This window comes from Shimia sp. W99 (assembly GCF_053851455.3).
In genome coordinates, this window is the sequence record NZ_JBSQBU020000004.1 from 1 (window position 1) to 56,366 (window position 56,366).

General features: G+C 60.6%; 54 protein-coding genes and 1 pseudogene (1 of these 55 running past the window's edge). 22 read left to right on the forward strand and 33 right to left on the reverse strand.

Annotation, left to right across the window (positions count from 1 at the left end; translation table 11 throughout):
- Positions 1-831: 831 nt before the first annotated feature.
- The 6 genes from ACS3QZ_RS20115 (at position 832) to ACS3QZ_RS20140 (ending at position 9,137) form a co-directional block, all read left to right on the forward strand.
- A complete protein-coding gene (locus tag ACS3QZ_RS20115) occupies positions 832-1,761 on the forward strand; it encodes a DUF2493 domain-containing protein (protein ID WP_456039508.1) in 930 nt (309 codons plus the stop codon).
- Between the two features lie 131 nt (positions 1,762-1,892).
- On the forward strand, positions 1,893-2,909 hold the full coding sequence (locus ACS3QZ_RS20120) for a nucleotidyltransferase family protein (protein WP_456039509.1): 1,017 nt from the start codon (positions 1,893-1,895) through the stop codon (positions 2,907-2,909).
- Positions 2,910-3,443: 534 nt separating this feature from the next.
- Positions 3,444-3,650 carry a hypothetical protein gene (locus ACS3QZ_RS20125; RefSeq protein WP_007120662.1) on the forward strand — a complete coding sequence of 69 codons (207 nt, stop codon included), beginning with the start codon at positions 3,444-3,446 and terminating at the stop codon, positions 3,648-3,650.
- Positions 3,651-4,214: 564 nt separating this feature from the next.
- Complete coding sequence (locus ACS3QZ_RS20130; RefSeq protein ID WP_456039569.1) at positions 4,215-4,808, forward strand: transposase; 594 nt, start codon at positions 4,215-4,217, stop codon at positions 4,806-4,808.
- Entirely contained in the window at positions 4,795-7,128 is a 2,334-nt protein-coding gene (locus ACS3QZ_RS20135) for a relaxase/mobilization nuclease domain-containing protein (protein WP_456039510.1), read from the forward strand. The genes ACS3QZ_RS20130 and ACS3QZ_RS20135 overlap by 14 nt, the downstream gene beginning before the upstream one ends.
- 8 nt (positions 7,129-7,136) lie before the next feature.
- Complete coding sequence (locus tag ACS3QZ_RS20140; RefSeq protein ID WP_456039570.1) at positions 7,137-9,137, forward strand: type IV secretory system conjugative DNA transfer family protein; 2,001 nt, start codon at positions 7,137-7,139, stop codon at positions 9,135-9,137.
- Positions 9,138-9,430: 293 nt separating this feature from the next.
- On the opposite strand, the gene ACS3QZ_RS20145 is transcribed toward ACS3QZ_RS20140, so the two are convergent.
- Positions 9,431-10,378: a hypothetical protein gene (locus tag ACS3QZ_RS20145; protein WP_456039511.1), complete on the reverse strand. Its 948-nt coding sequence runs from the start codon at positions 10,376-10,378 to the stop codon at positions 9,431-9,433.
- 3 nt (positions 10,379-10,381) lie between these two features.
- A complete protein-coding gene (locus tag ACS3QZ_RS20150) occupies positions 10,382-11,080 on the reverse strand; it encodes a hypothetical protein (RefSeq protein WP_456039512.1) in 699 nt (232 codons plus the stop codon).
- Positions 11,081-11,312: 232 nt separating this feature from the next.
- Here ACS3QZ_RS20150 and ACS3QZ_RS20155 point away from each other — a divergent pair, with 232 nt between their 5' ends.
- Positions 11,313-12,146: a hypothetical protein gene (locus ACS3QZ_RS20155; protein ID WP_456039513.1), complete on the forward strand. Its 834-nt coding sequence runs from the start codon at positions 11,313-11,315 to the stop codon at positions 12,144-12,146.
- Between the two features lie 14 nt (positions 12,147-12,160).
- Here ACS3QZ_RS20155 and ACS3QZ_RS20160 read toward each other — a convergent pair whose 3' ends face one another.
- The 3 genes from ACS3QZ_RS20160 to ACS3QZ_RS20170 form a co-directional block, all read right to left on the reverse strand.
- Positions 12,161-12,790, reverse strand: coding sequence for a hypothetical protein (locus ACS3QZ_RS20160; RefSeq protein ID WP_456039514.1), 630 nt, complete (start codon positions 12,788-12,790; stop codon positions 12,161-12,163).
- 1 nt (position 12,791) lies between these two features.
- Positions 12,792-13,406: a hypothetical protein gene (locus ACS3QZ_RS20165; RefSeq protein WP_456039515.1), complete on the reverse strand. Its 615-nt coding sequence runs from the start codon at positions 13,404-13,406 to the stop codon at positions 12,792-12,794.
- Positions 13,407-13,575: 169 nt separating this feature from the next.
- Positions 13,576-14,208 carry a tyrosine-type recombinase/integrase gene (locus ACS3QZ_RS20170; protein ID WP_300586879.1) on the reverse strand — a complete coding sequence of 211 codons (633 nt, stop codon included), beginning with the start codon at positions 14,206-14,208 and terminating at the stop codon, positions 13,576-13,578.
- A 689-nt stretch (positions 14,209-14,897) separates the two neighbouring features.
- Between ACS3QZ_RS20170 and ACS3QZ_RS20175 the strand changes: the two genes are divergently transcribed.
- The 9 genes from ACS3QZ_RS20175 to ACS3QZ_RS20215 all read left to right on the forward strand — a co-directional run bounded on the left by ACS3QZ_RS20175 (position 14,898) and on the right by ACS3QZ_RS20215 (position 24,712).
- On the forward strand, positions 14,898-15,899 hold the full coding sequence (locus ACS3QZ_RS20175) for a TRAP transporter substrate-binding protein (protein ID WP_456039516.1): 1,002 nt from the start codon (positions 14,898-14,900) through the stop codon (positions 15,897-15,899).
- Positions 15,900-16,010: 111 nt separating this feature from the next.
- Positions 16,011-16,505: a TRAP transporter small permease gene (locus tag ACS3QZ_RS20180; RefSeq protein WP_203199938.1), complete on the forward strand. Its 495-nt coding sequence runs from the start codon at positions 16,011-16,013 to the stop codon at positions 16,503-16,505.
- Positions 16,505-17,764, forward strand: coding sequence for a TRAP transporter large permease (locus ACS3QZ_RS20185; protein ID WP_456039517.1), 1,260 nt, complete (start codon positions 16,505-16,507; stop codon positions 17,762-17,764). The genes ACS3QZ_RS20180 and ACS3QZ_RS20185 overlap by 1 nt, the downstream gene beginning before the upstream one ends.
- 21 nt (positions 17,765-17,785) lie before the next feature.
- Positions 17,786-19,015: a serine hydrolase domain-containing protein gene (locus ACS3QZ_RS20190; RefSeq protein WP_203199940.1), complete on the forward strand. Its 1,230-nt coding sequence runs from the start codon at positions 17,786-17,788 to the stop codon at positions 19,013-19,015.
- Positions 19,016-19,043: 28 nt separating this feature from the next.
- On the forward strand, positions 19,044-20,678 hold the full coding sequence (locus ACS3QZ_RS20195; protein WP_456039518.1) for an AMP-binding protein: 1,635 nt from the start codon (positions 19,044-19,046) through the stop codon (positions 20,676-20,678).
- The gene (locus ACS3QZ_RS20200) at positions 20,675-21,571 is read left to right on the forward strand and encodes a DMT family transporter (protein WP_203199942.1); all 897 of its coding nucleotides are present in this window, start codon (positions 20,675-20,677) and stop codon (positions 21,569-21,571) included. Before ACS3QZ_RS20195 ends, ACS3QZ_RS20200 begins: the two co-directional genes overlap by 4 nt.
- Positions 21,568-22,206: a TetR/AcrR family transcriptional regulator gene (locus tag ACS3QZ_RS20205; RefSeq protein WP_456039519.1), complete on the forward strand. Its 639-nt coding sequence runs from the start codon at positions 21,568-21,570 to the stop codon at positions 22,204-22,206. Before ACS3QZ_RS20200 ends, ACS3QZ_RS20205 begins: the two co-directional genes overlap by 4 nt.
- On the forward strand, positions 22,203-23,852 hold the full coding sequence (locus ACS3QZ_RS20210) for an amidohydrolase (RefSeq protein ID WP_203199944.1): 1,650 nt from the start codon (positions 22,203-22,205) through the stop codon (positions 23,850-23,852). Before ACS3QZ_RS20205 ends, ACS3QZ_RS20210 begins: the two co-directional genes overlap by 4 nt.
- Complete coding sequence (locus ACS3QZ_RS20215) at positions 23,849-24,712, forward strand: CobW family GTP-binding protein (protein WP_203199945.1); 864 nt, start codon at positions 23,849-23,851, stop codon at positions 24,710-24,712. Before ACS3QZ_RS20210 ends, ACS3QZ_RS20215 begins: the two co-directional genes overlap by 4 nt.
- 488 nt (positions 24,713-25,200) lie before the next feature.
- On the opposite strand, the gene ACS3QZ_RS20220 is transcribed toward ACS3QZ_RS20215, so the two are convergent.
- The 6 genes and pseudogenes from ACS3QZ_RS20220 to ACS3QZ_RS20245 all read right to left on the reverse strand — a co-directional run.
- The gene (locus tag ACS3QZ_RS20220; protein WP_102859897.1) at positions 25,201-26,277 is read right to left on the reverse strand and encodes a TrbL/VirB6 family protein; all 1,077 of its coding nucleotides are present in this window, start codon (positions 26,275-26,277) and stop codon (positions 25,201-25,203) included.
- A gap of 12 nt (positions 26,278-26,289) precedes the next feature.
- On the reverse strand, positions 26,290-26,523 hold the full coding sequence (locus tag ACS3QZ_RS20225) for a hypothetical protein (RefSeq protein ID WP_456039520.1): 234 nt from the start codon (positions 26,521-26,523) through the stop codon (positions 26,290-26,292).
- Positions 26,524-26,611: 88 nt separating this feature from the next.
- Positions 26,612-27,403 carry a TniQ family protein gene (locus ACS3QZ_RS20230; protein WP_456039521.1) on the reverse strand — a complete coding sequence of 264 codons (792 nt, stop codon included), beginning with the start codon at positions 27,401-27,403 and terminating at the stop codon, positions 26,612-26,614.
- The gene (locus ACS3QZ_RS20235) at positions 27,400-28,281 is read right to left on the reverse strand and encodes a TniB family NTP-binding protein (protein ID WP_058243486.1); all 882 of its coding nucleotides are present in this window, start codon (positions 28,279-28,281) and stop codon (positions 27,400-27,402) included. Before ACS3QZ_RS20235 ends, ACS3QZ_RS20230 begins: the two co-directional genes overlap by 4 nt.
- 1 nt (position 28,282) lies before the next feature.
- Positions 28,283-29,917, reverse strand: a complete 1,635-nt coding sequence (locus ACS3QZ_RS20240) for a TnsB C-terminal domain-containing protein (protein ID WP_456039522.1) — start codon at positions 29,915-29,917, stop codon at positions 28,283-28,285.
- A 147-nt stretch (positions 29,918-30,064) separates the two neighbouring features.
- Positions 30,065-30,316 (reverse strand): annotated as a pseudogene (locus ACS3QZ_RS20245) (transposase); the annotation flags it as partial.
- A gap of 114 nt (positions 30,317-30,430) precedes the next feature.
- Between ACS3QZ_RS20245 and ACS3QZ_RS20250 the strand changes: the two are divergent.
- Complete coding sequence (locus tag ACS3QZ_RS20250) at positions 30,431-30,949, forward strand: MarR family winged helix-turn-helix transcriptional regulator (RefSeq protein WP_456039523.1); 519 nt, start codon at positions 30,431-30,433, stop codon at positions 30,947-30,949.
- A gap of 34 nt (positions 30,950-30,983) precedes the next feature.
- On the opposite strand, the gene ACS3QZ_RS20255 is transcribed toward ACS3QZ_RS20250, so the two are convergent.
- The 13 genes from ACS3QZ_RS20255 to ACS3QZ_RS20315 form a co-directional block, all read right to left on the reverse strand.
- Entirely contained in the window at positions 30,984-31,958 is a 975-nt protein-coding gene (locus ACS3QZ_RS20255; RefSeq protein ID WP_456039524.1) for a fumarylacetoacetate hydrolase family protein, read from the reverse strand.
- Between the two features lie 15 nt (positions 31,959-31,973).
- Positions 31,974-32,822, reverse strand: coding sequence for an ABC transporter substrate-binding protein (locus ACS3QZ_RS20260; RefSeq protein ID WP_456039525.1), 849 nt, complete (start codon positions 32,820-32,822; stop codon positions 31,974-31,976).
- Positions 32,819-33,598, reverse strand: coding sequence for an ABC transporter permease (locus tag ACS3QZ_RS20265; RefSeq protein WP_456039526.1), 780 nt, complete (start codon positions 33,596-33,598; stop codon positions 32,819-32,821). The genes ACS3QZ_RS20260 and ACS3QZ_RS20265 overlap by 4 nt, the downstream gene beginning before the upstream one ends.
- Positions 33,595-34,380, reverse strand: a complete 786-nt coding sequence (locus tag ACS3QZ_RS20270; RefSeq protein ID WP_456039527.1) for an ABC transporter permease — start codon at positions 34,378-34,380, stop codon at positions 33,595-33,597. The genes ACS3QZ_RS20265 and ACS3QZ_RS20270 overlap by 4 nt, the downstream gene beginning before the upstream one ends.
- A gap of 7 nt (positions 34,381-34,387) precedes the next feature.
- Entirely contained in the window at positions 34,388-35,362 is a 975-nt protein-coding gene (locus ACS3QZ_RS20275) for an ABC transporter substrate-binding protein (RefSeq protein ID WP_456039528.1), read from the reverse strand.
- A gap of 60 nt (positions 35,363-35,422) precedes the next feature.
- Positions 35,423-36,265, reverse strand: a complete 843-nt coding sequence (locus tag ACS3QZ_RS20280; RefSeq protein WP_456039529.1) for an ABC transporter ATP-binding protein — start codon at positions 36,263-36,265, stop codon at positions 35,423-35,425.
- Positions 36,262-37,395 carry an FAD-dependent oxidoreductase gene (locus ACS3QZ_RS20285; RefSeq protein WP_456039530.1) on the reverse strand — a complete coding sequence of 378 codons (1,134 nt, stop codon included), beginning with the start codon at positions 37,393-37,395 and terminating at the stop codon, positions 36,262-36,264. The genes ACS3QZ_RS20280 and ACS3QZ_RS20285 overlap by 4 nt, the downstream gene beginning before the upstream one ends.
- 64 nt (positions 37,396-37,459) lie before the next feature.
- Positions 37,460-38,458: a fumarylacetoacetate hydrolase family protein gene (locus tag ACS3QZ_RS20290; RefSeq protein WP_456039531.1), complete on the reverse strand. Its 999-nt coding sequence runs from the start codon at positions 38,456-38,458 to the stop codon at positions 37,460-37,462.
- Positions 38,459-38,836: 378 nt separating this feature from the next.
- Entirely contained in the window at positions 38,837-39,460 is a 624-nt protein-coding gene (locus ACS3QZ_RS20295) for a TetR/AcrR family transcriptional regulator (protein WP_456039532.1), read from the reverse strand.
- 92 nt (positions 39,461-39,552) lie between these two features.
- A complete protein-coding gene (kce, locus tag ACS3QZ_RS20300; protein WP_456039533.1) occupies positions 39,553-40,476 on the reverse strand; it encodes a 3,5-dioxohexanoate:acetyl-CoA acetone transferase in 924 nt (307 codons plus the stop codon).
- A 56-nt stretch (positions 40,477-40,532) separates the two neighbouring features.
- Positions 40,533-41,834, reverse strand: a complete 1,302-nt coding sequence (locus ACS3QZ_RS20305) for a hypothetical protein (RefSeq protein WP_456039534.1) — start codon at positions 41,832-41,834, stop codon at positions 40,533-40,535.
- An 80-nt stretch (positions 41,835-41,914) separates the two neighbouring features.
- Positions 41,915-42,343, reverse strand: coding sequence for a Rieske (2Fe-2S) protein (locus ACS3QZ_RS20310; RefSeq protein WP_456039535.1), 429 nt, complete (start codon positions 42,341-42,343; stop codon positions 41,915-41,917).
- Positions 42,344-42,358: 15 nt separating this feature from the next.
- Positions 42,359-43,288, reverse strand: coding sequence for a VOC family protein (locus ACS3QZ_RS20315; protein WP_456039536.1), 930 nt, complete (start codon positions 43,286-43,288; stop codon positions 42,359-42,361).
- A 335-nt stretch (positions 43,289-43,623) separates the two neighbouring features.
- On the opposite strand from ACS3QZ_RS20315, the gene ACS3QZ_RS20320 reads away from it, so the two are divergent.
- Positions 43,624-44,160, forward strand: a complete 537-nt coding sequence (locus tag ACS3QZ_RS20320) for a cupin domain-containing protein (RefSeq protein ID WP_456039537.1) — start codon at positions 43,624-43,626, stop codon at positions 44,158-44,160.
- A 96-nt stretch (positions 44,161-44,256) separates the two neighbouring features.
- Here the strand turns inward: ACS3QZ_RS20320 and ACS3QZ_RS20325 are convergent, their stop codons facing one another.
- From ACS3QZ_RS20325 to ACS3QZ_RS20355, 7 genes are all read right to left on the reverse strand, one after another.
- Positions 44,257-45,708 carry an NAD-dependent succinate-semialdehyde dehydrogenase gene (locus tag ACS3QZ_RS20325; RefSeq protein ID WP_456039538.1) on the reverse strand — a complete coding sequence of 484 codons (1,452 nt, stop codon included), beginning with the start codon at positions 45,706-45,708 and terminating at the stop codon, positions 44,257-44,259.
- The gene (locus tag ACS3QZ_RS20330; RefSeq protein WP_456039539.1) at positions 45,705-46,721 is read right to left on the reverse strand and encodes a dihydrodipicolinate synthase family protein; all 1,017 of its coding nucleotides are present in this window, start codon (positions 46,719-46,721) and stop codon (positions 45,705-45,707) included. The genes ACS3QZ_RS20325 and ACS3QZ_RS20330 overlap by 4 nt, the downstream gene beginning before the upstream one ends.
- A gap of 29 nt (positions 46,722-46,750) precedes the next feature.
- The gene (locus tag ACS3QZ_RS20335) at positions 46,751-47,545 is read right to left on the reverse strand and encodes an ABC transporter permease (protein ID WP_456039540.1); all 795 of its coding nucleotides are present in this window, start codon (positions 47,543-47,545) and stop codon (positions 46,751-46,753) included.
- On the reverse strand, positions 47,538-48,374 hold the full coding sequence (locus tag ACS3QZ_RS20340) for an ABC transporter ATP-binding protein (RefSeq protein ID WP_456039541.1): 837 nt from the start codon (positions 48,372-48,374) through the stop codon (positions 47,538-47,540). The genes ACS3QZ_RS20335 and ACS3QZ_RS20340 overlap by 8 nt, the downstream gene beginning before the upstream one ends.
- Positions 48,375-48,379: 5 nt before the next feature.
- Positions 48,380-49,387, reverse strand: coding sequence for an ABC transporter substrate-binding protein (locus ACS3QZ_RS20345; protein ID WP_456039542.1), 1,008 nt, complete (start codon positions 49,385-49,387; stop codon positions 48,380-48,382).
- Positions 49,388-49,417: 30 nt separating this feature from the next.
- The gene (locus ACS3QZ_RS20350) at positions 49,418-50,413 is read right to left on the reverse strand and encodes an ornithine cyclodeaminase family protein (protein WP_456039543.1); all 996 of its coding nucleotides are present in this window, start codon (positions 50,411-50,413) and stop codon (positions 49,418-49,420) included.
- A gap of 143 nt (positions 50,414-50,556) precedes the next feature.
- A complete protein-coding gene (locus ACS3QZ_RS20355; protein WP_456039544.1) occupies positions 50,557-51,243 on the reverse strand; it encodes a FadR/GntR family transcriptional regulator in 687 nt (228 codons plus the stop codon).
- A gap of 101 nt (positions 51,244-51,344) precedes the next feature.
- Between ACS3QZ_RS20355 and ACS3QZ_RS20360 the strand changes: the two genes are divergently transcribed.
- Genes ACS3QZ_RS20360 through ACS3QZ_RS20370 form a run of 3 tightly spaced genes read left to right on the forward strand, consistent with a single transcriptional unit; the run spans position 51,345 to position 53,447 of the window.
- The gene (locus ACS3QZ_RS20360; protein ID WP_456039545.1) at positions 51,345-51,668 is read left to right on the forward strand and encodes a 2Fe-2S iron-sulfur cluster-binding protein; all 324 of its coding nucleotides are present in this window, start codon (positions 51,345-51,347) and stop codon (positions 51,666-51,668) included.
- A gap of 22 nt (positions 51,669-51,690) precedes the next feature.
- The gene (locus ACS3QZ_RS20365) at positions 51,691-52,986 is read left to right on the forward strand and encodes an NADH:flavin oxidoreductase (protein WP_456039546.1); all 1,296 of its coding nucleotides are present in this window, start codon (positions 51,691-51,693) and stop codon (positions 52,984-52,986) included.
- A complete protein-coding gene (locus ACS3QZ_RS20370; RefSeq protein WP_456039547.1) occupies positions 52,983-53,447 on the forward strand; it encodes a PaaI family thioesterase in 465 nt (154 codons plus the stop codon). Before ACS3QZ_RS20365 ends, ACS3QZ_RS20370 begins: the two co-directional genes overlap by 4 nt.
- A gap of 229 nt (positions 53,448-53,676) precedes the next feature.
- On the opposite strand, the gene ACS3QZ_RS20375 is transcribed toward ACS3QZ_RS20370, so the two are convergent.
- Positions 53,677-54,387: an IS6 family transposase gene (locus tag ACS3QZ_RS20375; RefSeq protein ID WP_456039548.1), complete on the reverse strand. Its 711-nt coding sequence runs from the start codon at positions 54,385-54,387 to the stop codon at positions 53,677-53,679.
- A 434-nt stretch (positions 54,388-54,821) separates the two neighbouring features.
- Positions 54,822-55,889, reverse strand: coding sequence for a hypothetical protein (locus tag ACS3QZ_RS20380; RefSeq protein WP_456039549.1), 1,068 nt, complete (start codon positions 55,887-55,889; stop codon positions 54,822-54,824).
- Between the two features lie 226 nt (positions 55,890-56,115).
- On the opposite strand from ACS3QZ_RS20380, the gene ACS3QZ_RS20385 reads away from it, so the two are divergent.
- On the forward strand, positions 56,116-56,366 hold the beginning of the coding sequence (locus ACS3QZ_RS20385) for a recombinase family protein (protein WP_456039550.1). 637 nt of this gene lie beyond the right edge of the window; 251 of the gene's 888 nt are visible here — the first part of the coding sequence; it begins with the start codon at positions 56,116-56,118; the stop codon falls past the right edge of the window.

Sequence of the window (56,366 nt, forward strand, 5' to 3'; positions counted from 1 at the left end):
CCATTGTCGCAACTGTTCAGCCAGACGGGTATGTCCCTTCTGCTCTTCAGCCGCAGAGAGTTGCATCGCCAGATCGTAAAAACGATCAGCGTCCCCTTCTGCGTGGCTCTTGACGAGACCGATGAGTTGTTGAGCGGAAGCCAAGGTCGAGTTGCTCTTTCTGAATGATCATTTTCAATGATACTAAGGTCTTTTCTACATTCGAACCCCTCAGCAGACCAGACAATTTGCGCTGTTTGGAAGCAGAGTGTGTCGGTTTTGTGCTCTCGAGCATCGACTTGGATGCTTGCCTTCCGGCCTCCCCTGCTCGGCTTCGCGTGTCGCAGGGGAGAACGGCCCTTCGGTCCGTCGCGCATTCGGCCATGCGGCCTCACCGCGGCGCAGCACCCGGCATCCCGGTTTGCCCGCCTCGCGAGCACGTCCCTCCCCGGCCGCTCCGCCGGATTGCGCTCTGGTCTGTTTTGGCCCGAGGCCAAAACGATCCCGCCGCTTCATCCGTCTCCCGCGTCCGGTCGGGCCGTTTGCCTGCTCGGGTCGGGCAAACCTACCGTCAAAACACACACACATGAGCGCGGAAGCATATCCTCCGGATGGCCCCCAAATCAGCCCGCGTCAAGGATCGCAAAACTTTTCGGCGAGGGCGGGGCGTGTGGGGCGGGGCGGTCCCGTGCGTGAGCGCGCGCATGTGTCGGGTGCTGCGCGTGGAAAACTTTTGCGCCCGGCAAGCCGGCGGCTGCGCCGTCCCTGACCCGGACAGATTCGGAAACCAGGCATTCGGCCATGCCCCCACACTCACGTGGTGGCCTTGGAACCGAACACTGGAGACCAGACATGGCCTACGACACCGCGAACACCTACGAAACCATCGAGCTTTTCGGGCTGACCGAGAAGGACGCACAGCTCCCGATCCCCGAGGATCACATCCTGACCGACCGCATCATCCGCGAGAGCTTCGAGGCTTTGATCGGTCAATTGCGCAATACCGGTCTTGAGGCAGAAATCGAACCGCTGGCCCATGGGCTCGCCACGATCCTGCAGCGGCGCAAGGTGGCGCTCGGCAAGGAGGTCGATCGCACAGCCGACAAGATCGGCGCGCTGGCAAAATCTCACGACGGATCGGAGATCGCCGAGACCGCGCTCGAAGAAGCGCAGGCGCGCTTTCTGCAGCTGCGTGAGATTGTCAGCGCCATCGAGGTGATGAGCGAGGCAGCGGCGGAATGCTACGAGATCGAGACCGGTCACGCCTTCATCCCGGCAGCCGGGTCTCGGGCGAGTGTCCGAGCGCAGGAGACCGGGGCGGTCTTCGAGGCCCGGCAGCTTCTGGAGCAGCACGACCGCGAAACCGCCGAGAAGTCGAAAGTCGAGGGGGTCCCTCTGATCGTCTCAGGCGCCACCGACTGGACCGATGTCGATGTGATCTTCAACACGCTCGACAAGGTTCGCGAACGGATCAAGCAGAACCGCAACCAGGAGATCTTCCTCTGCCACAAAGGTGGCAAGCACGGGGCGGAGATGATTGCGGCCCGGTGGGCCCGGGCACGCGGGATAGCACAGGCACGCTTCGATCCGCGCTGGTCCGCGCACGGGCGGGCGGCACCGTTCAAGTGCAACGACGAAATGCTGGACGACAAGTTCGCGGCGACTGGGGTTGTTCTCTTCGGCGGCAACGGGGTCGCGCTGAACCTCGGGCAGAAGGCGGAAGCGAAAGGCCTGACGGTCATGCGGGTTGCTGACCCGGCGAAGAAGACTGCGCAAGATTGAAGAGAGGGGGTCGCCTTCGGGCGGCCCTTTCGTTGTTTCTCATGCGCGTGGCGGGGCCCAAATTGCTTTGCCTAGCATTTTCCTGTTTTGATAGGTATATGTGTGCCAAGCAAAACTTGGAAATGATTGGCATGACTCCACTCAGCAGCATCGCGATGAGCGCCTATACCGATCTGGTACGTCTTTTGAAGGACGACGCTTTGTCCGGTGTCGAAGGCAAGCCGACTCTCAAGGAGCGCGGCGACAAGGCCTATTGGTACGCAGCCCGGCGTGTCGGCACCGAGATGCGCTTCATCTATATCGGCGAGGACAGTGACGAGACGCGTGCAGGTATCAACCGGATTGAGGAGCTGCGCTCGACCGCCAAGGATCGGCAGGCGGAACGGTCTCGGCTTGTCCGCCTCTTGCGCGCCGAAGGCATGACCCCCACCGACCGGGCAACCGGGTCCATCCTGTCGGCCATGGCCGCAGCCGGAACCTTCCGTTTGGGTGGCACCATCGTCGGAACCAATGCATTTCGCCTCTATGAAGGCGAGCTTGGTATCCGTCTGCCAATTGGCGGTATGGCCAATACTGGCGACATCGACATCGCGCAGTTCGAGAAGCTCAGCGTTGCGTTGCAGGATCAGGTCGACCCGGGTCTTGCCGAGACGTTCTCGGCGCTCAAATTCGATCCTCTGCCATCTCTTGACCAAGGTCGGACATGGCGATGGGCCCAGGGTGGCAGCGGCCAGTTGGTCGAGTTTCTCACACCGGCGTTCGGAGATGAGACCATTCGAGAGCTGCCCGCCTTGGGCGTGAACGCCCAAGGACTGAACTATCTCAACTTCCTGATCGCTGAGCCGATCCACGCGGCGGCGATCTATCGATCCGGCATACTCGTACAGGTGCCACGCCCGGAGAGATACGCGATCCACAAGCTGATCATTGCCGATCGGCGGCGGGACGGAGCAGGGAGCCTGAAGTCCGCGAAGGACCGCGAGCAGGCGGCTTTCCTTATCGAAGCGATGGCCGAGGACCGGCCCGATGATCTGGCTCGGGCCTATGCCACCGCATTGGAGGTTGGGCCGCGCTGGCGGGAACACATCGGCAACTCGCTGAAGCGAATGCCTGATACCAGGGGGATGCTCGACAGCTTGGGCGCGTGATGGCCATAACGGGGTCGCCTTCGGGCGGCCCTTTCGTCATGTCTCATGGGCGTGCGATTGGTCACGCGTGATCGGCAGCTCGCGGCGTCCAGCACCGTCATCCCTCTACCCAGCCCGTCAGAGTTCGGCCCATCCGCATCGGTTCGGGCAGCGGGATGGTGCGCACCTAGCACATCGTCAGCAGCGCAAGATGCGAGGGGTCGAGACGTCGCACTTGAGGCTGAAGACCTGCACAACCCTCGGGTGGTGTTGCGGAACATAGCTCCCACGCGGGCGGGCTCCGTCCGCACCCCGGCCAGGCTTGGCGGGACGCGGATGGTGGCGTCGGCGTGATAGCAAGGATCATCCGGATCACTCCTTTTTGCTCATAGATGTGGATCGCACGGGGTCGGCCCAATCGTGCCCTGCGCTAGCGCTCCGGCAAGCACAAATACGGCTTCCACGGCGGAGCCGCGGACCCTCCGCATTTGCGCTTGCGACCGGGCCTCTTGCCCCCGTGCTGGCAGATCCACACCGCAACAAGGAGTAACCCAAATGACCAACCACTACGTCGCCACCGTCCCCGTCAAGTTCACCGACACCGATGGCCAGGAGCGCACCCGTTTTCAACGCGTGGGCGCGATGTTCCGCAACACCCGCAACGGGGACGGCTCGGAGTTCTTCAGCCTCAAGCTCGACTTCCCGGTCGCGGTCTCGGAGCTGGTGATGTTCCCGCCGAGCGCGAAAGATCCCCAGGACTAAATCCTCTGACGAGGATGGGCCGCCCCAGGACGATCCGGGGGCGGCCCTGTCCCTGTTCCAGGGATGCCGGTTCCGGCGCAAGTGATTGCCAACAGCGACCTCTCCTTGGTGCCGGTCGCTGCGCTTTCAACGGACGCAGTCCCCCCGGAATGATCAGGCCGCGACAGACCGGCCAGTCAGCGTCAAGGGGGCCATCCACAAAAACAGCCAGGCCGAGGCCTGTCGGTTTTTGCGGCAGAGATTTGGTTACCCAAATCTGGCCTTCCTTGACTTTGCCTGTCCGCCCTGTCGGAGGGGTTTGCGCCCGCCCGCGGTTCCGTCCGAACACGTGCGTGTTCGGCCAGACCCTCGGGCGGGGCTGGCGGACGGGACCCCTAGGACAGGGGTGGGTGCCCGGTGGTGAGGGCGGTAGAGCCGCGTCCCTGCGGGCTGCGGGGGAAGCGGACACCAAGGCTGCCTGAGCCTGAACGCAACGTAAGTATATAATTGACAGCTTGGTATATTATTGTAAGGTAAGGGCAGCCTTGGTGGAAGGTGGCAGGAAATAGGGGGTCTTTCTTCCGCATGTCCCGAACAAAACGCCTGACAGAGATCGAGAAGATGCAGATCGTCCGCGAGGTCGCGGAGGGTGTGTCGACGTCTGAGCTGGCTGAGCGTTTCGAGGTCACATCGCGGGCCGTGCGCTACGTCCTGAAAGCCGATGCCGAGCGCCAGGCAGATGCCGCGATCCCGGTCTCGGCGGTTAGTGTGAAGGTCACGGCCGCGGAGCTTGCGGCGTTCGATGAAGTGCTGGCCGCCGCCGGGATCGAGAGCCGGGCCGAAGGGCTGCGTCGGCTCATTCAGGCGGCGGGCGGGGTGTTCGTTCCGGACGCGCAGATGGCAGCAGAGATGGCGCGCTACAGGGCCTCTCTGCACGAGGTTGGCAACGGGGTCGCGCAGATCGCCAAGCAGATGACGAAGGCCAACCGGATGGGGCAGGGGGCTGACGGTTGCACGAGTGCCGAGTTCACCGAATTGCGTCTTGCGCAGATGCGCGGGCTGGCGCGGTTCATCCTGGATTCCGCTGACGAGATCGATCTGCTCCTGCGCCGCCGTCGCGACGCGATGCAGCTCGAGGCCACGGCCGCGCTGAGGGAGTTTGCTCATGCGGCTGAATGATGCGGTTGACTCAGTTACCGGGGAGGTTTTTCGGGACGGCTGGAGCCGGATCCGGGGCTCGATGCAGGGGCTGCATGTCGCCAAGCAGAGCCAGCTTGTGCGCGCGGCAGCAGGGCACCGGCCAGCGGTCTTCAAGGCGATCCGCGGCGGCGGCACGCATACCAAATCGCAGCTCGCAAACCAGCTCGATTACCTCACCACCAAGTCGACCCATATCGTGGATTCGAGCGGGTTTCTGGATGGCAAGGCGAAGCTCGAGGCGGGTGACATCAAGGATCTGACCGAGCGCTTTGCCAAGCGGTGGGATGCGGGCTTCAAGCCGAAGCTGGGCCAAACCACCCACATGCTCATGTCCTTCCCCATCGGTACGCGCGGCGAGGATGTGCGCGACATCGCGACGGATGTGGCCGAGCGGTTCTTCCAGAGTGACGCGGGGCATTTCGACTACATCATCGCGGTGCATGAGGACCGGGATCACCCGCATGCGCATCTGGTGCTGAACCGCCGCTCGCAAGAAGGCGAGTTCTTTTTCCTCGGGCGGAACCACCGCTTCAACTATGACGACTTCCGCCTCGCCATGGTCGAGGAGGCGGAGAAGTATGGTGTGCGCCTGGAGGCCACGCGCCGCGTCGATCGCGGGGTTGTGCATTACCCCGCCCGGACCCGCGAGGTCTATGCCGCCAAGGAAGAGGGTCGCGCACCCCGCGAGCGGGAACGCGTGGGGCAGGACCTGACGCGGACGCTGGCGGAGATCGCCAATACCAGAGCTGTCTACCACTCGCTTGCCGCAGAGGCCTCCCGGGAAGCCCGGGAAGACATCGCCGCAGCCCTCTTCCGCGCGGGCGAGGTGCTGGCGCGGGGCAGGCAGGTGGACCGAACAGGAGATGTGTATATGGCCGAGGATCAAAGTTTCGAGGATCTGAGAAGCCTCTATGCCGAGAAGCTGGCGCGGGTGCAGGGCATGATCGCCGAGAAGTCTGACGCCGAACGTCCCGTGCTGGAAAAGCGCCTCATCGAGATCCAAGCGCAGGTCCAGCACATGCAGCCTCTCGGATTGCGTTCACGCACGTTGTCTGAGGCGCCGTCGGAAGGTGGAGTTTACTCCGAAGCGAACATCCAAGAGAGCAAGCTCGAACGCCTCTCTGAACCGCGCCTGCGGTCGCGGATTGATGCGGCCCTGCGCGGAACCGGGATCAGCACATCGGAAGTGGTCGCCCGGATCGAAACCGGCGCCTCGAATGCCGCGCTTGAGCATCAATGGATCGCCGATGATCTCTCCAAGGTGGCCGAAGCGCGCGATCTAAACCTCGAACGCCGCGCCGATCTGGAACAGGCGCGCGACATTCTCAACGATGTGCATGTTAACCTCGGCACGCTTCTGGAACGGGAGAACGTGCTGCGCCGGGACGGTGTCGTGGAAGCGGAACCGGTCAGCGAGCGGTTCCACTATCACGAGGGCGCGGTGCGGGCGATGGAAGGGACAATCCGTCAGGAGATGCGCGCAGACGGCCTGACCGCGCAGCAGATCGAGGACCGGGACTGGGAGGTTGTCTCGCGGGCGGAGCGCCGGATCGAAACAGAGCAGCGCGCATATCTCGCAGCACATCCGGACCTGCTCGCACGCCCAAGCGATGTGGTTGACCGGTCCGAGCCCTACAGGGAGGCCATCACCGATGCGGCCCGCGCCAGCGAGATCACCCGCGAGGTCGACCGGATCATGGAGGGGCGCGATGCCCGTACCCCTGTTGCAGACGCAGTCGCGGACGACTTGCGCGCGCGCTATCCGGACATGCCGTCCCACCTCGCCCGTGGTCTCGGCGCGACCTATGCGGCCGTTGTCGAGATACGGGACACCGAGGCCATCAATCAGGTCCGCCGCGAAGCCGAGTTGCGCGACGGGATTGGGGTTGGCACGCGCGAGGAGACCCTCGCAACAGGGGATGAAACTGCACCGCAGTCTGACCGTGCCGACCGCCTTGCAGACGAGATTGCGCGTGTCCTGGACCACGAGCGGGCGGGGGAGTTGTCCGCGCCCTTCGAGACCGAGGCGGAGCGCGATGCTTTCCGAACCGAGATCGCGCGGGCGCTGGACGTTCGCCAACTTGAGCGGCTCACATCCGGCGATGCCGATGCACTGGACAAGGTTCTCGAGGACCGTCTCGACCGGCTCTATGTCGCCAAGGCCTATCTGCAATCCGATGCCGCCACGGCCAACACGGAGGCCTTGCGCCAGGTGGTCGATGAACTGGCCGATGCCGAGTATGAAAAACACCGCGCGACAGACGTGGATGGCGAGACCGAGCGGGGACAGGTCCATTGAGCGCCGCCATGGGAAAAGCGCGGATCGCCACGGGCGTCCTTCTGGTGACGCTTGTGAGTGGGGCCATGGGCTATACCATCGCCTCGGCGGTGCTGACCTACCAGGATCTCGGCTTCGGGGCCGAGATCGACTTTGCCTATATCGCGCAGAACTACATGGCGATCCTGGACCGCCGCCCGGAGGATGCCCAACTTATTCACCTGATCATCGGCAGCTTTGCCGCCGCCGGCCTGATGCTGAGCCTCGCCCTCTCGGGATCGGCCCTCACACGGTTTGGCCAGACGCATTGGCAGAGTGCGCGCGAGATGAAGGCCAATGGGTTTTTCGGGGCGCCCGGGACCGGGTTCATCCTCGGCAAGCTGGGGACGCCTGGCTCTCGCGCCAATTACATTTGCTCGAAGGTTTTCCCGCATGCGCTGATCGTGGCGCCCACGGGCCGCGGCAAGACCACGGGCTTCGTCATTCCGAACCTGCTGACCTGGCAGGGCTCCGCCGTGACGCTCGATGTGAAGGGCGAGTGTTTCGAGGCCACGGCCCGGCACCGCGCAGCCCAAGGCGACAAGGTCTATCGCTTTGCCCCCACCGATTGGGAGGGCAAGCGCACGCATCGCTACAACCCGCTCCTGCGCATCTATCAACTGAAAGATCCCGCGCGCCAGCAGATGGAATTGCAGCTTCTTGCGACGCTCTTCCTGCAAAGCGACAACGACCGGGTGCAGGGCCTCCTCAAAGGCGGGATCGATCTCTTCGTCGCGGCAGGGCTCTTGGCGTTCCAGCGCAAGCGCCCGACCTTGGGCGAAATCTACCGCATCGCTGCCTCGGGCGGGAACAAGCAGAAGGAGTATTCCGCGCGGGGGCATGAGGTCGACAACAGGGCAGCCAAGCTGATCTTCACGCGGCTGGCGTCCACCAACAACGATACTCTGACCTCCTATGTCTCGCTTCTGATGACCTCGGGACTGGATCAATGGCAGAACCCGGCGATCGATGAGGCGACGGCGGTGTCGGACTTTGATTTCCGGACGATCCGGAAAAAGCCCTTCTCGGTCTATCTCGTGGTCCAGCCGTTGATGGTGAAACCATTGGCACCATTGATCCGGCTCTTCTTCTCCGATCTCCTCTCGGCCATGCAGGAAAAGGACCCCGGGCCGGACGAGCCCTGGCCGGTGATGATCATGCTCGACGAGTTCAACCGCTTGGGCAAGATGCCGATCGTGGTCGAGAGCATCGAGACGCTGCGGACCTATCGCGGTCATCTGGCCGTGGTCACGCAAACCATCCCCGCCCTCGATGAAATCTATGGCGAGAACACCCGCCGCGCCCTGCAGGGCAATGCTGGTGTGAAGCTTTACCTGACGCCGTCAGACGAAAAAACCGTCGAGGAGCTGAGCAAGGCGGTCGGCAAGACCACGAAGACCGTCGTCACGCGCTCCCAGTCCATCGGCAAGAACCCCTTCGAAGGGCGCAGCCAGTCGACCCGGACCGAAGAAAGCTCTTTGCTGCCCGAAGATGAGGCGCGCCGCCTACCGCTCGACGAGATTGTCATGGTGATCGATGCGCAAATGCCGGTCCGGGCAAAGCGGATCCAGTATTTTGACGATCGGCTGTTCAAGGCGATCCACGCGGCGCAGACGGGAGAGTTGCCGTTTCCGGAGCCGGGGGGAGGGGGATCGCAAGGCACGCTGCCGCTGAGCATGCGCGCCATGCCGATGACACCGCCGTCGAGCGGGCCCCGTGGTTCTGAAGCTGATGTAGAGCGGGCAGGCGAGGGCGTTGACGGTCAACCCTCAGGGCAATCTGATGTAGTTCCAAAGAAGACCGCGCCTGTCGTTCAAGCCGTCATCGCCGAGGAACAGCGCCAGATGGAGATGGATTTTGGGGGACAGCTTGCGGATGCCAAGACAGTGGGGGTGGATGATGAGGCGCAGATGCGCTCTGCCGTTGATGGCTTGGACGATATGGAAGCGATGCTGCGAGAGGGGGATGTCGAAAAGCTGGTTGCTCGATAGCGTGGTGTGCATCGCCATCTTTCAGGGAGGGCGGAGAGCGGCCATTCGCTGTGCTCTGCACCGAGGTCCGCTGTGCGGCCATGACCTACCATTAGAAGTAATTGGCGCAGGTCTTTGATTTTCGAAACCGCTTTCGGTATTCGTTGGCGTCTTAAGTCGAGGAGGGGGCGCTGTCCCGTTTGAGTATTCTTAAATTGGACGCACCGGCACGGATGGCGAAAGTTTATTCAGTTCGCGTTTGGTTGAAAATCCCGTAACATCACGACGGAATGATTTTCCCAACTTGTATGGAATTATCGGCTAATTTTTCTTCTGAAACGCCGCAGGATTGCAGAAAGGTAAATTGAGGAAAAACCGCTAGATGCTGTTCGAATAAGTTTCGAAATTGCTAGGAAAAAAGGAACAAGGATGGAAAGGGCGAGAATAAGCGGGCTTTCAATAGAGCGATCAATCCAATTTGGCGCAATCTCGATCCGATCTTCTCCACCAAAATAGCTAATGAATATCGTTGAAGGTCCTGTTTCGGAAACTAAAGAAACTTGGAAGTTCTTCGAGTCATGATGGCTTGGCAACACGTAGCCATACACACGCGTTTGGGTTTGGTCTTTCCTGTTTCCTTGGAATACCTCAACCCTTTCTCCGGGCCTAAAGCTCCCATTTTTGATGGTTTCAGTTGCGTTCGTCAGGAATGGCTTCTCTCGTATATCGTACGCTCCTGAACTTAGAAGCTTTGTTTCTCCCGTTGCCGCGACCTGCCCAAGTTGAGCGAAACCGGAAAACGACAACGCACCCAATGCCAACCATGTGTCGCGCGGCAAATGGATTATTGTACCTGCCTTATAATCAGCGACATGCCTCAGCAGGATTTCAAGAGAGCCTTCCATGGTCGTCGAGACAACAATATGGCTACCATCTGACCACTTCAGGTTCACGACTTCATGCTTCTGTTCATACCGTCTCGGATCACAAATTTCAGTCCCGCGCTTTTTGAACCTGTCAATCTTCTCCAAAGGTTCGCAAATAGTCACTGAGCCAAAGTCCCAAAAATCAGCGTCTCCAGAAAATTGGATTTCCATGCTGGCAGTCTCGGCTGAAATCATAATTGTGCGATCTGCACCGACGCCAAGCGCCAAAGCCACGAGAAATGCGATAAACAAAGACGCAATCCCAATCAGAGCAATAGAAACACCTGCTCTCATGGGAGATGCATTCAAATCCGTACGCCCATCATCAGCACTCATCTCTTACTCTTTCGATAGATGAAGCTTGAATTCTACTGCCCGCCCCATTTCGCCCCTTTTGAACGATACGCTCCCAGCGACAAGTGGAGCAATTGACACAACGCTTTTTGGCAAGACACAAACTGTATCGAAAGCGGTTCTATTATCAAATTCGACGACCTCACACGATACGTCTGCAATGTCGGGGTTATTCGGGAAGTACACGAACGTTTCTTCCGCACGAGACGTGTTCAAAAGCAATGCGACGCTCTCTCCAGATTGCTCCCCCCAAAACACGAGGGAGTTATCATCCCTGCCGTCCCCGCAAGGCCCGAGGGTCAGGAGTGGCGCAATCCCTCCACTCTGGATTGTGCGAACATACTTTGCATTTTTCGTTGGGTATTCCAGGACAATACTCCCCCCCTCCCAGTCTTCCGACACGTTGTAAGAAGCTTGGCTCTGATAGAACCCGTCGACACTCAAAACCGACAAACATGCCGTGGCGCCCGACCAGTCTTTCGGAATATGTGCTGACACGCTGATAGAGTTCTTCGGCAACGGTCCAAACCGCGCCAACCCAACGAGTCGAGCCCCGGAAATTTCAGCAGCCTCGTTTACGACCTCGGTGAAATTGCTTGCCGTAAGTTTTGCTTTGCCATGTTCTTGGGCAGCAAGCATAGTCGGGCAGATCGCCATCACTGCGAAAAGAGTTTTTGAAAACATGAAACTAAGCTCCCTGAGCAAACTACTTGCGGCAAGCATATTGTGTTTCACGGTGCTTATCACCCCCGTATTTTCCCAAACCGTCTCCGTGCAAAGCGGGGATGAGCTTGGCCATGGCATGCTCCTAAAGCATGGCTCGACCTGTTATGTTCTAACCCCAAGGCACGTCGCAAATAATAAACGGCGCGTTACGGTTTTCTCATCCGCCCCGGTCGTACACTCTGGGGCCTTGGTGGAAACGCCATTTTGGGAAGGGATGGATTTTGCCATAGGCGTTGTGCGCGGCCCTATTGAGGAAAAATGCGTCACGACGCTTGATGACCTATCTGGCGAAGTGAGGCTCGCCTCTGGTCGGCGAGTTCAACTCTTACGCTTGCTACCATCTGGTGAAATTGAGCGCATTGATATGTCCGTCACGAAGACTGATTACCTCACTCTCGATGCGCGCATTGAGGATGGCTCGAGCGAGCTGTTCAAAGGCACCAGTGGCGCGTTTCTTTTTGATGGCGAGAAACCAATTGGTATGATCGTGGAGGCGCTATCGTCTACCGAAGGGCGGTTCATTCGCGTCGAGGAACTGCACATGAACCTCTTGCGCCGACTGAACCGCAAAGCAGGATTTCAAGCGGCTGCGTCCAACTCTACGCCCGTAGCAAGCAACGATGACGGTGATGGCCTTCCTCTCGAGTTTGTTCGTGCGTCGCAACCGCCAATCTACCCCGATGTCGCAGAGGCCAATATGTTGGGCGACGGCAGCTATGTGTTTGACCTGCCCCGCCCCAACCGTATCGCGTTTAAAATCAAGTCACCCGGCGCCGTACCCCTATCGAGTGTGCGCGTCTTCTCAGATGTTGACGCGGATTACGCCATCCCGCGCAGCATTCGAATCGATGTGTCCACTGCCCCAGACGGCAATCGGCCACGCTTTTTTAGCGCGGCCGAGATGGGACCCGATGGGGTCTTCGATTTTTCACGCGCGCCGACATTGGCCCGCTGGGTGTTCATCACGGTCAACGACGCGTGGGAGAGCGGCGCGATCGGCATCAGTGCGGTGCGCGTGAAGTAACCTAGCGCAAAAAACTAACGCAGCGGGATCGTGACCTTGACTACCGCAGCTGCATTAAACCACTGAGTTGCTATGCCTGTCAGCGCACCGGAATCGAGAAACTCCATCTCGTACCATCTTTCATCTGATGAACGGTACTGAACCACCTCACCAACAATCCTTAGAAGACATTTCGAATTCGCAATCCTGTTTTTCATGAAGTAGCAATTGGCGTCACTATCATAGCCCTCGATGTCCAGCGTGGTCACGGCATAGCCCTCCTCATTCGGGATTAGCCCATAGAGGGGACCGATGATCCTTTCCAAATCCGCACGATCCGCCTTTTTCCCGTCAAACTGGATTTCTAGGCGCGGTGATGTGTCCAAAAAGGACTTGATCGCGAGGTTTCGTACGTTTTTGTCGGGGCTATAGATACCGTAGTCCAAGGCCGCTTTGACCAACACCTCGTCGCCCGAATCCAGCATCAGCTCCATCGCCTTCAGCGCGCGGGCAGGGTCCGGATCGTTGAGCAGTTCAACGTATTCAGAGCCTTTGTTCAACTCGGCATCAATCTTCGCCTGAAGATCGGCTACAGAGAGAGATTGTGCGCTGGCGGCACCCGCAAGAAGCGAGAGCGCTGCGCCAAAAAAGAAGCATTTAGTCATGTTAGTTACCGATCTGGATTGATGTTTTGACGGGTTTGTTGCTGTGGGGGAACGCTCCGCTGCCAACCAGCTGACCTTGATCGTTAAGTGTCAAAGAGTGCCAGTTACCCCAAATTGTTATGCCCACTTCCGTGTCCGACACGCGTACGCGGCAGTCGTCGTTTTCGAATCTTGTATAGCAATTTTGATCTTCTTTAAATTTTCCGATCTGTGTGCTGTAAAAGATGCGCCCGTCTTCAAGGACGGACCCTTTCCCTTGGGTCGCGTGATAGTCCCATTTTCTATTTTTTTCGCCTTCGGCTTGGGTCAGGTAGATGCCTAGGGTAGGCTGAGTTGAGAAAAACGCGTCCAATGCTGTGCGGCGCACAACTGGGTTCGGGCTGTAGAGGCCGTAGTCAAGCGCCATGCGTTCAAGCGTCGCGTCTCCCGAGCCGAGCATGATTTCCATCGCCGCCATGGAGCGCGATGGATCGGGGTCGTTGAGCAATCGTTGGTACTCATTCGCCCCTGCTACTTTTTGATCGACTAGCGCCAAAACATCGGCAGCCGTTAAGGACTGCGACGATGCGGGCGAAGTGTGAAGCAAAGCAATGCACAATGCGCTACGAAAAACCATATGAATATCCTGACTTCAATTATCGTTTCTTTGAAGTTACTGGGCGCCACCTATTCGTCAACAGAAGATATTTTCAGCTCAGAGTATCGAGCACTATGACTCTACCCGACCTTCGCCGCAGTGGTCTTGAGAGACCTCAAAGGGCCGTCCGTGAAGACGGCCCATGCCTTCAGATTTCGATAGCTTCGGCGATCGCCAACGCATCTTCAAGCTCAACGCCCAGGTATCTGACAGTGCTGTCCATCTTGGTATGGCCCAACAACAGTTGGACTGCCCGAAGGTTGCCCGTCTTCTTATAGATTTGGGTCACCTTCGTTCGCCGCATCGAGTGCGTGCCATAGGCGCTGGCCTCCAGACCGATGGATGTCACCCAGTCACGGACAATACGCGCGTACTGGCGGGTCGAGATGTGAAGCCGTTCGTGAAAACGCCCAGGCCAGAGGTATTCGGATCCGATCATCAGCGGCTCCCGCATCCACCTTGCGAGCGATGCACGTGTGCCTTCAGAGATTTCGAAGCGCACAGGTTTCTGGGTCTTGCTCTGCAGAACTGACGCACGTTCCTTGATTTGACCTGACGCCATGACATCAACCACCTTCATCTTCACCAGATCGCAGCCGCGCAGTTTGCTGTCGATGGCAAGATTGAAAAGGGCCAGATCGCGGTGGTTCTCGGCCAGCTCCAACCGCACCCTGATAGCCCAGACATGTTTGGGCTTAAGCGGTCTTTTTTGGCCAACGATCCGGCCTTTGTTCCAGGCTGGACGCAGCGCGCGGATGGCGGGTAAGTTTGGTGTTTCCATGATGGATCCTCCGATCCACCACGCCCTCCCACATCGACAACCCGACGTTGACAAGCCATCATATCACATGATGCTGCATTGCATCCGAGGTCGGTTATGAGCCCAACCCGGTCATCGCCTTCTTTTGCTGCGTGTACAGCAGCACAAAAAATCACCGCAGATGCTCGGTCCAAAACGCCGCGCGGCAGCAGAGATCGCCGCCATTTGTCCATGGGGCAGCGAGAAATTCGACAGCAATTCACAGGCCGCGGACTTAGTTGCCATTTGACGATCAGTGTGTGAGCGATCGCTGATCGCATCGATATCTAGGCCACCTTTGCGAACGGTCCTGCCTTTCGCCATCAAATAGCGGGTGTCTTTCCCTTATGCGGCATTAGTAGGTTCTCAGCCCAAAGTTATGGATGCTGTGACCTGCACGAATTTCCTCAAACCGCAGCAAGCTAGCATTAGGTAGGACAATGCCGGTTTAATCGCGATCTTGTTTTTGTTTCAAACCAATTGGCCAAAGGCAAAGGGTTCCCAAAAAGCGTTTGCCCCCTGTCCGGCAGCGCCATTGGACCCAACGTCACATTGCACCACCAAATTTAGAAATTGAATTTTTATTCTAATTTTTGGTAAAACAGAGTCGGGCGCTTGAGGAGGTGCCAATGTTCGGCCTCGAGACTTATTCGGGCCATGGGAGGATAGACATGATAAAACCGCTCTTCAGAACCGCCGCTGCCGCCGTGCTTGCAGGTGCCCTGTTACCCGCCGCAAGCTTTGCACAGACAGAATTGAAGGTCGCCACACTGGCGCCGGAAGGCACGCCCTGGTACGATTTCATCGCCAAGTGGAAGGAAAACGTCGAAGCCGCGTCCAATGGCGAATTGCAGCTTACGATTTTTCCGAACGCCCAGCTTGGCAATGAGCTGGAAGTCTGGAACAAGGTTGCGCGCGGGCGCGTCGACATCGGGGTCTTTTCAGCTGCCCCCATGACCGAGAACGTGCCCGTCACGGCTCTGTTGAGCACTCCGTTCTTGTTTGAGAAATCCGAGACCATCTACTGCGTTCTGGACCGCGAATTACGTGAGGACCTAACCGCGATGATGTCGGACAAGTTCCAGGTCATCGACTGGGCCGAAAATGGTTGGGTGCAGGTCTACGCTCAGGATGATCTTTCGGATGTTGCCAATGCCGAGGGGTACAAGATCCGGGCCGCTCCGCATGCGATGTCTCGCACCCTGATGACCTCGATTGGGGCCAATGCTATTGAAATCCCTTATGCAGACACTCCGGCGGCATTGCAGACCGGGCTGGTCAAAGGGGGAGAGTCGATTGGCGTGTCCTATGTCGCCTTTGGCATCAACAAGGTTGCGCCGCACCTGACCGTCACCAGCCATTCGCACCAGTCAGGCGTCATCCTGATGGGTAAAAAGAACTGGGGTAAGTTGTCCGCAGAGCATCAAAAAATCCTCGGTGACGCCACTCCTGACTTGTCGATCCTGCGTCAGGGCATTGCCGGCATGGATGCCTATTTGCTGGGCCTGCATGAAAAGGCCGGAGGTGGCGTGCATCGTCTGACGCCAGAACAGCGTGCGGCGTGGAAGGCCAAGGTCGAGCCGAACTGGGCCTCGATGGTCGAAAGCCTGGGACCAGAAGCACAGGCATTCTGGCCAAAAGTTCTGGAAGCCAAGAAAGCCTGCGGCGAGTAACCTCTACCCGAAGGGTGGCTGCATGATGCGTGGTCATCAAGAGGACAAGGTCTGGCGCCCTCTGGCGCCAGCGCGCCTAGCCCAGTCTGAACGCCCATTGGAGGTGACGTCATGACGATGAACAGACGCATTTTGACTCTGCTGTTTGTAACCGAAGCTGCCGTGGCGATTTCCGCCTATGTGGTGATTGCCGGGTTGCTTTTGGCCGATGTGCTGATGCGCGAACTGGCGGGAAGTTCGATTTGGGGCGCACAGCGCATTTCGGTGTACCTGATGATCGTGATCGGTTTTCTGGGGCTTGGTCTCGCGGCGTCAAAGGGACGGCACTTGCGTCCCCGCTTCATGGACGGGCTGTTTCCTGAACACATGTCCGCTACCGCTGACCGTATCGGCAGCTTTATCATGATGGTGATCTTTGCCGGGTTTGGCGCTGTCGCGATCGAGTTCCTGTTGGAAGCGATCGAGTACGGCGATGTGGCCCGCGTGGTACGTATCCCGCTGTGGTACATCCAGATCATTGTTCCTTATGCGTTTTTCTCAACGGCCCTGCGTTATGCGATATTCGCGGTGAGTCCTGATCTGCGCCCTGACGAGGCGCTTGAGTGATGCTGTGGATCGGACTGATAGTGTTGATCTTTGGTGCGCTTGCTCTGCGGGTGAACATCGCGGCCATTCTCCTGGTGGTAGGGGCCTATATCCATTTCTTCTGGGGCGACGCCGAGCTTACTTACATCCTCGAAGACATGTGGTCGGCCATCGACAAAGAGGTCCTGCTGTCGATCCCTCTGTTTCTGCTGTGCGGTTCGGTCATGGGCAAGGGTGCCATTGCCGAACGGCTGATCAACGTGATGCGGGCGCTCACCGCGCCGGTTCCAGGTGGCATGGCGCTGGCCACCATCCTGACCTGTGCAGTTTTCGCGGCGATTTCCGGCTCGTCTGCGGTGACGCTGATTGCTGTTGGCACCATCGCGTACCCCGCGCTGATCAATGACGGCTATTCCAAGAGCTTTGCGCTGGGTGCACTGGCAACCGGCGGGACCTTGGGTGTGGTGATCCCGCCGTCGATTCCAATGATCCTATATGGTATCGTCACCGAGACCTCGATTGTCGATCTGTTCACGGCAGGCATCCTGCCGGGGCTGTTCCTGACTACTCTTCTCGGCATCTACACGGTGATCGCAAATCGCCATGTCCGACGCGAAGCCTTTTCCCTGACCCACCTGATTTCCACGTTGCAACAGGGTGTGTGGTCCTTGCTGATGCCGGTGATCCTTCTGGGGGGCATCTATTCCGGTCTCTTCTCGCCCACGGAGTCGGCGGCCGTGGCGCTGGCCTATGCGCTGATTGTTGAACGCTTTGTTCATCGCGAGCTGACCCTGCGCGACCTCTATGACACCGCGATTGACACTACCACCATGATGGGCGCGCTGTTTCCACTTTTGGCGATCGCGCTCAGCATCAACCTCCTTTTAACCACGCAACAGGTGCCCGGTGCGTTGACCGAATGGGTATCGTCCTATGTCTCGGACAAGACAACATTCTTGCTGATCATCAACGTGTTCTTGCTGTTGGTGGGCTGCATCATGGACATGGCCTCTGCCATTCTGGTTCTGGCGCCGATCCTGCTGCAGATGGGCGAGGCCTTTGGCATTGATCCAGTTCATCTGGGGGTCATCATGACCGTGAACCTGGAAATTGGACTGCTGACGCCTCCGGTCGGGCTGAATCTTATTATCGCCATGACGGCCTTTCGCGAACCTTTCGGTCTGATCATCCGCGGCGTGATCCCCTTTATCCTGATCATGCTGTTCGGGCTCCTGGTGATCGCCTTTGTGCCGCAGCTGTCGCTTATGCTGGTCGGATGACGGCATTTAACAGGAGCCCGCATGATTGACCCGTCTCGCATCAAACCGCCGCATATCACGCTGAGCAACTGGCGCGCACCGGAGCATATCCCATGGGCGCTGTCGCACTTCAGCTTTATGCCCACGGTGGATGTTGCTCGCGCTGGACAGGTGTCGCCGCTGCCTGCATCGCCACGCAATGACATTGAGGCCTTTCGTTTCGATCATGAGGGCCGGACCGGCACTTTGATCGACGCCCTCAGCGGCGATAGTGCTGATGGCTATATCGTTCTCAAGGATGGCAAGGTGCTATATGAAGGCTATTTCGGCGCCTTTCAAAGCCATGACAAACATCTTTGGGCCTCGACCACCAAATCGATCATCGGATCATTGTTCGGGGTGCTGATCGACCACTACGGTATCGACCCCGAGCAAACACCGGCAGACTATGTGCCCGCATTGGTCGGCAGCGCCTTTGCCCACTCCAGCCTGCGGCAAGTGTTGAACATGGTCTCGGCCCTCGATTTTTCCGAGGAATACGACGATATGGTGCCCGGATCCGTGCATCTGGAGTATTTCCGCAGGCTGGGGTTGGTGCCCGCCTGGGACCTGATGCAAATGGACCCGCGAAAAGACAGCACTCCGCGCGGCGCGCGCGGGTTTCTGCCGGCCTTTCGGCTGAACTCAGGGCTGACGCATGGAACGACCTTTGAATACCACTCGCCGAACGTGGATGTGATCGGCTGGGTGATCGAGGCGGTGACCGGACTGCCCCTGGCCGAGTTCATTCGCAAATACCTGTGGGCCAGACTGCAAACCGAACATGATGCGTTCCTGTGTGCCGACACCGAGTTCAACCCGATTGCCACGGGCGGTTTTAACTCCACCCTGCGCGACGCAGCCCGATTCGGGCTGATGGCACTGAACGAAGGTCGGGTGGGCGACGATCAGGTCATTGGCGCAGACTGGATGGCCGACACATACGCGCTGCGCGATCAGGATCGTCTGGCATGGCAACGCAGCATCTTTGCGGACCCGACCGCAATCACCCATATGCCGGACTTTGGCGGCTATCGCAGTTTCTGGTGGATCTGCGATGCAGAGCAGGGTGAGCGCGCCGCGATCGGAATCTACGGCCAGATGATCTATGTAAACAAATCCACCAAAACCGTGATCGCAAGCTTTTCCAGCCCCGACTTTACCTCGAATGCGCGGCGGCCCTCTTTCAAACGTGTGTTACGAGGCAACCGGGCCTTGGCCGCAGCCCTGTGACAGACCCACTACCAAAAGGACGACGAAAATGACGAAACACTGGCTCAAGACCTATGACGCGGGCGTTCCGGAAACGATCAATGCCGATGCCTACCCGTCAATTGTGTCTTTGTTCGAGGACTCCGCAGCCAGATACGCCGATCTGGTGGCGTTTGAGTGTTTTGGACAAACCATGACCTATGCGCAGGTGGACCAGGCCAGCCGGGCCTTTGCCGCCTGGTTGCAAACAGAACTGGGTGTGCAAAAGGGCGACCGCATCGCTTTGATGTGTCCGAATATTTTTGCCTTTCCGGTGGCAATGCTGGGCATCCTGCGTTCCGGCGCCTGCCAGGTGAACGTCAACCCACTCTACACCCCGCGCGAGCTTGAGCATCAGCTGAATGACTCGGGTGCCGAAACCATCGTGATCTTCAGCGGATCGACCCCGGTTCTGGCCGAGATTGTCGCCAACACGCCGGTAAAACGGGTGATCTCGGTTGACCTTGGCGATGGGGCTGACCTGCCGATCCCGTCCCCCCAGGTGGATGCGCGGCTCAGCAACGTCACCCCGATGGCCGAGGCGCTGAGCCAGGGGGCAGGGAGGACCTATGCCGATGCCGGTCTTGGCGGCGAGGACCTGTTGTTCTTTCAATACACCGGCGGAACAACCGGTCCCTCCAAGGGCGCGGTACTGAAACATCGCAATGTGGTCGCCAACCTTGAGCAATACAAAGCCTTCCTGCCCGAGGCGTCGGTCCCGACCAAAGAGGTCATGGTCGGGGCCCTGCCGCTCTATCACATCTTCGGCCTGACGATTTCGCTGGCCTATATGTCCCTGGGCGGCCGGGTCGTGCTGATCCCGAACCCGCGCGACATTGACGCCTTTCTTGACGCTATCAAAAACGCCGGGATCACCGTGTTTCCCGCAGTGAACACGCTGTTTGCAGGTTTGGCGATGCATCCGGGCACCAAGGACGTGGACTTTTCCAAACTCAAGGTTTCGATCGGCGGCGGTGCGGCGATCATTGAAACGGTGTCTGACAATTGGAAGGCCCTGACCGGTCGCCCGATCACCGAAGGTTACGGTCTGTCCGAAACCGCCCCGCTGTTGTCGATTGTCCCCATGGGCGTGGGGAAATTCACAGGCTCTTGCGGATTGCCCGTGTCATCGACGGACATCAGGCTTTTGGATGAGGACGACAACGAGGTGGCCATTGGCGCACGTGGCGAGATTTGCGCCGCAGGACCGCAGGTGATGGCGGGCTACTGGAACAAACCCGAGGCCACCGCCGAGGCGTTCACCGCCGACGGGTTTTTTCGCACGGGCGACATCGGCGTGTTCGACGGGGATGGGTATCTGCGCATCGTCGACCGCAAGAAGGACATGATTATCGTCAGCGGCTTCAACGTCTTTCCCAATGAGATTGAGGCCGTGGTCACGGCGGTCGATGGGGTGGCCGAATGTGCTTGTGTCGGCGTGCCAGACGAAAAGACAGGCGAAGCCGTGAGCGTCTTTGTGGTCAGAAAACCGGGCGCTGAGGTCACTGATGAGGCCATCCTGACCCATTGTCGCAAGGAAATGACCGCCTACAAGGTGCCGCGCAGGATCACCTATGTCGATGAGTTGCCCAAGTCCGGCGTCGGCAAGATTCTGCGCCGTGAGCTGCGCAAAGCAAGCGCATGAAGGCGGTTGCCCCACATCCGGCATTGGCATATGCCGTCATGGCCCTTGGGGCGATAGGGCTGACGCTGGGGGACTTCTTTATCAAGAAATCCTCGATCGACGGTGTTTCGATTGCGGCCCTGCTTTTGTTTGCCTGGCCTCTGACCGCAGCAAGCTTGGTTTTGTTGGCAAAACTGCAGGGGGGGATCCGGCATCACCTCTATCCCCATGCGCCCCGCAAACTGTTGATCCGCGCTGGCCTGCTGCTGGTCATGTCGGTGCTGAACATCTCGTCACTGTCGCTCAATCCCTACGGGCAGCATGCCATGCTGTTCCAGTTGTCCCCGGCCTTTGCCTTGTTGATTGGCGTGACCTTTCTGGGAGAACGGCTGACAGCGCATGTGGTTCTGGTGTTGCTGGCCTGCCTTGTCGGGACATGGTTGATCCTGAACCCGGGGCTGGGAGGGATGGCAGTTACTTTGCTTTTGGCGGTTGCCGCGGCGATATCGAATGCCATGACAAACGTCTATATGGCGTCAAACCGCGCGGCGGCAACGCCGATCGGCTTTACCTTTTGGGCGGTGAACGGAGTTGTGCTTGTGGCCGCAGCGTACTGGATTCTGGCAGAGCGCACCCTGCCGCCGCTGTCTTCGCAACTCTGGATTCAACTAAGCGCGATGTGTGCGGTTTCAGGGATCGTGCTGGCCAGTCTGGCCATGCAACTTGCCGGCAGTGATATCGGCAGAGTAACCATCATGCTTTATACTCAGATGCCGGTCGCTTTGGGGCTGGGATGGCTTGCATTCTGTGAACGACCCACAATAGTGGCCATGCTGGGCGGCGTGCTGATTGTGCTCGCCGGTGCCTCCATTCCGCTCGTGGCGGTATACAAAACCGAAAGGACGACGGCATGAGAAAACCGGACACCGACAGCTATCGACCCACAAAACAGGCACGCAGCGCCCGGTCCGAGCAACTCTTGCTGGATGCCGCAGAAGCGCTTTTTGCCGAACAAGGATTTCAGGGTACCAAGGTGACGGACATCATCGAACGATCGGGCTGTTCGATCGGAACCTTCTATCACCGGTTTGGCGACAAGGAAGGTTTGGCGCGTGTGCTCATCCATCGCTTTATCGAAGATGGCACGACCATGATCGACGCCCTGGACCTGAGCCGCTCAAAGTGCGGTGATCTGCCGGGAATGCTGCGTTATCTAGCCGGAGTTCTCTACGACACAATGACCGACAAGTTGGGCGTCTACAGGGCGTCGCAGCGGTTGAACTCGCTCGCCTCCAAAGGTGAGGTGAACACCGCCGTGCTGGTAGCCCCACTGGCAGCTCACGTTCTGGTCCATGCCGCCGATTACAGCGACGAGATCTCGGCCCCGGACGGTGAGGCAGCGTTGCGTCAGGCTCTGCAGCTTATTGTCATGATCACATGGCAGACTCGTTTGGGCGCCGGAACTCTGTTTCCAAAGGACAGGGGCCCACTCATTGAGATGATGGTCAAGTCCGCGATGGGGCTGTTGAAAGAGGACGCCAAGAGATGAACGAGATCACGGTCTTCACCGCCAAACGTGTCCACACGATGAGCGACAGCGCGCCAACCGCGACGGCTGTGGCGGTGCGTGACGGCATTATTCTCGAAGCGGGCACGCTGGAGAGCCTCGCGCCCTGGCTCGAGGCGCATCCTCACAGGATCGACACCCGTTTTGCCGACAAGATCATGATGCCGGGGTTCATTGATCCGCATCTGCACCCCTTTATTGGCGCCGTCCTGTTGCCGACCGCCTTTGTCACCGCGTTCGAATGGAAAGTGCCTGGGCAGGATGTTCCGGCAACACGCGGCCACGCAGAATACCTTGAGGCTGTGCGCGCGGCGGTGGCCAGGGACGATGGCTCAAAACCAATTTTCGTCACTTGGGGCTATCATCAGATCTGGCACGGAGATGTCACGCGCGAAGAGTTGAATGACATCTCGGCTGACAGGGCAATATTGGTCTGGCACCGGTCGTTTCACGAGATCATTCTGAACGACGCCGCCATCGACCGTCTCGGGATCGACCGTCAGATGATGCAGGATCACCCGCAGATCAACGCCGAAACGGGGCGGTTTTCCGAAACCGGGGCCATGGTGGCCATTGATGGGTTGAAACCCATCCTGTTTTCGCCCGACTGGTTTGGAGCCGGGCTCTTCAGGCTGCATGAGGTGCTGCATGCGGGAGGCCATACAACTGTGGCGGATATGGCCTGGGGCATGTTCGACTACGAGATGGAATGGGCGGCCTGCGTTCAGTCGATGGAGGTCGCAAATCCCCCCTATCGCGTGATGATGGTGCCGCGTGGTTTGCCCGAACCGGAATTGATGGGCAATCCCGAAGATGCCTTTGCCCGGGTCGATGCGCTCACTGATCGCGGCACGGACCGGCTGTTCTTTGATCGCCATGTCAAATTCTTCACCGATGGCGCGTTCTTTTCAGAGCTGATGCAGTTGACTGATCCGGGCTATATCGACGGCCATCACGGAGAATGGCTGACCGCGCCGGATCAGTTCGAGGCCATCGCGCGCCCCTATTGGAATGCGGGCTATCGCATCCATGTGCATTGCACAGGCGATCTGGGGGTAGAACTGGCGCTGGACGTGCTGGACAAGCTCCAGTTCGAGCGCCCGCGCGTCGATCACCGCTTTACGATCGAGCATTTCGGGGTTTCAACCGAAGATCAGGTCCGCCGGATCAAGGCTCTGGGGGCGATTGTCTCGGCCAACGTCTATTATCTGCACGAGCTGGGCGAGGCCTATTGGCGCAAGTCCATAGGCCACGAACGGGCTAGCCAGATGGCGCGGCTGGGGTCTTTGGCGCGTGCAGGCGTGCCCTTTGGCCTGCATTCCGATTTCACCATGGCTCCGGCGCATCCGCTGACCAGCGTCTGGGTAGCGGTGAACCGCTTTGCGGAATCCGGCGCGGTCCTGGGTGAAAATGAGCGGGTCAGCGTGCATCAGGCACTGCGGGCGATCACCATAGATGCGGCCTGGGTGATGGGCCAGGAAAACATGATCGGGTCCATCCAATCTGGAAAAAAGGCAGACTTCACAGTGCTGGACGAAGACCCTTACGGGGTTGATACTGCGCGGCTCAAGGACATTGCAATCCATGCCACCGTGTTTGAGGGGGTCGCGCACCTACTGGACAAATGACAATACCGACCATCCTAGTTTCAGGCTATCTGGGCGCCGGAAAAACCACGCTGATCAACGCATTTCTACACGATCCACAAGGACTTAGGGCAACGGTTCTGGTGAACGATTTTGGTGCCGTGAACCTTGACGCCGATCTGATTGAGAATGCTGATGGGAACACCATTGCTTTAACCAATGGATGCGCGTGCTGCGCCATCGGTGACGATCTGCTCTCCGCCGCGCGACAAGTGGTTGAAAGCCCCGAGGCGGCGCGGCCTGATCTGGTTGTCGTGGAGGCAAGCGGTGTTGCCGAACCAGCCCGTATGGCGATGCTCTTGCGCGGAGTAGCGGGACTTGCCCCAGCGGCGATTCTGACGTTGGTCAACGGATCGACAGCCACCCGGAACGCGAAGGATAAATTCGTCGGCCGCTTGTTTGTATCGCAGATTAACAATGCACATTTTGTTGCGGTGAACCGCACCATGGGGCACGAAAAGGTGGTCAGCACACTCGTGGCACAACATGGGCTCTTTGCCGTTCAAGTAACAACGCTGATGGATGCCGTGAATGCCCAGTTGGCACTTTCCAGAACACGTGCCGGGGTGGCAACGGAGCCCCCCGAGTTTTTCAGTCGCGTAATTGACCTGCCAAATCCCGTGTCAGAGGCCGCGGTGGTGACATGGTGTGAGAACCTGCCTGACCATATCCATCGGGTAAAAGGACTTATGCAAACCACCAGCGGTCTGCGAAAACTTGACTATTGTCAGGGCAAATTCACTCTGGTTCCCGCTGGGGCGAGGCTGAAATCCGTCCCCCAGCGGATTGTTCTGATCGGAACGCAAAAGATAGACACTTTACAAGATTTCATTACCTCGTGAGCTTCTCGGGCGACGGGCGCGGCAAGAGGGTAACTCAATTTTCAAGTTAGTTGTGGCCCGAGTCTGTTCATTTTAAGAATTTGGACTGAGGTTTTTTGGACATTTTTGCCCGATAGTCACTCGATCCAATTCGTTCCACAAGTTTCTAACGCCTGTTGCGAGACACCACTTTAGTCGTACTCAAGGGTTCAATCGATACTTTGTCCGTGTCTCGAAGGTCTATGCAGCCGGCAGTGAAAGCTCTGTATTGGTTTGCGCCGCAGCGGCGACCAAGAACGACTGCTTCGGTGACCCACGCCGCATCGCAACGAAAAGTGCGCCGCGGCTGCGAAGTCCTGCTGCGTCAGCAAAGTTCTCAAATCCAATGTCGACTTTGTCCCGCATTCCTGTCGCTCGCCACCTGAAAATGCTGCGCGATGGACGAATGGCCGGTATGGTGAAGCTGCACCGCGGCGATCAGCCAGGGACTGAACGGCAGGTCTGGGCCGTCACCGGCGTCCAAGTCGACCCAGTCTTGCCAGCTGCGCCAGCATTTTTGACCCCGAGTCTGCGGATCCCGTGCCTCCTGCGGAACCCGTCTGCCCCATGCCTTGCCTCACGGGCATCTGCTGCACGCCGAAGAACTGCCGCGCCCTGAGGGCTGCGTATTCTGCGCCACTTGCGCCTCCGATCAGGTAGCGATTGTAGGCCTGCTGGCTGCCCATTGCGGCGCGGGCAAAGCTGTAGCCGCCGCCGAGACCACCGGAGAGGGCGGGCATCATAATATTTCCGGAGATCGCGCGGACGATGAAGGGCGTGGCAATGATGAAGCCCTTGGCCATGAGCACCATCATGAAGAAGGGAATGAGCGCGCCGATGTTAGAGGCTCCCTCCGGGTCGCCGAGTTCGCCGATGAGGGCAGAGGAGACGCCCGTGATTGTCGCGAACACACCGGCCACGACTATGGGGTAGAGCGCGAAGGAGACAAGCGCCGACAGCCAGCGCGCGAAATAGTCCTTGGTGACCTCGAAGAGGGTCAGGAAAATCATCACCGGGGCGATCCCGATCAGAAGCGCGATCATCAGTCGGGAGGCCACGAGGATAAAGGCGGCCAAACCGCCCAGGATCGAGAGCAAGAGGACCCCGACAATGTCGAGCATGGCGCCGGCCATCCAGTTCAGCTCAGACCCGGCGGCGTTGAGATAGTCCCCTAGTTCCGCGATCAGCCGGTCAAACTCTTCGGCGAAAGTTCCAGAAGGGCCAGGAGTTCCACCACCGACCGAAGCCACGAGCGCCCCCGCAATGCTGTCGATCCCGGCCAGGATAGCGGAGGAGAGGGCGTTGAACTGCACCCAGTTGGTCGCGAATATTCCGATCAACCCGATCTTGACCGCGAGCCAGAAGGCCGTGCGCCCGTCCATCGCCTTGTACTGGTAGATCATGTTCAGGAAGACGAGAATCACCACGAGCGTTGTTCCCAGGACGAGAAGCGTGCCGACCGTTGCCGCGACCGACCCGAACTGGGTTTCTGCTGCGGTGTCGAGATAGCCCTGGGAGGTTTCAACGAAATAAGTGACGACGCTCATAACGGGACTACCCTACCAATTGCCTGCAGCTTCGCAGATGGCTTTGGCGGCAGGGCGGACGGCGCTGGCGCGGCGGTTGTAGGCGTCCGAGGCCTGCAGCATTTCCCAGCGTTCGTCACTGGCGTGGCGCTCACGAAACACCGCCTCGGCAGCGTCCCAAGAGGGGAACCGGGTTTCACAGTCGCAGCTTTCGGTCTCGACGATGCGCTCGAGATTCCGGGCGCGGTAGATGTCTTGAACCAACACGCGCTGATAGGCTTGGCGCAGGGGGATCTCCTGCTGTCGCGTTGCCCTTTAATCTGAGACGCGACGCGTTTGGCGACAATTTTTGCCCTTAATTGTGAGATACGGCTGTCATGGGGCCCCTGTTTCTCGCGCACCTTTGCGCGATGTGATCAACCGCGGCAAGCAATCGAGGCTCCTTCTCGAAGGCGCGCAAGAGAGCAACCCTTGCATAGTCGTCGATGCTTTTGCTGACGATGGCTGCCTTAGCCAAGGGATGAGATCGAGCGGCGGCGATTGCGGCGAGGCAGAACAGCCTAACTTCCGATCTGGGGTTCTGGACAGCGAACGACGGATCCCCGCGGAAGGTTTTGAGTGACATGGCAAAGGTGACTGCGCGCATTGCGCGCCGAAGTTGCTTGGGGCCGCGCGAGCGCGCGGCGCACTCAAGCATCTCTGCCCCGCGGCGCGCTCGGTATATCAGTTTTCCAGATATTTGTTCCTCACGGAGTTTGCCAAGGGTCTGCACAAGTCTCGTCCCGCAAACTTGGCAGTCAAATGCCCAGGCCCGCCTCCAATGCCTGAGCGAAAGACCCTCTCTGGCGCATTGCATGCAATGCTGGAATGGCATCTGAGCCGTCAGCGAGGCTTCTCGTGGGGTCATTGCCGGAAAGGTCAACGATCGCACAAAATCTGGGTCGACTCGTGCGGCGTTGGCAATCCTCTCCGCCGTGGCCGCGTCGACACTGAAGTCCAAGGCGGTGCCATGCGCGGTATCAATTTTGATATGAGCCAACAGTTCCGCGTCATCGCAGTAGTTGGCCGCCGCCAGCCGAGATAACCAACCTGACAACAACTCGTCTGGCAGCGGCGCGACAGTTTTCGGCAGCGGGTGCGGCTTCACACCCCGGACTTCTCGAGTCGCCGATAGGCGTTCGCATGGCGCGACCAAACCGGCGTCCATTTTGCGATCGCGTCATCAGTGATGCATTCATCACCTGTGACAATGGCGTCGATGGAAAGATCCTTGATCAGGGCGAAGATGCGCGAGGTCACCCCACCGGTCAGCGCAAGTATCTGCTTGAGTGACTTGACCTTCAGATTGGATTTCTTCTCGAGGGGCATTGCCGCGATGAGTGTCTGGATCATGTCCGAGAACTCGGCATCGTCGCGCCAGTTTGGCAGGTGATGTTCGTCCAGCCGCCTGGCAAGCTGGATATCACCACGGATGGCATCAACGGCCTCGCTGACCCCGAGGCAGACCAGCGACACCTCGAGTTCATTGCTAAGATACCGCAGAACATTGAGAAAGCGGCGCTGTTCGCGGTGGGTCCCGGCCAAGAGGTTGTGAACCTCGTCGATCATGATCATCCGAAGGCCAAGGTCGCGCAGGAGCGCGATGACGCGGACTTCGAGGGAAGCCACATTTTGAGCGCGGGCGCTCAGTGCCGTCGCCGGGGCGCCGACGGCGGCCAAGATGTGCAGGTAGAACCGCCGTTCGTCTGGTGCGGGCGGCGCTTGCAACAGCAGCAGCGGTGTGCGAGTGATGCCTGACGCCGGATCGTATTCTGGTGCGTATTTGCGCGACAGGTTTCGGGCGATCATCGTCTTGCCGATCCCGGAGGCACCATGCACAAGAAGCCCAGGCATACGGGTTTGCCGTGGCGCTTCGATCAGACCCTGCAAGCGGTCCAACACCTGTTCCGCCCGCGGAAAGCCGATCCAGATATCCGATTGAATGAGGGCGATCCGACCGTCTTCCTCAGTTGTCCTTGCCCTCAATTCACCATCTCTCCACCTTGAACAATGGGCGCGATGTATCACCAGTGTCGATCGGGCGCAGCCCTTCGGTTGACGAGACGGCTGAGTTGGCGCCCTCCAATGTCACTTTTCTTTCACGGGTTCTGCGTTCGGCCTTCGTCAGGCCCCGGCTTTCAGTCTCGATTTGGCGTTGCTTTCGGATCAGCTCAGCCAGCACCAGCTCGTTGGACCCGGACTTGCCAAGGGCCCGAGCCTTCCTCATGGCTTCGCGATATTCCCAGAGCGAGACGGGCGGAATTTCCAGGTTTCTGTACCGCGCCTCAACATATCGGCCATCTTCCAGTTCAACCCAGATCATTGAGATATCGCGAGGATCGTAGCGAACAACCACCTTTCCATCGCCGCGTCCAATGTGGCCTGCAAGGGCATCGGACCAGTACCGTATCTGGAACAGATGGATGCCGTCACGCCTGACATTGCGCAGTTCGCTCGGCAGGAAACTCACCTGAAAGGCTTCCATCTCGAAGGGGATGTCGCCCGTCATTTGCTCTGAGAGCGCTTCCCATTTGGCAACGGGCGTACAGCCAAGGCTTGAATGAATGCTGTTGTTGTAACGGCAGATTTCGAGAGCAAACCAATGATCGAATTCGCTCAGGGTCATCGTGGCCTGGCCTTCGGCGTCATAGTCGCCCTTGGCCGCGATTGAGGCTTGCGTTGTTCCCGGCAACAGGTGAACGGCCCCCATCATCGTCCCGATCAACCGTTCGATGTGACCCCCGAAGTGAGGACTTCCCGGCGGCCGATAGATCAAATCAATCCCCCATTCCGCACATGCCGACCGAAAGGCCCGCGACCGGAAATCGCGGCCATTGTCGACATGGATGCTCTGCGGTTTGCCTTGTGCGGGCCAAGGACTGTTGCACGCCAATTTTGCCAGAAGTTCCGCCTTGGGGGCCACCGCCTGTGTCAGGCAAAGCGCCACTGACAGACGCGAAGGTGCCTCGAGAGAGGTGAAATATCCCGTTACCATCCGCGTTGCGATGTCGATCGCCAGCGTGACCCAAGGCCGCCCAATTGGTTGGCGTTCAAAGCTGTCGACAAGAATGATGTCCGCCGGCGTATGATCAATTTGGACGATCTCCAGTGGCACACTGGCCTTGTTCTCACCTGTGACTGGCGCAAATTTCTGGCGGGCAACCTTTGCGCCCTCTCGTGCCTTCGCAACTTCGCGGGCATCCATCGCATCCAGACGACGCTGAACCGTCCGCCGTGTCGGCGGTTGCAAGCCCTGCTGCCAGCACGCGCTGCGGATTTCGGTCACAACACGCGACAGGCTGGATCGTTCCCGGCGCAAGAAATAACGGCGAAGATGCTCTTCGATCACCGCTTCGACCTTGCTTGATATCAAGGCCGTACCGACTGGACGGCCCCGTTTCCGCGGAGCCAGCGCGCTGGTGCGCCCACCCTCTTCCGCCAGCCGCTTTATCCAACGCCAGACCGTCGCCCTGCTGACACCAAGCTCCCAAACGGCGTCATTGATGCCGCTCTCCAGACTGCCAGCCCCATTGAGATATGCCTGAACAAGCGGACGTAGCACGGCGGCCCTGCGCGACTCTTCAGCACCAACTGCAACGGAGGCTTCGCCATCATCATCCATCGATATTTGCCGCACATGTCTGTGAACCCTGTCTCAGGTTTAAGGGCAAGAATATCGGAATTAAAGGCAAAATCTCATATTTAAGGGCAAAGGACAGCCGTTGATTTCGTTGGATTTCTCATCTCACAATTAAGGGCTACGCGACACCAGCGGGTCTTTCAAGACAACGTTATCCAGCATGGTGTCAGCCAGCAGCCGCTTGAGCTTGGCATTCTCATCTTCCAGAGCTTTCAGCCTCGCGGCCTCGGAAACCTCCATGCCGCCATACTTGGCCTTCAGTTTGTAGAACGTCGCCGGGCTCAGGCCGTGCCTACGACACACCTCCGCTGTCGGCATCCCCGCTTCCTGTTCCTTGATCATCCCGATGATTTGCGCCTCGGTGAAACGGCTCTTTCGCATTCGTCTGCTCCTTTAGAGTTGGCGCAGACTCTACACTACGGTGAGGGATTTTGCGGGGGGCAGGTCAACAGAATGCGCCTGTTCCAGCCGACGCGGTTCGATTAGGGTCGCGCCATGGATCAGGATTTCGACGCTTTCGATGCGCTGTTTCTCGTCGATGTTGATGACGAGGACGGACGCCACGACCAGACGCTCAGCTTCAGCCGAAGCCCCACGGTGCTGCTGACCTTTGCCGCGAATCGCTTCACCCGCGCGGCGGCCCGGCGCTATTCCGAGATATTCGGGATCGGGGCGGTGGATTGGCGGTTACTGGTCATGCTCACCCGCCGCCCCGGCGCGACCGTGACCGAGGCGGCGACCACGATCGGGATCGACAAGGGCGCGGTCAGCCGCTGCATCGCACGGCTGGAGGCCAAAGCCTTGGTGGAAAAGGGCGATCTGCACGCCAACGGACGCAGCCGGGGCTGGTGGCTGACCGACGCCGGGCGCGAGTTGCATGCCCGCATCCTGCGCGAAGCGCTGGACCGGCAGCGCGTCCTGTTCGACGGCTTTTCACCTGACGATATCGCCGCCTTCAACGGCTACCTGACCAAATTTCTGGGCAACCTCGACCGGCTGAGCGAACCCGACTGACACCAAACAAAATCGGGCCGCCGGGGCGCGTGGCTCAGTCCCGCGCGACGATGTTGATCGTCTGACGCCCCAGCCCCTCGATCTCGCCCACCATCGTGTCGCCGGGCTTGAGGAAGCGGTTGTAATGCGTGCCGTTGCCCGCGGGCGATCCGGTGCAGATCACGTCGCCCGGCATCAGGCGGCTGTAGCGGCTGATGTATTCGATCTGGCGCGGAATATCGAATATCATGTCGGCCGCCGCCTCGTCCTGCATCACATCGCCATTGAGCGAGAGTTTGAGCGTCAGCGCCATCGGATCGGGCACGAAGCGGCGCGGGACCATGAGCGGGCCAAAGGGCAGATACCCCGGCTGGCCCTTGGAGCGCATCCAGTCGGTGCCGAGATTGGAGTAATCCTTGCGCGCGATCAGGCTGCGCGAGGTCACGTCGTTCACGATGGCATAGCCCGCCACATGCTCCATCGCCTCGTCGCGGCTGACCTGCCATGTGGGCTTGCCGATGATCACCGCAAGCTCCAGTTCCCAGTCGGGTTTCTCGTCATAGTCCGGCACGGCCAGGGGATCGTTTGGCCCGGCGATCGAGGACACGGGTTTGAGGAACACGTAGGGTTCGCCTTCGCGCGCGCGGGTGTCCATCATGTCCTCGGCCCAGCGTCGTAATCCTGCCTTGTCCAGCCCCTCGGGTCCGACGTTCATGTCGAGCGTGAGATCAACCACATGCTTGCGGTAGTTCGCCCCGGTGCAGAACACCTGACGCGGCAGGTTCACCGGCGGCAAAAGCTGCGCCTCGTCCATATCGCGAAACGGCGCGGCAGTCGCGTCGAGGCCCGCGACGGCCTGCGCAAGCTCTCCCTCGGCCACGGCCCAGTCGTCCAGCAGGTCGCGCACAGTGGCTCCCGTACGGGCGGGCAGCACATCGGCCAGCGGCGCGATCCTGTCGCCCAGCACCACGGCGGCACGGGCACCATCGGTCGTTTGCTCGGTGGCGAGCGCAAAGGTCTTGTCGGTCATCTTCAGTCCAGTCTGTCAGGAAATTGTCGCCGCGCCCGACCCGGCGGTCAGCGTCGGCACGAGATCGTCATAGCTCACATCACCGCCGCGCAGGCCAAGCGCGCGTCGCTGCGAGATCACCCGCTCCACACCGGCGCGGTCGGGGGTCAGGCTGTCCGGCAGGCTCGCGGCAAAGGCCTCGGCCACCGGCGCGGGCATCCCAGTGTCGGCAAAGCGCGCAGCGGCCCCCGGCAGATCGGCAGCGCCGAGCGCGCGCTTCATGGCGTCGAGCCACGCGGTCAGGTCGTCGACGCAACGCTCCAGCGCCGAGCGGCGGATGACCAGCCCCTGCCCCGGATAATCAGGGTAGCGGTCGTTGACCACGGCCAGCCGCGAGGCGCCCGCGTCTGCGGCCTGAAAGTCAAACGGCGGGCCAAGCAGCGTGGCTTCGCCTTCACCCGACAAGAGCGCCGCCAGACGCTCGCGTACGCCGCCCGCCGGGAGCAGGTCATAGTCGCCCTCGTTCAGCCCCTCTTCCGCCAACACCATCCGCGCGGCGACGACAAAGCCGTTCGCGGGCGCATCGACTAGCAGATCGCCGTCCCTGATGTCCGCAAAGTCCGTCACGCCGGGCCGCCCCATGAGCGTGAGCCGCGTAGTCCGTTCGATCTGCGCGACGATCGCGAAATCTGCGGACGCGTCGCGCAGGTTCCAGTCCATCACGTTGTCCATCGACGTGACGGCGACGTCCGCCTCGCCCGCCATGAGAGCATCGTATTGTTGGTCGGACGATCCCGTCAGACGCCCCTCAGGCCCGCTCTCGCCATTGAGACGGGCAAGCAACGCAACGGCGGGTTCGAGAAACCAGATAGCTTTCAATGTCATGTACCGTTCCCTGCTGAGCGTCTGATGTGCCAGTCCACGAAGGGTCGTGTCAGGCGGTTGGCGATGGCCGAAACGGCCAGCGATATGACTGCGATCACGATGATCCCCGCCAGCACGCGGGCCATGGAAAACGTGGTCTGGGCCTGCCGTAGATAATCACCCAGCCCGTCGGTGGAGAGAAGCATCTCGGACACCACAGCAAGCAAAAGCGCCACGGTGATCGACAGGCGCACACCCGACAGGATGCGCGGAGTCGAGGCAGGCAGGTCCATGAGCACCATCCGTTCGATCGCGGTAAGCCGCAGCGACCGGGCCACCCGGCTCTGGATCGGGTCCTGCACGCGCACCGCATCGATGGTGTTTACGAGGATCGGAAAGGCCGCGCCATAGACCACCACGACCAGTTTAGCCGAATCGCCGATGCCGAGCAGCATCATTGCCAGCGGGATCACCGCGATGGGTGGCAAGGGGCGCAGGAACTCAGTCAGCGGTTCAACCAGGTCAGCCAGCAGCGGAATGCGCCCGATGAAGAGCCCCGTGGGCAGCGCGATGGCCAGCGCGATGACGAAACCGACCAGCGCCCGTCGCAGCGTCGCCAGCGCCTGTGCGGCCAGCGTGGCGCGGTCGTTCCACAGCATGTCAGCAACGACCGTGGCGCGGGGAAAGACGAAACTGTCGGCAAGGATTGCAGCGATTTCCCACACAATGATCACGGCGATGAAAAATCCGATGCCGTCCCAGTTGAGGCGGCGCAGGTATGCAAGGGCACGGCTCATGCGGAGGCTCCCAGTTTGACCATTTCGACCTGCCAGCCTGCGACCAGCCAGCGGATCGCGGCGACGCCCATGTTAAAGACCAGCCCGGTCAGCCCTATAACTACCATCAGCGCATACATGTCGTCCCAGAGCAGCGAAAAGCCCGCGTTGAAGATCAGCGCCCCCAGCCCGTTGGTGCCCAGAAGCATCTCGGTCGCCACGGCGGACAAAAGCGCGATCGAGGCCGAGAGCCGTAGTCCGGTCAGCGCCTCAGGCAACGCGGCGGGCAGACGGATCATCCACATCGTGCGCCACGGCCCGATCCCGAAGGTGCGCGCCATCTGCATCTGCACCGGCTCGGGTGCGGACAGCGCGTTGGCCGCCGAGATATAGATCGGCCAGATGCAACCGAAAGCGATCACCAGCAGGTAAAGCCCCGGCGTCAGCCCGACCGCGAAAATCCCCACCGGGATCAGCGCGGGCGGTGGAATGGCGCGCAGGAAATCCGACATCGGCTCCAGCATCCGGCGCACGCGCGCATAGCGCCCGGCAAGGATGGCCAGTGCAAAGGCGATGGCCACGGCGACCACCAGCCCGGACAGGGCGCGCAGCACCGAAATCAGCAGATTGTCCCAGAAAATGGCACTCGTGACAAAGTCGATCAGGGCCGAGAACACGGCCCCGATCCCCGGCAGATATTCTGCCGAAACAACGCCCGAGCGGCTTGTCACCTCCCACAGGACGAGCGCGAGCACGATCCCGGCGAGGCGCCGAAGGCGAGAGGAGAGCATGGTCAGGCGCATCGGTCTCTTACTCGTATTCCAGCGTGGTCACGAATTCTTCGGCAGTAAAGTTCGGCTCGGCCATGCCGGTCCGCTTGTAGGCTTCGATCACCTCGAAGTAGTTTTCCGGGTATGCGGTCAGCGACGTGGTGAGCAGGTTCATTGGGATATGCGAGGCTACTTCCGCGGGCATCCCGAAGTCACGCACCAGTATGGCATCGACCAGCGAACGGTCGGCCATCAGCGCCTCGTTGCTTTCCTGCACGGACTTGAGGAAGCGCGCCGCGACGTCCTTGTTGTCGCCCGCTTCGATCCAGGGCTGCATGGCGAACCACGACCCCAGCGCGGTCGGCCCACCGGTTTCCAGCGTGGCGACCATCCCTTCGCCGACGACGACCGGCGTGATCTTCTGCGAGCCGAGGATCTGGCCAAGGAACGGCGGAGCAATCCCGATGGCGTCCACGTTACCGACTTCCAGCGCGGCGGGAAGCTGGGGGAAGGGAAGCGCGACGAACTGGACCTTGTCCGGATCGCCACCGTCCGCGATCATGTGCTCTCGGATGTGCAGCTCGGCCGGCGATGCCTTTTCCAGAACGCCGACGACATGACCTTCGAGGTCTTTGGCGCTGGCGATCCCCTTGTCCCCGTTCGCGACGATTTGGAACTCGGTATGGCCGAAGCTTTCGATCGCGCTGGTGCCGATGGCAGTCAGCGGCAGCCCGGCAGAGCGCGCCTGCACGCCACCCGCCGCCGGGCTGCCGACGATGGTCATGCTGCCTGCGGCCAGCCCGTTGATCACGTCCGATCCGGTGTTCACGACGACGATTTCAATGTCGATTCCGTTCGCCTCAAAAATCCCGGCTTCCTTGCCGTGAACCAGCGCGGCGAGCGGCGGCAGCTTCTGGTAGCCTACCTTGACCTCGTCCAGCGCCAGAGCCGCCAGCGGGGCAAGCGTCATGGCACAGGCCGTCAGCGCACCCCCTATAAACGTTACGTGTTTCATGTGTTTCTCCTCCCTGATGCCCGGAATAGGGCGTTTGCGCGGTTCAACCGCCGATATGCGTCACGTCTCACGTTTAGACGGACGGATATGTTCAATGACCTCATGCCTGATGCGCAGGAACGTCTCGTCCTCGCGTGTGGTGAGTTGATCGCGGGTCTCTCCCAGTGGCACGTCGATGACCTCCACCACCCGCGTCGGTCGTTTCGACAGCACCACGACTCGATCGGCAAGATAGACCGCCTCGTCCACGTCATGCGTGACCAGAATGCAGGTCTTGCCGAATTGGCGTGCCAGCCGCAAAAGCAAATCCTGCAAATCGGCCCGTGTCTGCGCGTCCACAGCGGCCAGCGGTTCGTCGAGAAGCAGAAGCTTGGACCGCGTGGCCAGCGCACGGGCAATCGCAACACGCTGCTGCATCCCGCCCGACAGTTGCCAGGGATACAGATCCCCGCTGCCCTCAAGCCCCACCGCCGTCAGCATCTCCTGCGCGATGGCCAGTTTCTCGGCCTTGGTGCCCGACAGACGGCGCATCCCGAACAGGATGTTGGGAATGATCCGCTTCCACGGCAGAAGCGAGCGCGAGTAATCCTGAAACACGACCGCCAGTCCTTCGGGCGGCTCGGTCACTTTTGCACCCGCAAATTGGACCGCGCCGCCGTCGCAGCCATAAAGCCCGGCCAGGCACATCAAAAGCGTTGTTTTGCCGCAGCCGGATGGGCCTACGACGGTCAGGAACTCGCCAGGCCGCGCGTCAAAAGCGACGCCGTCAAGAATGCGCACCGCCTGCACCCCCTTGCCCAACGACTTTTCGATACGACGGACCTCAAGCACCGGCGTAGCCCGAGACGACACGCTGGTCGCGTCGTCTCGTTTTCCAGTGGCTAGCATATCAGTTGCGCTCATGCCGGCCCCGCGAGGAAACGGTGGCCTTCCTGAAGTAGACCCATGGCGTATTCCCGCCCGTGCTTGGGATCCTGCTCTTCGACGCAGATGGCGTAACCGACATCGAACACCTTTCTCACGCGCGGGAAGCGGCGTTCGAAATAGGCGCGGAGCGCCGTGTCGAGGTCATCGGTCACCGCCAGTTCCTCGGACAGAACCAGTGCGTCCTCAATGGCCATACCACCGCCGGAGGTCATCTGCGGCGTGAGCGAATGGGCCGCGTCACCCAGAAGCACTACACGGCCCAGGTGCCAGGCGTTTTCCATCATCAAGACATCGAACGGGCGGTAACTGATATGACGATCTGCCGACACCTCTTCGCGGGCCTCGACCAGCTCTTCAGCCGTATAGGGCGCGAGCAGGCGACGGATGTGGTCCGGCCCGTCGGCATCGGAAAAGCGCGGGCGCTCCTTAGAGTTTTCGAGGAAAAACAGATAGCACAGCTCGTCCGACAGCAGCAGCGAGCCGACGCCCGGCCCGGTCGGAATGCGGTAGAGCGCAAAGCCCTCGAACGCCTCGTGGCGCGGGATGGTGTAGCGCCAGACGCCCTGCCCCACATACTGCGGCTTGTGCTGCTCGCCAAAGACCATGCTGCGGGTCTTGGAATAAACTCCGTCCGCTGCGATCAGAAGATCGGCGCGGTCGGTTTCCCCATTGGACAGCGTGACAGTCACGCCCTCGGCGTCCTGTTCGATTGCAGTGATATGGGTGTTGAAGTCGACGGTCGCGCCGCTTTCGCGTGCATGATCTTCCAGCACCTGGCCCAGCACCGGGCGCATGATCCCCAGCGCACCGGGACGTTCGGGGTCCCAGACACGGGGCGAGTTCTGCTCGGCGATCAGACCACCGGTCGCGTCGCGCATGGTTATCTTGTCCCAGCCCTTGCCGCCAGCGAGGCAGTCGTCGACCAGACCCAGCGTGTTGAGCGCCCGCAGCGCGTTGCCAAGCAGCGTGATCCCGGTGCCCAGACGTTCGCTGCGATCCCCGATCTCGATCACACGGGTTTCGATGCCTTGACGAGCAAGCGCATGTGCGACGGTCAATCCACCGATACCGCCGCCCACGACGATGACTTTCTTGACGGCTCCCATGGTGCCTCTCCTCCCTCTGATGTTTGAAACGGCCGCCCGCGCTCCCTCGCGGGCGGCCCGATTTTTACATGAACGGCTTGCGGTTCTCCGGCCACCAGCCCGGTGCCTGCTTGGCGGCAAAACGGTTGCGCAGCACGCCAATGTTGCCGACTTCCATTTCGACCACGTCGCCGGGGGTCATCTTGCGGCCCAGTTCCAGCGCCGAGCCATTGCCCATAGTGCCCGACCCGATCACGTCGCCCGGCTCAAGTTGTTCGGCGAGCGAGATATAGGCGAGCAGTTCATCGACGCTCCACAGCGTGTTGCTGCTGGTGCCCTTGCCCCAGACTTCGCCGTTCACGCGCACTTCCATCGGGATCGCAGAGAGGTCATCGAACTCGTCGAGCGTGGTGATCCACGGGCCGACCGCATAGGCAAAGTCCTTGCACTTCTGCGGACCCATGCCGATGTCGAATTCGTCACCCTGACGATCGCGGGCGCTGACGTCGTTGAAGATCGTCACGCCGAACAGATGCTGGCGCGCCGTCTCCGGGGTCAGGTCGCTGCCGCGCGACCCGATGACCCAGCCAAGCTCCAGCTCGTAATCCATGTGATCCACAAAGGCGGGCCACGGAATGTCCGCGTCATGGCCGACCATCGTGTGCACCGTGCCCTTGAAGTAGCCCGGCACCTTGAGCAGCGACGGCGTCGGCGTCTTGCCCATCTTTTCGTGGAAGCCCTTGATGTGGTCGATAAAGGTCAGTCCGTCGCGGATGACCGAAGGGTCCGTCGCGGGCAGCCATTCCAGACCATCCATCGGCAGGATCGCTGCTTCGGGCGTCTTGGCAGCGACATCGGCGGCGATATCGAGGAACGCGGCGCCAGCCGAGATGCCTTCGCGCATCGACCCGGTGAACATCGCCGCAGCGACGCGGCGGGCGGCTTCCGGCGTGGCTTTTCCCGTAGTCAGTAGTTCCGCATAGGCGACGCGCAGGTCGAGCACCTGACCAGCCTCAGGCATCACCAGAACCAGCCGCGCTTCGTCGCCGTCCAACCCCTGCCGTTTTATCCGTCCAAGTTTCATGTAGCTCCCTCTTGATTCCCGACGTGGCGGCGTGTCGTCGCCGCCTTTCGACTAAATGAACATTACGTTTCGTATCTAATCAATAGGGAACTGTGAAGTCAAGGCGGGAGATGCGGCGAATATCGGTCAGACGCCGATATTCTTCGTGCAGCCGCGGGGCGAAAACACGCGGCGAACGCACGTCATGAACCAATTTTCGTTGATAAACGTTTGCTAAGGTTTCGGGATGCTTCCACAGGCCCCCGCGTTGACAACGCCAAGGCGCCGCCGCCAAGCGAACGGGTTCAAATTTAAGAAACGATGTGTGTCGTTAAGTGCAAAAAGAAGCGCCAACCAGAATCGGATTTGTCCAGCCCCAGCCACCGGCGCATCTTCAGCTCAGTAAACCTCGGGGACCGACGCGCCCAGCAAGCTGAACGTAAAGCGCACGTGCCGTTCGACAAAGACCCGATCCAGCCCTCCGTGACCCAGCATCAGCCGCATGTAGACGGGCGCATAGAGCAGGTCCATCAGGTCCTCGATTTCGATCTTGGGGTCGATTTCGCCGGACTGGCGCCACTCTTCCATCACTTCGCGCACAACGGCGCGGCGTCCATAGTGGAACTGCTCGCGAAAGGCGCGCAGGGTGTCCGGGTTATGTTGCCCCTCGGCAATAATCTGGGCGACGACACGGCCCGGAAACCCGGCATATTGCTCGCACAGCATCGCCAGATGCTTGGCCAGACGCGGCCCCGGCGGCAAATCGCGCTGCATCGGGGTGCGCACAAGGTGGGCTTCGGTGAACGCCTCGATCACCAGCATCGCCTTGGAGGGCCACCATCGGTAGATCGTCACCTTGGACACGCCCGCTTCCTTCGCGATTGCCTCGATTGTCAGATCCTGAAGAGATTGCGTTTCCAGCATGGAGAGCGTGGTCTCAAGGATCTTGCGATGCGCCGACGGGTCGCGGGGACGCCCGATGCGCCGGGGCTTTTTATCGTTCGCGATGTTCACCTCGACCATATGCGTTCCCCGATCTGCACGTTTCGAATACTTACCCCACCATAGGCTACGCGGCATCCCGGCGCAAACCGCCTCGGATGCCGCGCCTTGTCCTAGAAGTTGACGTTCTCGCGCCCCTTGAGGCCAAGTATTTGCCGTGCCTCGTCCGGTGTCGCGATGTCGAGCTCAAGCTCCTCCAACACGCGCCGCGCCTTGGTCACCTGCGCCGCGTTCGATTTTGCCAGCGCGCCCTTGGTCAGATAGAGGCTGTCCTCCAGCCCGACCCGGACGTTGCCGCCGAGGATCGCCGAGATCGTGCCCATCGGCAGCTGGAACTTGCCCGCCGCCAGCACCGACCATTGATAATCCGAGCCAAACAGCCGATCTGCCGTGCGTTTCTGGTGCAGCATGTCCTCGTGATGCACCCCGATCCCGCCGCGCAGGCCGAAGACGGTCTGGATAAAGAACGGCGGCTTCACCAGCCCACGCCGCACGAAGTAGTCGAGCGTGTAGAGATGGCCGACGTCGTAGCATTCGAACTCGAACCGCGTGCCTTTTTCGCCGATGTTCTTCAGGATCCACTCGATGTCCTCGAAGGTGTTCTTGAACACCAGACCCTTGGTTCCGGCGAGGAAGGGCTTTTCCCAGTCGTGCTTCCAGTCCACATCGCGCTCGGCCAGTTCGGCCAGCGACAGGTTGATCGACCCCATGTTGAGCGAGCAAAGCTCCGGCTCGAGATCGGCCGCCGCCAGCGTCCGCTCTTCGATCGCCATGTTCGGCCCGCCGCCGCCGGTCGAGATGTTCACGATCGCGTCCGTCTCGGATTTGATGCGGCCGACGAATTCGCGGAACACTTTGGGATCGCCGGTGGGGCGACCGTCCGGCTGGCGGGCGTGCAAGTGAACGATGGCTGCCCCGGCCCGCGCCGCATCAATGGATTGGGTCGCGATTTCTTCCGGTGTGATCGGAAGATAGGGCGACATCGTCGGCGTATGCGCACCGCCGGTCACGGCGCAGGAGATGATGACTTTTTTCATTTCGGCCTCTTCGTAGGTTGGGCTTTTTGGTGAGCCTTGGCTGTGGTCTTGCGACCTCAGAGCGGCAGTTTGCTGACGTCGATGTCGCTGTTGCGGCCCTTGTTGAAGTAAGGGAAGCGTTCGACGGTGGCGCGGATTTCCTTGATCGGTCCGCCGTGATCGCCCCAATGCACCACCACCTCTTCGCCGATGTCGGTCACATCGAGGTCAAGGCAGCCGTGCGACAGGTAATCGTGGAAATAGACGCTGTAGATCGTGCCCGACGACCAGCCGACGGATTTGCCGCCCTTGGTTACATGGTCGGCATGGGCCATCGGCCAGCGTTGCGGGGAATAGGGGAAATCGAAGCTCTTATAGGGTTCGCCGTCGCGCATGAGCGAGGCAAAGACATCCAGCACGTCATCGGGGTTCCAACGAAGCGTCACCGTGCGCCGTTTCGGATTGGCCATCTCGGCCTCCAGCGCGTCGCGCCCGATAAAGTCGTGATCGAAGCGCGCCATGTTTTCCCAGCGCACCTCGACCGGCGTGCGCAGACGTGGGCGAAGCTCCATTGGATCGACCGAGCCGCTGACCTCCCACCGGCGCATCGCGCGGGGCCATTTTGCCTCGGGCAGCGACGAGATAAAGGTCCATGTGTGCTGCGGAAAGCCGCCCTCGACATGGTTGACCAGATAGGTGCCCCAGCCCAGACGCTCGATGCCGAACTCTTTGCCCGCCTCATAGACAGCGTCATAGATCGCGGCGGCGTCCTCCATCGGTCCGTGCAGTTCATAGGCCAGGCTGCCGCTCATCCCGAGCCGCGCGATCTCGCAGCGCAGGCCGGCGACCTTGGTGTCACGGAAACGCAGGAACTTGAGGTCGCGAAGGCTTTCGCCGGTGGCTTTTTCCAGTACCTGGAGCGACGTAGGCCCGGCGATCTGGAACAGGAACTTGTCCTCGACCGCGATCTCGACATCATAGCCCACATCACGCATCGGGGTCGGACCGGGCGGGCCACCGGCCCAACTTTCGAAATGGTCCTCGGCCAGCCGCGACACGATGCCATGCGCGGAGATCAGGCCGTTCTCATCACACTGCACGGCGTGCTTCATCGCACCGACGGGGAAGTTTTCCAGACTATTGATCACCAGACCTTGCAGATATTCCTTGGCTTGGGGCCCCTTGATCGACACCGGGCCGGTGCCCGACAGCCCGGCGTGGATATAGCAGGTCTTGCGCCACGACAGCGCCTCGTCACGCCAGCCGTTGAAGGCCCAGGCGCGCAAGGTCGGCACGGCCAGCCCCTTGGCATGGGCGTGATAGATCACATGATCGGTGTAAAACGGGTGCGGCAAGCACGCCGAAAAACTGTCATCCATCGGTATCGTCCTTCGCGACGGGCGGCGGGCGACACGCCAGCCAGCCTTCGGTTTCGTCATGAGGCGCCGTCGCGGCGCCGTCAGAGGGTAAGCGAGGGCGCGGCAGGCACCCAAAGTTCGACTATGTCATCGTCCGTCAGCCGCACCGGCACCGAAGCGAGCCGTTGACCCAGACAGGCGCCGACAACGCAGTCCCCGGTGATCGGATCGAACTCGGCCCCATGCGCCGAGCACAGGATCCGGGCGTTGTCGCCGGTCATATAGGCATCGCGTTTCCAGGCGAGGCGGGTCTTGCCGTAATGCGGGCAGAGGTCACGGTAGGCCCGCACCTCGCCCGCACACTCCAGCACGATCACGGCAAAGCGGTGCCGCGGCTCGAACCCGCGTGCCTCCGCCCCGTCAAGCGCCGAGCGTGGACAGGTCGCGATCCACGCCCCTGCGCCGTCAGCCGTCCCATGCGCATCACGCCCGGCAGGTGCCACAGTTTGACTTTGTGCGGAAGACTGCACAGGCGCGCGCCCCGATCACTCGGCCTCCGGAGGCGGCCCGCCGGGTGCCCATTTGTCGATCGCCTGCAGCAGGAAGGCCTGCGCGACCTCGGCCGACGCCGGCAGCTCGCGCGGGAGCCAGGCCTCGTCCAGACGGTCCATGTCGGCGTCGTATTCGACCGCACAGCCCATCGGCGACTTGAAATACCAGAACCAGTTCGACCCGAACTGATGCCGCCCCGGTCCCCAGAACGTCTCGTAGCCCTTGTTGCGCATCTTGTTGCCGGCCAGCATAAGCGAGGTCGGCCCCTGCATATGGAACGCGGCGTGCTCGATGCCTTTCATGTATTCGGGCGTCTGGATCAGGAACAGCGTGTGGTGATCAGTGCTCGCAAGCGGCGTCAGGAACGGCCCCATACCTTTGAAGCGGTCCACCACCCGGAACTTCAGCCGTTCGACATAGAAGGCTTCCATCTTAGGGATATCGGGCACGAAATAGACCACATGGCTCAGCGTGAGCGGCAGCGTCTCTGCCTCGAGGTTGATGCCGTGCTTGTTCGCCGGACGACCCGCCGCGACACCGGGCGTGTTCACCAGTTCGGGCTCGACCTCGAAGGCATGGCGGCGGGTGATCTGGAACCGCAGCGCAAAGCCAAGATCGTCGACCGCTTCGACCGATCCGTTCTCGCCCCGTGTCACCTCGCGGTCACGCGACAGCTCGGCCGCGATCTCGTCCAGGCTGGCGGTGTCCTCGACCCCGTAAACGGTGCGGCGCAGCTTGTTTCCGGTGGGCAGCGCTGGCGGCAGATCGGCGTCGGCCATATCCTTGATGACGAAACAGGTTCCGTCCTTCGCCTCGAACACCCCCGGTTCGCTTTCCGTCAGACCGAAATCCGTCAGGAATCCGCGGCAAGCCTCCATGTCATCCACACCGAAGTGCAGTTCATCTGGGCCAATGATCCTCATGCCCCTCCCCTTTATCCTCTGTAAGCCGACTTGGCTTTGTGGGTTCAATCTGTGATCGTCGCCTGATCCGGTGCTGTCCCGTGTCAGATCAGTCCCGGCTTCATCCACTCCCCGCCTCCCGCGCGGAATCGAATTTGTAAACGATACGTTTTTTATTAGGACAGAGCGAAGGGGTTAGGCAAGTGCTTTTTGCATGAACGTTTGATCTACAGGTATTTTTTCGCAGTTTTACACTGTTATTTCGAGCTGCAACCGCAATTTACGCCATGGACAAGCGATGCTCCTCTAAATATAACGAAACGTATCGTAAGGTAACGTGGAAGAAGGAGGAAACCATGGAGAAACCGGTAGCGGCGGTCAGGCCGGTCCGTCGAATCGTAACGGGCGAGAATGACCAAGGACGTTCGATCATCCTTTCGGACGGCCCGACGCAGCACATCACCAAAACGCCCTTTGGGCTGGTGGCACAGGTGCCGTGGCTGACCGGGGCGGCGGCGCATGAGGGGAGCGAGCCTGCGCCGGAGGGGCATTCCATCGGGTTTCATTCCGATGGCGGAACCGTGCTGCGGATCGTGGATTTTCCGCCGGACGACCACTATGACCAAGATGCGATGAAGAGTTTTCTCGACGCCAACAAGGTGCGCGACAAGAACAACCCGCGCCACTTCTGGTTTCACAAGACCCATTCGCTCGACTACGCGATCGTGTTGGAAGGCGAGATCGTCGCCATGTTGGACGAAACCGAAACCGTGATGAAACAGGGCGACGTGCTGATCCAGCGTGCGACCAACCACAGTTGGAAAAACGCCTCGGACAAGGTCTGCCGCATGGCCTTTGTGCTGGTCGCGCTGGCCGAGGGTGAGGCCTGCTGAACCCGCCCACGGCGACACGGCCGACATGGAAACGCCGCCCGATCTTCACCGGGCGGCGTTCTTTCTTACGCGATCCCGCTGCTTGGCGTTGCCGCCTTACAGCGTGGTCGCGATGTACTTGGTCTCAAGATACTCGTGAATACCGTCGGTCGAGCCCTCGCGGCCTAGACCGCTCGCCTTGGTGCCGCCAAAGGGCGCGGCGGGGTCCGAGGCCAGCCCGCGATTCAGCGCGACCATCCCGCTTTCCATCTTGCCCGACAGATCGAGCCCCCGGCGCAGGTCGCTGGTAAAGACGTAAGAAATCAATCCGAACTCGGTATCGTTGGCCAGCCGTACCGCCTCGTCCTCGTTGTCGAAAGCCACGAGCGGGGCGACCGGGCCGAAGATTTCGTTCTTCAGGATCTCGGCCGTGGGCGGCACATCGGCGAGCACGGTCGGGGCATAGTAATGGCCGGGCCGGTTCAGCTTGTGCCCGCCGGTGAGTACGCGCGCACCTTCGGCCACGGCGCCCTGCACCAGCTCGTCGATCTTGTCTACCGCTTCGGCGTTGACCATCGGGCCAAGCTCGGTGGCCGGGTCTTCGCCCTCGCCCACGGTCAGCGCGGCCATCCGGTCGGTCAGCCGCTTGGCGAATTCATCATAGACCTCGCGCGCGACGTAGAACCGGTTCGCCGCGGTGCAGGCCTCGCCCCCGTTGCGCATCTTGGCCACCATGGCCCCGTCGAGCGCCTCGGTGATGTCGGCATCGGCGCAGACAAGGAACGGCGCGTTGCCGCCCAATTCCATCGACGTGGTCAGCACCTGATCCGCCGCTTCCTTGAGCAGGATACGCCCCACCTCGGTTGAGCCGGTGAAACTCACGGTTCGCACCCGTGGGTCGTGCAGCATCGCGCTCACGCTCGCACCGGAGCGTTCGGTGACGACGACATTGATCGCACCCTCCGGCACGCCCGCAGCGATCATGATCCGCGCCACGGCAAGCGCGGTCAGCGGCGTCTCTGTCGCGGGTTTAAGCACGCAGGTGCAGCCTGCCGCCAGCGCCGGGGCCATCTTGCGCGTGGCCATCGCCGCCGGGAAATTCCACGGCGTCACCAAAACCGCGATCCCGACCGGCTCATGCGTGACGAGGATGTGGTTCTGGCCTGAGGGTGCGAGGCTCATGTTCCCGATGATCCGGGGCGTTTCCTCGCCATACCAGCGGAAGAACTCCGCCGCATAGCGCACCTCGCCGATGGCATCGCGCAGCGCCTTGCCGTTTTCGAGCGAGATAAGCCGGGCGAGGTCGTCCTCCTCGGCAATCATCATCTCGTAGCAGCGGCGCAGGATCTCGGCCCGCTCGCGCGGTGAGGTCGCGCGCCACTTGGCCGCCGCTTCCGCCGCCGCATCCACGGCCGCAATGCAATCCTCGATCGTCGCCGCGGAGGTGGTGGCAAAGGCCTCGCCGGTCGAAGGGTTGCCCACCTCGATCACCTTGGCCGCGCTGCCATGCCGCCAGCCGCCAATCAGGTTCTCGTGGTGGCCCGAGAAATAGGCTTGCGAGAAGCTCATCCCTTGATCCTCCCGACAAAGAACTCGCGGAACGGGTCATCGCTCGGGTTCAGGCCGGAGGCCTTCTGTGCGTTGACCAGCGTGGTCATGTGGTTGGCGTGCAGACGCGGGGTCGGACCACGCAGCGGGCCGCCGTTATAGCCCTGCAACCAGCCCTGGAATTTCCATTGCATCCGGTTCAGAAGGAACGACCCGGTCATCTGCTGGGTCAGCCCGTTCTTGATCTTGCGCGCCGGGTGCATCCGCCAGTAGATCTCGGTCACTTGGTCATGCTTGCCCTCGGCGAGAAGTTTCATGACCTGCGGGATGAGCGGACCCCAGAATTCATGGTCCGAGGTCGCCGACAGCTGGATCGGGATCAACTGGCCAAGGGGCAGCAGGTCCCATTCGAGCGGCATCGAGATCACGACCTCTTCGCCGAACTCCCGATGGCATTCGATAACGCTCATGATCGACGGGTGGCCTCCTTCGGCCTTGATCGAGGCGATATTCGGGCAGGCGTCCAGCAGGCGACGGATCAGGCCGGTCGAGATATCCGCCGGGTGGATGCGCGAGAAGCCCCAGATCGCCATGGGGAACAGAAGGACGCCCAGATTGGTCGCGTCGCAGAACGCCTTGGTATACTCAAAAATGTCGTCTTCGCTCTCAGGATAGAAGGTCGCCGGATAGCTGAGCAGGATGTAATCCGCCCCCGCCGCTTCTGCCGTCTGCGCCGCCGCGATGTTCTGCGCCAGTGTCGAGCTGGAGGCGTGGTGGAAGACGTAGAAATCCGGGCCCGCCTCGTCCTTCATAATGCGCACGAACTCGGTGTATTCGGCGGCGGTGATGTTCACCTCGCCCACCGCAAGCGAGCCGACGAAGCCGTGCTTCTTGGCCAGCGCCACATCATGCCGGATCGCGGCTTCGTTCAGGCCCTCGAGATCGTTGGTGAAGGAAGGGATGGTGCAGTTCACCGCACCCTTGAGCTTGTCGCGCGTCCAGGCACGCGCTTCGGTCTTGATATAGCCAGCCATGAGATTTCCTATCTTCTGTTTAGGGGTTGTCAGCGCCGTCGCCACGGAAGAGCGATATATTCCGCGACATCGACGAGTTTTGAAAATGCGATGCCCAGCACCGCGATGACGAAAAAGCCGACATACATCGTGTCGACCCAGAACACTGACCAGGCCCACCAGATGCGATAGCCCACGCCCTGATCGGCAGAGCTGAACTCGGCCGCGACCAGAAGGATCAGCGCGGTGCCGGCGCAGATTCGCAGGCCGGTGAAGATGCCCGGAAGCGCACCCGGCAGGGCTACGGTCAGATAGGTGCGCAGCTTCGAGGCGCGCAGGTTCTTCGCCACGTCGAAGTAGATCTGCGGGATCGTCACAACGCCCGCGAAGCTGTTGATTGCCATGAGAAAGAACACGTTGATCGCGATGACGACGTATTTCGACGTCTCGCCGATGCCAAAGATCAGCAGGAGCAGCGGCAGAAGTGCGATTTTCGGGATCGGGAACAGTGCCGCGATCAGCGGATTGAAGATCTCGCGCACCGGGCGGAACAGCCCCATGCCAAGCCCGACGAGGATGCCCGGCACCGCGCCCATGACGTATCCAATACCGATCCGCTTCATCGAGGCGGCGATATCGGTCCAGAACTCGGCGGTCTGCGCCCGCTCGAACCCGGTCATCACGATGGTCGAGGGGGCGGGAAAGAACTGGGTTTCGATCCAGCCGGCCCGTGCCGCGATTTCCCACAGGCCCAGAAGCACCACGGGCGAGATAAGCCAGAGAGGGAACCGGCGCGCCTCGCCTTCACGGGGGGCGGCTTCAATGGTGCGCAATGTGTCAGCCATTGGCGGCTCCTTTCTGACGGGCGAGCCGCGCGGTTTCCTGATCGCGAGCGGCGATGACTTCGTCGCGCAGCGCGGTCCACAGACGGTCGGTGATCCGGGTGAATTCAGGGTCGCGTTTCAGCGCGGCCAGATCGCGGGGCCGTTCAAAGGGGATCGCGATATCCTCGACGATCCGGCCCGGCGCGGAACTCATCACCGCGACGCGGTCGCCCAGAAACACCGCCTCTTCGAGCCCATGTGTGATGAACACCACGGTCGACCGATGCTCTTCCCACAGCCGGGCAAGCTCGGACTGTAAGAGATGCTTGTTCTGCTCATCGAGGGCCGCAAAGGGTTCATCCATGAGCAGCACCTCGGGCGCGGTGGCAAAGGCGCGGGCGATGGCCAGCCGTTGCTTCATCCCGCCCGACAACTGGCTGGGATAGAAATCGCGGAACTTGGACAGACCGGTGATCTGCAGGAAATGGTCGACCACCTCCTGACTTTCCGCGCCCTTCCACTGGCCCGCCGTGCGCAGCCCATAGGCCGCGTTGTCGGCGACGGTCATCCAGGGAAACACGCTTTCCTGCTGAAATATCATGGCATCCAGCACGCGTCCGCCGTCGGCGTGGCGCAGCGTTATCTTGCCCTCGGTCGGACGATCCAGCCCGCCCAGCATTCTGAGCAGTGTGGACTTACCACAGCCCGACGGACCGACGATGCAAAGAAACTCACCGTCAGGGACCGTCAGGTTGACATCGGACAGCGCGGTGAAGCCGCCGCTCTTCTTCCCGCCCCGCGCACCAAAGGTGCGCGAGACGTTCTGAATATTGATCTTGGGATCAGACAACAGGCTCACTCCGCGATCGCGTCGAGAAAACTGTTGTCGACGGCGCTCGAAATGTCCGGATCGCCAAGCAAAAGCCCCTGAGCCGCAAGCTGATCCACCTGCCACTGGATGCCAAAGTCTCCGTCGACATTGACTCTGAGATCCTCGACCGGGGTCGGCATCGCGATGGTTTCGTACATCTTGGGGTCCTGCGCCGGGATCACCGCCTGATAGATCGCGGCCACCTCTGCACGACCCTCGGGCGTCTTGAGCGCCTCGCGCATCCAGTCAGAGCCTTTGGCATAGGCCCGCAGGAACCGTTCACCAAGCTCGGGGTTGCCCTCGGTGATGCTCGGTCCGAACAGGACAAAGGCCTGCTGTAGCCCCGGCATGAAATCCGACCCCGCGGCGAGCTTGTCGGCAAAGCCCTGTTTGGCCGCGATCGACGAGAACGGGTCCAGCATGATCGCGGCATCGATCGAACCGCCCTTCATCGCGGCGACCATGTCCGGCGGCGGCATCGAGACAAAAGTGACATCCTCCGCGTTCACGCCGTTCTGCCGCAGGTATTCCCGGGCGATCATGTCGATGATCTGCCCCGGCGCGGTGATCGCCACGCGCTGCCCGGCCAGATCGGCACCGGATTTGACCGCGCCGGTGTCGATCAGTTCCTTGCGCACCATGATCGCGGTGGGGTCGTTCTCGGGATCCTCGGGTTTCAGCGTCAGGCCGTCTGCGACCAGTTTGACATCCATACCTTTGACGAATGCGTTGAACAGCGCAGCGCCCGAGGTAGTGATCGCTACATCCACCATACGCGACGCAACCGCCGGCGCGACTTCGGCTCCGGATTTGAAAAACTGCTGCTCGACGACGAGTCCCTCCTCCTCGAAGAACCCCTTGGCCATGGCAACGTTCACCGGCGCAGGCACGCGAGTCGAGCCGAACTTGACCACGTCCTGCGCCTGCGCCATCGGGGCGAACCCCGATGCAAGACCCAGCGCCATCGCGGCCACTGTGATGATTTTCCTCATATCTTCCTCCCTGAAGCGGCGCTCCCGCGTCTACGATTTCGTGTAGAATTCGATCGGCAGCGGGATCAGCTTCCCTGCCTCCTCGGCCAGCCGGTAGACCATCTCGGCGCAGACCACGTCCTGAATGCCTGCCCCGACACTCTTGAACATCGGCAATTTCGCGGCCTTCAACTGATCTTCGGCCTGCCCCATGAGCAGCGCGTTCAGCGATACGGCCTTGTGGTCGAACTCCAGCCCCGCCTCGCGCGCGGCGATCATGTCGCCGGTTTCGTGCAGGACCTCTTCCAGCACGTCGCAGACGATGAAATCGCAAGCGTCCACGACGCTCACGTCGATCTCGCGCTGGCTGGGCACGGTCGAGCCGATGGAGACGACGACCTTGGCATTGTCGAGCCAGTCACCGTAGAGAATCGGGCTTTCGTCGCGCGACCGGGCAGCGGCGACCACGACGGTCGCGGGGCGCACGGCATCCTGGGGCGTCGCGCAGGGAACGACCGGGACGCCGGTTTCGTCGGTGAAGGTCTTGGCGAAGCGTTCACGGCTGGCGGGCGTCGGGCTGTAGACCCGGACTTCGCGGATTGGCCGAATCGCGTTGATCGCCTGCGCATGGGCCATCGCCTCCTGCCCGCTGCCGATCAGACCCAAGGTCAGCGGCTCGTCGTCCGCGATATGGTCAAGCGCGGCTGCGCTGGTGGACGCGGTGCGAAAGCTGGTGACAAAGGCCCCGTCGACAAAGGCGCGGATCGCCCCGGTATCCTGTTCTGCCAGCGTGATCAGATAGTTGAAGGCGGGCGAGGCCCCTGCCCCGAACAACTTGCCTCCCATGAAACGCGCCCCAGGCGGGATTGCAATCAGGCTGCGCAACCACGACTTGTCCTCAAGCGCAAGGGTGCGCGGCGGGCTGACTCTGGGGCCGTGAGGCAGCGAATAGGCCGCCTTGAGCCCGTCGATCACGGCCTTCCAGTTCAGGACATCACGGACCGCATCTGCGGAGACGAAGCTGAGTTGTGGGGTGGATTGGGTCACGGGTGCCTCTTTGGTTCAACCAATACTGAATTTTCAGTCTAAATAGCGACCAAAATAGCCCAAGTCAACGCGATTCCATACCAAAGCGCGGGCGCCTCCCTCACGGCGGCCAGGCATTTCGTGAGAAGATTTGAGGACTCGTGTTAGGAAAATGGCCCCAGAAGTGCGCCGCGCACGCTTTCCAGATGCCTGCGCATCGCGGCCTGCGCGCCGGGCACATCACGCGCCTCGATAGCATGCAAAATCGCCCAATGCTCGCGCATCACATCGCTGCGGCGGGCGCGGGCGCTTTCGGAGTTGGACAGATGGCCCCAGTTCCGCTGTGTCTGGCTTTTCTGGATCGTGATCAAAGCGGTCTCCAGAAGCGCGTTTCGCGCCGCACGCGCAACCGCCAGATGGAAGTCGTGGTCCAGCTTGCCCCATTCCGTCCAAGAGGATTCCGCCTCCTGCGCGGTCAGTCTCTGCCTAATATTTTCAATATCTTGTCCACTCGCCCGGACGGCGGCAAGCGATGCGATCTGGGGCTCGACAGCCAGCCGTGCCTCGAGAATCTCAGAGGGGTTGGTGTCGATCTCTGACAGAAACTGGCCCGCAGGGTCGCGCGCGGCTGACAGGGTAGACATGAACGTGCCCTGCCCCACATGGCGCCAGATCAGCCCCTCCTTCTCCAATCGGGCCAAGGCAGTGCGCAAGCGGGCGCGGGTCAGGCCAAGGCTGTTGGCAAGGTCGCGTTCAGGTGGCAGCTTATCGCCCGGCTGAAAGGCTTGCTCAAACAGGAAGTCCCGCAGTTGGCGGGTCGGATCGGACTGAATTTGAATGCGTTCGCTCATTCGCCCAATATCACCCAATGTCTCCGCAATAGCAAGACGTGTATTGACGGGCGCGCAAAAATAAAACAGAACGTTTCGTATTTAATTCGGAGGAGAGACCCATGATTAATATGACGGTTGTCACTCGGGACGGCACCCTCCTTCCCCTGGCCGCGCGGACCGGCGTTTCGACCATGGAGGCGCTACAAGCCGCCGGGATCGAGGGCGTCTCTGCGGAGTGCGGCGGTGCAATGGCCTGCGCCACCTGTCACGTATTTTTCGACGAAGCGACGATAGAGCGGATCGGCCCGCCGGAGGCGACCGAGGAGGACATGCTCGATTTCGCCGCAACACAACGGACGGGTGAAAGCCGGCTGTCCTGCCAAGTGGTGCTGAGCGACGCGTTGGAGGGCGCAATCATCACCATTCCCGAAACGCAGGTATAATTTCAAACCAAGGGAGGAAACATTGACTGACATAGACACCACCGCCATACTCGGCGCACCGATCAAACTCAACACGCTCGACATACGCAATCGCATGGTCATGGGCCCGATGGCCGCCAACGCCCCGCGTGAAGGCGGCGGGCCGAGCGATCAGACCATCGCCTTTTTCGAGGCGCGGGCGCGTGGCGGGATCGGCATGATCATCGCAGGCGGCGTTATCGCGGCCACGCGCGGCTTTGATGAAGCGCCGTTCCGTCCGCTTCTGCGGTTCGACATCGACGACCATATCGCCGACTTCCGCAAGGTCGCCGATGCTGTCCACGCCCATGACACTCCGATCGTGGCCGAGATCATGCCCGGCTTTGGCCGCATGGGCGTGCCCAGCAAGAACCGCCCGATCATTTCCGCCAGCCCGATTAACGTGGTGATCCCCGAGGACCGCTTTCCCCACGGGATGAAGGTGCCCGGTGGGCGAACTTCGCCGGTGCCGGACGTCGCCACGATCGCCGAGATTCAAGCCTATGAGGCCGAGATGATCGATGCCGCCGTGCGCGCTGAGAATGCCGGATGGGACGGTGTCGAAGTGGCGGCGCATATGTCCTATTTCCTCGCCTCGTTCCTGTCGCCGCGCACCAACTGGCGCGAGGATGAATATGGCGGCTCCACCGCGAACCGGGCGCGGGTGCTGGTTAATATCATCGATGGCATCCGCAAACGGCTGGGCAACGACTACCTCGTCGGGCTGCGCATCACCTCGGGCGACGGTCTGGCCGATGGGCAAAGCGCCGAGGACTATGCCGCCGTCGCGCGTGAGGTTCAGAACGCGGGTGCCGACTATGTCGCCCTGTCGCGCGGCAACTACGAAACCATGGACATCTCGGCCCCGCTGGTCGATGGCGCGCTGACTGAAACGGGCGAGGCCGCTGCGTTCAAAAAGGCGCTCGACGTGCCGATCCTGTTGCAGGGCTACCATGACCCGGCGGCGGCGGCGCGTGCGATTGCGGACGGTTTGGGCGACATGATCATGCTGGCGCGTCCCTTGCTTGCCGATCCGAACTATGCGCTCAAGGTGACCGAGGGCCGCGCCTCGGCGATCACGGTCTGCACCCGTGAACACGAATGCATGAAGCGGCTGGTCACGAACATGCCGATCCGCTGCACCGTGAATCCCGAGATGGGGCTGGAAGAGGGTCAGAAATGGTCGCTGTCCCGCGCCGCACGCGCCCCGATGGAAAAGGCGGTGCTTGGCGCGATGAAGTCCAAGACGCTGATGAAGGCCGCGAACAAACTGACAGGTGGAGGAACGCCGAAATCATGACCCAGACCGCCACAAAGCCCAACGACATCGATTCCACCCGTCGGCAGATTGCCGGAATGCGGGATCGACTGGGGCAGCCGCATCGCATCTTCGACAACCCGGCTTTGGAAGCGCAGAGGGCCACTCTGGAAGCGGTGTCGGATGGCGTGGCCGAGGTGTCTTTCGTCGTCGGGCCGCAGGCGGTGCAGGGCAACGGCGTGGTGGGCGGCGGCACGCTCGCCAATCTGCTCGACGCCTCGCTCGCCATCGTCGTGATGTCCAAGCTCGAAGAGGGCACGCTTTGCTCGACGGTCAGCCTGACGGTCAACATGATGCGGCCTGCGGCACCGGGCGCCTTTCGCGCCCGCGCGACCGTTACACGGATGGGCCGCAAGATCGCCTTTGCCGATGCGCAACTCTTTGACAGTGAGGATCGGATGGTGGCGAGCGCGACCTCGTCACTGGCGATCCTGCCGATCTGAGGCAGCAGGCGGGAGGGGCCGGTGAACCCCGCCCCTCCCGCTTCCCCTCCCACGCAAATTCCTATGGAAACTCGACGTTCACCTTTGTCGCTTTCGGGCCGCCCGCGGGTTGGTGCGAACCGCCCAGAAATGCGTCGCAAAGGCGCTACAATCGACTTGACAACCTATCCGTTCAGAGGGCATTGCCAACTTGTTTTCGCCTGATTTAGAGGCGTGAGATCTATGCCTGTCAGGCGGTCATTTCGGCAGCATAGCCTTTCCAGAGGTCGAATGCGTCGGCCCTGGCGTGGCGATATGAGATGGCAGAGAGTTGATAGCGGCGGGGACGAAAGACAGCGTTGATCTGATCATGGGCAGCCAGAAATCGCTGTGCCTGTCGGGGCGATTTGAACCGCCCCATCAGCTTCTCTCGTTTGCGGGTCGGCCGATGCGAACCCTCGATGCGGTTGTTGAGAACTTTGTGCGCCCGGTGATCGGCTTCAGGCGCAAGAGCCCGGATCGGTTTGATGTAACTGCGCAATTTGTCCGTCACGACGACGCGCGGTTTGCCAAAGCGGGCGATCAGCCGCGCAAGGAAACGCCTGGCGGCTTTGGCATTTCGGCGCGGCTGCACAAGGATATCAAGCACGTCCCCGTTCGTATCGACCGCCCGCCACAACCATTGCTTCACGCCGTTGATCGGAACGACGACTTCGTCCAGATGCCATTTGTCGGCAGCGGTGGGACGGTCACGCTTGATGCAATCGGCGAAATGCCGGCCAAACCGGTTCACCCATTTGCGCACGGTTTCCCGGCTGACGGTTACACCGCGTTCAGCCAGCAGATCCTCGACGTCCGCCGTGCTAAGCGCGAAGCGATGATAGGCCCATACAGCATAGGCCACGACTTCACGGGGGAAACGATAGCCCTTCAAGCGCGGCATCTCGGTTGGAATATTCATAGCTACAGGCTAAATCCATCCATAGGCGTCAGCAAGTTGGCAATGCCCCATTGAGATATGCCTGAACAAGCGGACGTAGCACGGCGGCCCTGCGCGACTCTTCAGCACCAACTGCAACGGAGGCTTCGCCATCATCATCCATCGATATTTGCCGCACATGTCTGTGAACCCTGTCTCAGGTTTAAGGGCAAGAATATCGGAATTAAAGGCAAAATCTCATATTTAAGGGCAAAGGACAGCCGTTGATTTCGTTGGATTTCTCATCTCACAATTAAGGGCTACGCGACATCAGCGACGCGCAACAGATTGGTAGCTTTTGAGAAAGTCATTCTGACGACCTCATTTCCGGTTTGCGTTTGCTGTAATATCGCAGCATGACAATTTCTGTCATGCTGACACATTGGAGCCATCCCGCAAACCCTGAGAAACGACTTTCAGATTTCGAGAGACCACATTCGATATCGCCCCTGCCCGGTCACTTCGCGGATCAAACCGCTTGCCTCCATCCACGCCAGATTGCGCTGAACGGCGGCGCGACTGGCTCCAGTTGTCGCCTCAGCCATTGGGGCGGAGACCAAGGGCCACTGAGAGAAAGTTCTTCGCAAGGCAACCGGCGTGCGGCCAGACAATTGCGCCATGACGTTTTCTGCCCGACCCGTCCACGCTTCAATATCATCAAGTGTTCGCATCGCCGTCAGAATTGCGCTGTTCATCCCATCGAGCCAGCGAGCCAAGCGTTCGGGTGGCGAGCCCGAGACACGAAGCCCCCCTGCCCCGGCCATGGCGAGCGGTGCGAAGATGGCGCCGCTTCCATCACTGGCCGCGATCCTAGACGCGGTGACGGCGGCTTCCATCTGGTCGCCGTGCTGTCCGAGGCCGGCCAGGCTCCAGAGATGAAAGCCCATGCAAGCCCGCGTGATTGGGTGGAGATCGGCTGCGGCCGCCATGACGTCCAACCATCCGCCCGCGCGATCTTCGAAACGCTCAGCGCTGCCTTCAATGTTCTCAGGATCGCGGCGATCCAAAAAGGCCGCCAAGTCGTCCTTTGGTCCGGGACCGCCTGTCAGGCGTCGAACAGCCCATCCAACTCTTGCCAGGGCATTGGGGTCATCCTGTGCACCTGACAGCCGCATCGATATCCAGAGCGCCAGTCGATCAGAACTCACCCGATCCCCTGCGAACCAGCTGAGGTCTGCTGCCTCGATAAGAGCGAGGCGATGCCGCCAGCCTTCAGGACCGCGCAGCAGCCGGTCATCCAGAGCTCCCAGGCGTCCAGCCACTCTTGCCAGTCGCGCAGCGTGAACCCCCTCTGCCTTCGCCCAGTCATCGACGACAGCGGTGTCGGGCGGTTCCGCCCGTGGCCCGGGAGGCAAATCATCCGGTTCTTCTTCGAGTGGTCCCGGCAGAAACCATAGATCCTCTTCGTGAACCTCTTCATCCTCCTCGATGGTGATGAGGGGGTCATTGAAATCATCAGTCAAAGCGGATGCTTGGGTCTTCATGTGTGCAAAATAGGGTTCTTTTGCACATTACCCAAGTGATTTTGTGGCGGTTGCCTTTGCTCTTTATATAGTATGCGCGCGCGACTGCCGGTGAAACCGCTCAGATCGCGCTCAGCGCATGGAAACCAAGGGTTTTTGGACGAGCGCGACGAGAGAGTACCTACTTGCACTCGTTTACAAACGGTCGTTTAGTAGTGACACCTAAAATTGCAAACGGCCCGTTTTCATGCCCCTGATCGGCTACGCCCGCGTTTCCACTGAGGATCAGACCCCCCTGCCCCAGTCTGAGGCCCTGCAAACTGCGGGATGTGTCGAAATCCATGAAGAGCACGCCTCGGGCGGCAATCGTGCGCGGCCGGTGCTTGCGCGCGTGCTGGAGCGCATCAGCAAGGGCGACACGCTGGTTGTCGTTCGGATCGACCGGCTTGCGCGGTCCCTGTCGCACCTTCTCGAGGTGATCGAGCGGCTGGAGGCCAA

Excerpts from the sequence above, each read along its gene's own strand:
- ACS3QZ_RS20330 (WP_456039539.1), bottom strand. The coding sequence starts at position 46,721 with ATGGCTGGCTATATCAAGACCGAAGCGCGTGCCTGGACGCGCGACAAG.
- ACS3QZ_RS20150 (WP_456039512.1), bottom strand. The coding sequence starts at position 11,080 with ATGTTTTCAAAAACTCTTTTCGCAGTGATGGCGATCTGCCCGACTATG.
- ACS3QZ_RS20285 (WP_456039530.1), bottom strand. The coding sequence starts at position 37,395 with ATGGGAGCCGTCAAGAAAGTCATCGTCGTGGGCGGCGGTATCGGTGGA.
- ACS3QZ_RS20145 (WP_456039511.1), bottom strand. The coding sequence starts at position 10,378 with ATGAGTGCTGATGATGGGCGTACGGATTTGAATGCATCTCCCATGAGA.
- ACS3QZ_RS20180 (WP_203199938.1), top strand. The coding sequence starts at position 16,011 with ATGACGATGAACAGACGCATTTTGACTCTGCTGTTTGTAACCGAAGCT.
- ACS3QZ_RS20280 (WP_456039529.1), bottom strand. The coding sequence starts at position 36,265 with ATGAGCGCAACTGATATGCTAGCCACTGGAAAACGAGACGACGCGACC.
- ACS3QZ_RS20240 (WP_456039522.1), bottom strand. The coding sequence starts at position 29,917 with ATGGATGATGATGGCGAAGCCTCCGTTGCAGTTGGTGCTGAAGAGTCG.
- ACS3QZ_RS20370 (WP_456039547.1), top strand. The coding sequence starts at position 52,983 with ATGACCCAGACCGCCACAAAGCCCAACGACATCGATTCCACCCGTCGG.
- ACS3QZ_RS20175 (WP_456039516.1), top strand. The coding sequence starts at position 14,898 with ATGATAAAACCGCTCTTCAGAACCGCCGCTGCCGCCGTGCTTGCAGGT.
- ACS3QZ_RS20355 (WP_456039544.1), bottom strand. The coding sequence starts at position 51,243 with ATGAGCGAACGCATTCAAATTCAGTCCGATCCGACCCGCCAACTGCGG.
- ACS3QZ_RS20290 (WP_456039531.1), bottom strand. The coding sequence starts at position 38,458 with ATGAAACTTGGACGGATAAAACGGCAGGGGTTGGACGGCGACGAAGCG.
- ACS3QZ_RS20260 (WP_456039525.1), bottom strand. The coding sequence starts at position 32,822 with ATGACATTGAAAGCTATCTGGTTTCTCGAACCCGCCGTTGCGTTGCTT.
- ACS3QZ_RS20125 (WP_007120662.1), top strand. The coding sequence starts at position 3,444 with ATGACCAACCACTACGTCGCCACCGTCCCCGTCAAGTTCACCGACACC.
- ACS3QZ_RS20305 (WP_456039534.1), bottom strand. The coding sequence starts at position 41,834 with ATGGATGACAGTTTTTCGGCGTGCTTGCCGCACCCGTTTTACACCGAT.
- ACS3QZ_RS20335 (WP_456039540.1), bottom strand. The coding sequence starts at position 47,545 with ATGGCTGACACATTGCGCACCATTGAAGCCGCCCCCCGTGAAGGCGAG.
- ACS3QZ_RS20220 (WP_102859897.1), bottom strand. The coding sequence starts at position 26,277 with ATGAGCGTCGTCACTTATTTCGTTGAAACCTCCCAGGGCTATCTCGAC.
- ACS3QZ_RS20295 (WP_456039532.1), bottom strand. The coding sequence starts at position 39,460 with ATGGTCGAGGTGAACATCGCGAACGATAAAAAGCCCCGGCGCATCGGG.
- ACS3QZ_RS20215 (WP_203199945.1), top strand. The coding sequence starts at position 23,849 with ATGACAATACCGACCATCCTAGTTTCAGGCTATCTGGGCGCCGGAAAA.
- ACS3QZ_RS20135 (WP_456039510.1), top strand. The coding sequence starts at position 4,795 with ATGCGGCTGAATGATGCGGTTGACTCAGTTACCGGGGAGGTTTTTCGG.
- ACS3QZ_RS20270 (WP_456039527.1), bottom strand. The coding sequence starts at position 34,380 with ATGCGCCTGACCATGCTCTCCTCTCGCCTTCGGCGCCTCGCCGGGATC.
- ACS3QZ_RS20165 (WP_456039515.1), bottom strand. The coding sequence starts at position 13,406 with ATGGTTTTTCGTAGCGCATTGTGCATTGCTTTGCTTCACACTTCGCCC.
- ACS3QZ_RS20200 (WP_203199942.1), top strand. The coding sequence starts at position 20,675 with ATGAAGGCGGTTGCCCCACATCCGGCATTGGCATATGCCGTCATGGCC.
- ACS3QZ_RS20140 (WP_456039570.1), top strand. The coding sequence starts at position 7,137 with ATGGGAAAAGCGCGGATCGCCACGGGCGTCCTTCTGGTGACGCTTGTG.
- ACS3QZ_RS20170 (WP_300586879.1), bottom strand. The coding sequence starts at position 14,208 with ATGGAAACACCAAACTTACCCGCCATCCGCGCGCTGCGTCCAGCCTGG.
- ACS3QZ_RS20205 (WP_456039519.1), top strand. The coding sequence starts at position 21,568 with ATGAGAAAACCGGACACCGACAGCTATCGACCCACAAAACAGGCACGC.
- ACS3QZ_RS20360 (WP_456039545.1), top strand. The coding sequence starts at position 51,345 with ATGATTAATATGACGGTTGTCACTCGGGACGGCACCCTCCTTCCCCTG.
- kce (WP_456039533.1), bottom strand. The coding sequence starts at position 40,476 with ATGAAAAAAGTCATCATCTCCTGCGCCGTGACCGGCGGTGCGCATACG.
- ACS3QZ_RS20265 (WP_456039526.1), bottom strand. The coding sequence starts at position 33,598 with ATGAGCCGTGCCCTTGCATACCTGCGCCGCCTCAACTGGGACGGCATC.
- ACS3QZ_RS20160 (WP_456039514.1), bottom strand. The coding sequence starts at position 12,790 with ATGACTAAATGCTTCTTTTTTGGCGCAGCGCTCTCGCTTCTTGCGGGT.
- ACS3QZ_RS20250 (WP_456039523.1), top strand. The coding sequence starts at position 30,431 with ATGGATCAGGATTTCGACGCTTTCGATGCGCTGTTTCTCGTCGATGTT.
- ACS3QZ_RS20325 (WP_456039538.1), bottom strand. The coding sequence starts at position 45,708 with ATGAGCTTCTCGCAAGCCTATTTCTCGGGCCACCACGAGAACCTGATT.
- ACS3QZ_RS20185 (WP_456039517.1), top strand. The coding sequence starts at position 16,505 with ATGCTGTGGATCGGACTGATAGTGTTGATCTTTGGTGCGCTTGCTCTG.
- ACS3QZ_RS20275 (WP_456039528.1), bottom strand. The coding sequence starts at position 35,362 with ATGAAACACGTAACGTTTATAGGGGGTGCGCTGACGGCCTGTGCCATG.
- ACS3QZ_RS20190 (WP_203199940.1), top strand. The coding sequence starts at position 17,786 with ATGATTGACCCGTCTCGCATCAAACCGCCGCATATCACGCTGAGCAAC.
- ACS3QZ_RS20380 (WP_456039549.1), bottom strand. The coding sequence starts at position 55,889 with ATGAAGACCCAAGCATCCGCTTTGACTGATGATTTCAATGACCCCCTC.
- ACS3QZ_RS20320 (WP_456039537.1), top strand. The coding sequence starts at position 43,624 with ATGGAGAAACCGGTAGCGGCGGTCAGGCCGGTCCGTCGAATCGTAACG.
- ACS3QZ_RS20195 (WP_456039518.1), top strand. The coding sequence starts at position 19,044 with ATGACGAAACACTGGCTCAAGACCTATGACGCGGGCGTTCCGGAAACG.
- ACS3QZ_RS20345 (WP_456039542.1), bottom strand. The coding sequence starts at position 49,387 with ATGAGGAAAATCATCACAGTGGCCGCGATGGCGCTGGGTCTTGCATCG.
- ACS3QZ_RS20210 (WP_203199944.1), top strand. The coding sequence starts at position 22,203 with ATGAACGAGATCACGGTCTTCACCGCCAAACGTGTCCACACGATGAGC.
- ACS3QZ_RS20375 (WP_456039548.1), bottom strand. The coding sequence starts at position 54,387 with ATGAATATTCCAACCGAGATGCCGCGCTTGAAGGGCTATCGTTTCCCC.
- ACS3QZ_RS20120 (WP_456039509.1), top strand. The coding sequence starts at position 1,893 with ATGACTCCACTCAGCAGCATCGCGATGAGCGCCTATACCGATCTGGTA.
- ACS3QZ_RS20115 (WP_456039508.1), top strand. The coding sequence starts at position 832 with ATGGCCTACGACACCGCGAACACCTACGAAACCATCGAGCTTTTCGGG.
- ACS3QZ_RS20315 (WP_456039536.1), bottom strand. The coding sequence starts at position 43,288 with ATGAGGATCATTGGCCCAGATGAACTGCACTTCGGTGTGGATGACATG.
- ACS3QZ_RS20255 (WP_456039524.1), bottom strand. The coding sequence starts at position 31,958 with ATGACCGACAAGACCTTTGCGCTCGCCACCGAGCAAACGACCGATGGT.
- ACS3QZ_RS20130 (WP_456039569.1), top strand. The coding sequence starts at position 4,215 with ATGTCCCGAACAAAACGCCTGACAGAGATCGAGAAGATGCAGATCGTC.